The organism is Streptomyces spongiicola (assembly GCF_003122365.1).
In the GTDB taxonomy this organism is placed as follows: Bacteria; Actinomycetota; Actinomycetes; order Streptomycetales; family Streptomycetaceae; genus Streptomyces; species Streptomyces spongiicola.
The window spans coordinates 6,383,540-6,441,210 of record NZ_CP029254.1; the positions used below are offsets into that span (position 1 = coordinate 6,383,540).

The window sequence follows — 57,671 nt, forward strand, 5'->3', positions numbered from 1 at the left end:
CGGCGCCGACAAGATGTCCGCCGTCACCGACTGGACCGACCGCACCACCTGCGTCCTGGTCGGCGACGGGGCCGGAGCCGCGGTCGTCGAGGCGTGCGACGAACGCGACGCGGGAATCGGCCCGGTGCTGTGGGGGTCGGTCCCGGAGATGGGGCACGCGGTGAGGATCGAGGGCACCCCGCCCCGGTTCGCGCAGGAGGGCCAGTCCGTCTACCGCTGGGCGACCACCCGGCTCCCGTCCATCGCGCGCGGGGTCTGCGAACGGGCGTCGGTCGCGCCCGAGGACCTCGCGGCCGTGGTGCTGCACCAGGCGAACCTTCGGATCATCGAGCCCGTCGCGGAACGGATCGGTGCGGTGAACGCCGTAGTGGCCCGTGACGTCGTGGAGTCCGGGAACACGTCGGCTGCCTCGATTCCCATGGCCCTGTCCCGTCTCGTCGAACGCGGCGAGGTGGCGTCCGGAGCGCCCGTGCTCCTCTTCGGATTCGGCGGCAACCTGTCGTATGCGGGGCAGGTCATCCGCTGCCCCTGATTGACGCTGACAGATGACATCTGACACTTTCTGTCACCTGTCACCTGTCACCTGTCACCTGTCACCTGTCACCTGTCACCTGTCCGCGGTCGGCCGTAAGCGCTCGGTCGTCGGTGTCCGGTCGTCGGTGTCCGGTGGTCAGTGTTCAGTCGTCGGTGTCTTCAGTGTCCGGTCGTCTTCGGACTGCGCACCACTGAAGAGCCGCCGACGCCCCCAGAGTGCAGCATCTTGCCCTTGGCCCTTGGCCCTTGGCCCTTGGCCCTTGGCCCTTGGCCCTTGGCCCCTGAACCCTGGCCCCGTATCCCATCCCCCACCCCGACCCCGCTCCCTGGACCCCCGCACCGGTGGGGCCCCTGGCCCCAGGCCTCAGGGGCCCGCCGGTGCGGGGTACCCGCGATCCTCGTCCCGCGCCGGCTGCTGGCCCCGGCCGACCCCGGGTGGTGAGACCGGGCGTACGGGGGAGCCCGCACGCCGGTGCGGCGCGGCCCGTGTTCCGGCGCCCGCGCCCGCGTACGCCGCCGGGCGTCCTGACCGTGCTCACACGCCCACCCGTTCCCAGCGCTGGAATCGGGTGGGCGTGCCGTTCCCAGCGCCGCCGTTCCCAGCGCCGCCCTTCCCCGAGCGTCCGCTCCCCGCGCTGTCGCGTCTGCCGCCCCCTGCCGACGCCGTTGTGCGCGGCCCGTCCGCGTTTCGCGGCCGGAGGTGCGCACTACCCGGGCTCTGCCGCATCCTTGTCTATGTGACCTGGCACGGCGCGGCCAGGCCCGGCGCGCGCACGGAGCGCGGGTCGCAGCGCGAGACGAGCGGTGGCGCGGTCCACCCCCTGGACGAGCTCGGACTGGTGCTCGCCGAGGCCGCGGTCCATTCGATCGGCGCGGTAGGGGGCCATGCCGGCGGGGTGTATCTGCGGTCGGGAACGTCGGGTCTGCTGCGCCTGGCCGTGGCCGTCGGGCTGCCTGCCGAACTGATGCGCCCGTGGTGGCGAATGCACGTCAACAGGCCCTTCCCGGTGGCGGAGTGCTACCGCCGCTCCCAGGTCATCCACCTCGCCGACGGCGAGGAGGCCATGCAGCGCTTTCCTCAGCTCATGGCAGGTCTGCCGTTCTCCCTGAGTTCCCTCTACGCACCGGTCACCAGCGGTGAAGAGCGCTTCGGTGTCCTCGCGGCCCTGCGCCCCGCCACCTGCGGACAACCGGTCGCCGAGGCCGACCAGGCGCGCTTCGGCGACGCGGGAAGCCGGCTCGCCGTCGCCCTCGGCGAACTCCACCACGACGGGACCCCCATCCGCTGGGACGGGGAGCCCTTCGCCGTCCAGGTCCCCGATTCGAACGCGCGCCCCGTGCGCATCGGCGTGTTCGACTGGGACCTCGGAAGCGGAGCGCTGAGCGCCGACGAGGAGCTCTGCACCATCCTCGGCGCCGACCCCGCCGACTTCCCCGGCACCATCGAAGCGCTCACCGCCCATGTCGCGCCCGAGGACGCCTACCAGCTGTACGCCGTGGCCAGGGAGGCAGGCCGGACCGGCCGGGCCGTCGCGCGCAGGCTCCGGATCCGCCGGGACGGCGCCCCGCCGTTTCTGGTGGAACTGACCGGCCGTCCGGTCCGCTCGTCCCGCGGCATCGGGACGCGCCGCGTCTCCGGGTCGGTCGTCGACCTCGGCTCCGGAGTGGTCTTCGGGGAGGCCGGTGACCGGCTTCCCGACGGGCTCTTCTCCCTCGACCTCTCCTGCCGCATCACCTACGTCAACCACAGCGCGGCGGAACTGATCGGGACGCCCCGCGACCTGCTCGTCGGCCGGGTGCTGTGGGAGGCCGTGCCCTGGCTCGACCGCGCCGGCTACTGGGACCAGTACCGTGCGGCCCTGCTCGCGCGCACCCCCGTCCGGTTCCGGGCCGACCGCGAGAAGGACGACTGGGTCACCGTCTCCCTCTTCCCGGGCCGGGAGGGGGTGACGGGGACGGTCGCCGCGGCCGAACACCCCGACCACGCACCGGGCCCGATCAGCTTCCCCGGCGCCGCACCGGGCACCTTCGCCTCGGCCACCGACCGTTCCAGTGCCCTGTACCGGCCGGTCGCCCTCGCCATCGCCCTCACGGAGGCCGTCACCGCGCGCCAGGTCTCGGAGGTCGTCACCGAGGAGCTGCTGCCCGCGTTCGGCGGCCGGCAGCTGGCCATCTACGTCCTCCACGAACGCCATCTCCATCTCGCCTGGGAGACCGGCTTCCCGGCGGGATTCCTCGCGCCGTTCGAGGGGGTAGGGCTCGACGCGCGTATCCCCGGCGTGGAGACCCTGACCACAGGCCGCCCCATCTTCTTCGAGTCGATGGACATGCTCGCCGCGGCCTATCCCGGGCTCGCGATCGACGCATCCGTCGGCGCCCGCGCCTTCCTGCCGCTGATAGCCTCCGGCCGGCCCGTCGGCTCCTGCATCCTGGGCTTCGACCACCCGCGGGGATTCGCCCCCGAGGAGCGCACCGTCCTCACCGCCCTCGCCGGGCTCATCGCGCAGGCCCTCGAACGCGCCCAGCGCTACGACAGCGAGTTCGCGCTCGCCCGGGGCCTCCAGGACGCGCTGCTGCCGCACCGGCTGCCCGTCGTCGGGGACGTGGAGACCGTCGGCCGCTATCTCCCGGGCACCCAGGGCTTGGACGTGGGCGGCGACTGGTACGACGTCATCGAGACGGACCGCGGCCTCGCCCTCGTCATCGGCGACGTCCAGGGGCACGGGGTGCCCGCCGCCGCCATCATGGGCCAGCTGCGCAGCGCGGTAAGGGCGTTCGCCCTCGCCGACCGCGAACCCGACGAGGTGATGAGCGGCACCAACCGGCTTCTCATCGACCTCGACCCGGCGCAGTTCGCCACCTGCTGCTACGTACTGCTCGACCCGGACAGCGGCACCGCCCAGGCCGTGCGCGCCGGACATCCCCAGCCGCTGCTTCGCAGGCCCGACGGCACGACGGAGGTGCTCGACCTGTCCGGCGGGCTGATGCTCGGAGTCGCCTCGCAGGAGCACTATCCGGTCTCCGAACTCGCCCTCGAGCCCGGCGCGGTGCTGGCCCTCTTCACCGACGGGCTGATCGAGGAGGCGGGTTCCGACATCGACGCCGGAGTCGAGAGGCTGCGTGCCGCCCTCGCCGCGGTCGGCGGCATCACGATCGCCGAGACCGCAGACCGGCTGATCCGGGAGGCGCGCCAGGCCACGGACCGGCCGGACGACATCGCCCTGCTGCTCACCGCCCGCTGGTCGGGCCCGGGGGCCGACCGTGCCCTGGCGGGCCCGGGCCGGTGGTGACCGCGGTGCCGCGGCTCCGCGGCCGGTGTCGCCACGGGTCGCGGGGGTCTGCCACCCGGCCGCAGACCCCCGCCCGGCCACTGCGCCGACCCCCGCCCCGGCCGCAGTCCTCGCCCGGGCCCGGTTCCGGACCGCATGCCCCGGCCCCCGGGCTCGGACGGGGCGGGTTCGGCCGTCGCGGGGCGAGACCGGGCGGGCCGTGGCGTGCGGGCGGGCGGAGGACGGGGCACCCTGGTCCTGGGGCTGCCTACCGCCCGGCCAGGGGCCGCGGAGGAAGGGAAGCTGCGATGTTCGCGAGACTGAGCAGGTACGAGGGGTCGCCGGTGCCGCCCGAGGGCGATCTGTCCGCGCACGCGGAGACGATCGTCCAGCAGGTCCGGGGACTTCCCGGCTTCCTCGGGGTGTACTGGCTCGTCGACCGGGCCACGGGGAAGGCCGTCTCGCTGACCCTGTGGGAGGACGAGGAGACCATGAGGGCGAGCGAGGAGAATGCCGACCGGATCCGCGTGGACACGGCCCGCAGGGAGGGCCAGCGGATCGTCTCCGTCGATCGCTACGAAGTGGGCTTCGGCCACGTGGAGACCTGACGGCGGTACGACCCGCCGGCGTCCATCAGGTGCGACCGCTCGTGCTGTCGCGCGATGGCGGCCCCAACTCCGGTGCCCGGCTCGGCGACCGGGCGGACGGGTCCCGCTCCGGGCTCGCGGTCGGTACAGACCGGCTGCCCGGGACCGGACCGGTCGCCGGCCCGGCCGCCTCCCGAGTGGGCCGCCGCTCCCACGACAGCCGGCTCGCCCCCACACCGCTCCTTCCCGGCGTCGGCCCTTGCGCTTCCCGGGCGTCGGCATCGGCGCCGCCTCCGCGGACGTCGCCGTCACCGGCGCCGGACCGGGGGTTCTCCGCCACCGCGACCACCCGATGGCGTCCGCGAGGGACGGTCGCCGTGTTCGAGCAGGTCCTCGCCATGGCCGCCGAACTGCGAAAGCCCACTTCAGCGGCGCGGCGCTCGCCCGCGACGCGGAGGAGGCGGCCCGCACCCGGACGGTCACCCGAACTCGCCGCGCTGCTGGAGGCGTCGGGCAGGCTCACCGCCGCCGAGCTGCCTACGCCGAGTCGCCTACGCCGAGTCGCCTACGCCGACGTCACCGCCCGCGACCTGATCCGCGAGGGCCCCACGGCGTCGGCCGGGACCTCGCCGCCCCGGCCGGCTTCCGCAACTCCGGCATGCCGGTGATCGGTGGCGTCACCGGCCCCGGCCCGTCCCGTACGCCGGCGTCCGCACCCGGGTCTCCCGGCGGTCGCTGCCGCCTGCCACCGGCGACCTCCCCGTCACGCCGGGTGAACTCGGCCCCGCCGCCGGGGTGATCGGTGGGACCCTGCACCTGAGCGACCACCCGTTCTCCCGGCCCGATCCGCCAGGCCCGATCCGCCAGGCCCGATCCGTCCGGCCTGGTCCTCACCGGACCCTCCGGCCCGACGGCGGCGGACGAGCCACCCGGCGCGGTGAAGCACCGCCGGCGCTGCCCTCGTGCCGGTCAGCCGATGCCCTGGCGGTCGGGCCGCAGCGCGAACGCGCGCTCGGCCGCCTCGGGCAGTGCCCGCTCCACGGCCTGTACCAGGAGTTCCCGGTGCCGTACCAGTGGTGTGCGCCGGTCGTCGGGCACCAGCCGCAGCAGGTCGTCGATGCCCGCCAGCATGCGCCGGGACACCTGCGGGCTCGCCGGGGCGCATCTGCGGATCTCGGTGAGGCCGAGGTCGACCAGGTCGGTCCAGCCGGGGACGTCCTGCACCAGGCGAACCGCGCCGTTGCGGTCCCGGTGGTGCACCGCGCCCAGCGGGCGTGCGGCGACGGCGGCGAGGAACTCCACGATCCGGTCGAGGCACTGCACGGCGGTGGTGGGGTCGTTGACGGCGGGCGAGAGCGCACGCAGCGCGATGTCGGACAGCTGCCGCAGCCCGAACCCCAGGTCCTGATGGAAGGTGCGCTCGATCCCGATCGACACGCTGTACCGCAGCGCCGACCGTGCGGGCACGCGCGATCCGTGCACCGCCAGCACGGGTGTCCCGGGCACCACATGGTCACCGATCCGGGGGATGAGCCGCAGCACCACACCGTTCCGCCGCGCGACGCGCACCAGCCGCGCGATGTGCACGTCCCGGAGGACTCCGGCGTCTCCCTGGTGGCTCGTCCGGGCGATCTCGGGCGCGAGCGGCACCTCGTCGGGCCCCTGGTCCGGCATCCTCGCCAGACCCCCGAGGGACTCCTTGTTGATCCGCTCGACGACCGGCCCGATCTTCATCAGTTGCAGGGTCTGCGTGACGTACGCGATGAACAGCACCAGGCTGAGCCCGACCATGACGACGGTCAGCGCGCTCTGCACGAGCGGTACGGTCGTCACGTCACGGGGGTCCGCCTCACTGTCGTACGAGGTGAGGACCAGCAGCGACAGCAGGAACGTCGCCAGGAACACCGAGAAGGTGAGCTTGCTGATCCTGCTGCGGATGAAGATCCGCACGATACGGGGTGTGAGGTTCCCGGCGGCCATCTGGACGGCGACCAGCGAGATGCTGAAGACGACACCGATGAAGGTCATCATCGCCGCGCTGACGGTGGTGATGATCGTGCGGGTGTCCTCGGCGATGCCCATGAGGTCGCGGATGCCCTGGACGTCCCCGCTCTGCCGCAGGGTCTCCACGATCGCAGCGTCGACGCTGTCGGCGGCGAACCAGAGCAGGCAGACGAGCACCAGGGCCGCGGTGGGCGCGAACCAGAAGGTGTCGCGCAGATGCTCCCGCAGCGGCGAGAGCGCGCGCGGCCTGCGATGGCGAAGTTCACGGCGCACGCCGCGAGGCTAGCCGACCGGCAACCCTTCGCACCCGCACGGTCGCTTTCCGTGTTCCGGGTGTGGGCGGGCGTCATGAGCCGTCCGCGGGGGTCCGCGGGGGCCCGCGCCCACCTCGGACCGCACTGACCACGGAAAACGCGGTTCAGGGGACTCTCGATCCCCTGGTAGAGTTGTCCATGTCGCCGCGGGCAGGGCCCCGAGGTCGACGCAACACCTGGTCCGGGTGGCGGAATGGCAGACGCGCTAGCTTGAGGTGCTAGTGCCCTTTATCGGGCGTGGGGGTTCAAGTCCCCCCTCGGACACTCGCTATGTCGGTACGGATGCGAGGACCTCGACCTTACGGTCGCGGCCCTCGTTTCGTGTTCGTAGGTGATCGTGATGCCGAGGGCTTCGACGCGCCGTCGTGGATGCGCAGCGCCACCTGGTCGCGGTGGAGGACGTCGAGCACGTCGAGGATGTGCCCGGTGCCGCGTACGAGGTGGAACATCTCGGAGATGTGCACGGTGTCGCGCGTACGCCAGCAGCTCGCCGAACTTTGGCCGCTGAAGGGGGTGGAGGCGGCTGGAGGTGCCCGGGTTCTCCTCGAACACGACCGGGTCTTCGATCCCGGCCTCGTCCAGGACGAGGTTCTGCCGGTCGGTCGACTGCTGGTCGGTCGAGACCCGCTTGTAGACCAGGTTCGCCACCGAGGGCCCCTTCCGTGCGGAGGATCGGACCCTATCTATCGTCAAACGCTGTCAGCAATCGCCATCGGATCTGATTGGATTCGAGCCGCCACGAACCCCTGGGTTGCATGGGTTCATTGGACGCGTCGGCCGCCTGTCGTCAAACGATCGTTTGACGACAGGCGTAGCCGGCTCGGAGGGAAGAGACGGTGCGGGCAGTGTTACCCCTCCGTGCGGAACACGCAGCTCAGGGCGCCGTCGAGGGAGGCCAGAGCGGGGGCGCTGCTGGTTTCCACGTCGTGCATGTCGCGGACATCCGACCAGGTGTGGCCGTCGAAGGCGGTGTGCATGAGCTTTCCCCACGGCCCTGTGCCGCCGGAGGAGGCGATGCAGTGGAGCCTGTCGTCGTGCACGGTCAGGGCTGGACCGCCCCAAAACCCCTGGGCGATCGGGGTGTGGTACGACCAGGAGGACCCGTCGAAAGTCCAGTGCTCCAGCCGTTCGTGGTCCGAACTGTGCGTGACGTAGTGGAGCTTGCCGCGGAATGCGGCCGCCGCCGCCGGCTCCCCGTCCAGGGAGAAGAGGCGGAGATAGCTCCAGGTGGTGCCGTCGAACGTGGTGTACACCTTCTCCTGCCGGTTGTTTTGGCCGAAGCAGTAGAGACGGTTGTCGAAGACGGCCAAGGCGAGGGGGCTTTGACTATGCAAGTTCAGATCCATGGGAACCCGGGTGAACGCGTTCCAGGTGTCGCCGTCGAGCGTCGTGTAAGCCAGGTGGGGGCGGCCGTCCCCGGTCATGGCCGCGGTGACGCAGTGGAGCCTTTCGTTGAAGACAGCCAGGACTGGATGGCGGGTGGACAAATCGGCTGTGGGGATCAGAGAGGGGGGTCCCCAGGTGGTGCCGTCGAACCGCATGTGCATCAGGTCACTGGTGGTGAAGTCCCGGGCGACGCAGTGGAGGCTGTCGCCGACGGCCGCCAGCGTCGGCCCATTCGTTGCCTGTAGGAACGGGCTTAGGCTGGTTGAGTGGCCCCAGTTCCTGCCGTCGGTGGTGGTGGCCATCCGCAGGGTGCGGTTCGGGGGTGTGGGAGGCGGGGGAGGCGGGAGTTGCGGCTGCTCGCCCGTGTACTTGATGTCGAGGGCGAAGTGGCCCTGGCCCGTGGACCTGGCGTTGTAGTCCATTCGCAGTAGGCGATCGGACCTGGTGTACAGCGATAGCAGGTCCTTGGGGCCGAAGACGAAGGCGTGGGTGAGTCCCTTGTCGTCGTCGTTGCGCCACGCCTCCCAGAACGTGGCGAGGAATTTGATCGACAGTGTGACGTAGTCGTAGAGCTTCGGTGTGGGGACCAGGTCCACCCACCAGGGGAGATCGTCGAGGATCTTGGCGGCGTCCTTCAGGGCGTTGCCCAGCGCGTCGTACCACTCCTTGGTGGAGTCGTCCGCTTCCCACATGGTGATCGCCACCGACCCGCAGCCGGAGAGCTGGGTGGAGAAGAAGGCCCTGTTGCCGGTGGCGTGGTCACCGGGGATCCGGTAGTAGCCGCCGTCTTCGACGCCCTTGTTCTCCGCGGTGCGGGTGGTGTGCTCGTAGGTCGCGGCTTTGGACACGGCCGTGAAGTAGATCTCGTCGTCGCCGCCCCACTGGTCTCCCCACGCCTCGTGGCACTTGAACGCGCCCCACTCCAGAACGGCCCGGAAGGGAGGGGCCGTCGGGGTGTCGGCGAAGTGGTCGCGGTCTTCGCTGCTCGCGAAGCCGGTGACGCCGAATCCTGCTTCGGCCATCGCGGCGGTGAACTCCGGGGTGTGCAAGTCCTCGCTGTCGGCGAGGCGGGCCCGGTCCACCACGGCCACGTTCGGCAGGGCCATGATCTGCGGGTGCAACTCCTCCATCGCGGCCCAGAACGCCTCCCGGTCGAAACCGTCCTGCAGGCTGCGGGACACCACCGACTGAGGCACCAGCGCCACCAGATCACCCGTACCGACCTGCTCGCGGTACAGGCGCCCGACCGCGCGGACCTCCTCCCCGCTCAGAACCTCCTCCAGCGGCGCCAGGAGCGAGCGTTCCAGTTCGGTCAGCTCCAGGCCCTGCTCCGCCCGGGCCGCCGCGTGCAGCCACACCCCCGTCAGCAGATTCACCTCCCCGCTGCGGCGCAGCGCCTGCCCCCGGACTCCGAGGCTGTCCGCTCCGGACAGCAGAGCCCGCCACCGCTCCAACCGGTCGCTGCTGGAATTCGCTTCGCGCATGCCACCTGCCTTCGTCAGCCGTCTGTATGGCACAGGCATACAGTCCGACACCGAAACAGTAGGGCCGCACATCACGCGCAACTTGCGCATTGCTCAGAAATGCCGGAAATGTTCGCACATCGGTTCGCCGGCAGCGGCCCGACCTCCCAGCAGGACAGCCTTCGGGCCACGCACCCAATCCGCCTTTTCGGTGGGCTCGTTACCGCCCGGAAGGGGGTGAGCGATGACGTCGGACCTGGCCCGGGCACCGAACTCACGTCCAGGGGTGCGGACCTGACCGCGACGGCGGTGCCGCGGGGATGCCGCGGGACGCCGCCGTCCTGGAACAGCCCCAGACCCTGGCCGTCGGGCCTCACCTGCGGTGCCGGTCATGCTCGCGGGGGATGAACTCGGCGGGGCGTACCGCGGCGAGGCCGACCTTCACGACGATCCTGCCGGCGCGGACGTCCTTGGTCATGGCGGGCACCCTGACCGATCTGGGTGAAGTGGGCCTCCTCCGGCTTCGCGTCCTCGCACAAAGGGCCGACTGCGAGAAGGAACCGCCGGGCCACCTTGGCCACCGTCGAGCGGCTCGCAGCGGTCGAGGAGTTGGCGGTGTACTGCCGCAGTGGTGCTGACTTCGGGGTGCAGTCCTGGCCGCGCCGTGGGGTTACGCCTTGGTCGAGCAGGTCTCGGGGGGCTCCGGTTCGGTGCTGGCGGAGCCGGCCGGCGGCCTGTCCCGCCCTTCGCGGCGTGCGGCGGGGGTGTGCTCGGCGGCATGCCGGGCGACCCCGTTGGCTGTACGAGAACGTCCGGCGTCGGGAGAGCAGGGCTGGGGCCGGGACAAGCGTGTCTGCGTGCCGCCATGACGAGCGCCGGGACGGCAACCGGCGCGTGCTCGGGGGGTTGCAGGCGCACGATCGTGTGACGGTGGCCGATCTTCCGGAGCGTCGTCTTCCGGAGGCCTAGATTCACTCCCATGACGCTCCCGCCTCCTGGGGGGCGTTCCGCCCGAGATTGCAAGGAGTCACATGGGTTACGGGTTTCCGATCGCCAAGTTCTTCCGCATCGTCAACCGGCAGACCGGGGTGTGCCTGTCTGCCGCGTCCGGAGGTAGAACCTATGTCGATGCAAGTCACCTGGCAGGGGGAGTCTCCTACAGTCACACCAACGACCAACACCTGGCCGTCGGCCCGGTCAAGGGAGCCAGGGGGGAGGTCTGGTTCCTCGACGACAGGGCGAGGGGCTCGTTCGTTGAAGCCTCGTGCCTGGTCAACGCCAACAAGGACATCCGCACCGCGTACACCCTCCACGCCGGGCCCCGGGACGAGAGCACCATCACCTACGGCCCGGACGAGCTGGGCCTGATCGGCTGGGGCCAGAAGGGCCAGACCCAATGGGTGGCCGGAGACGGAAGGATCTGGCCGGAGCCACGCAGCGACAAGTTCATCACCGTGCTCTGGGACGGCCGCAAGCACGGGATCGGCCTCGCAGACCACGCAGACGAAAACCAGCACTGGACCTTTCAAGAAGTAGAACTCCCCGGCGAATCCGTCCCCACCGAGAGGCTGGGAATCTACGAGCAGTCCCCTCCCGGCACCGACCTGAGCAAGTGGCGGAAGCGCATGTAGCGGCTCGACACGGCCGGCAGGCCCGGACCAAGGGCTGCTGCGCCCCCCTGCTTGAGACAACCAGAGTGCCTTTGAAGAGGCCCTTGCCGGACGGCGCCCCGAGCAGAGTGCACTCTGCTACCAGTCAGGACCATTTGCGGTGGCCGCGCCTGCCTCCCTTGCACATGGCTAGCAGATGGGCACCCGGTCCGCCTACCTGCCGCACGCCCCGCCGCGTTCAGGTGGCTGGGCGAAGGGCTACCGGTACCTGCGGGCCGCCGAGGCCAAGGGCAACAAGGGCGGACGCCGTCCCGCCGCGGCGGCCGACAAGACCGACGACGTCCGCACCGCCTACCTGGAGGGCCGCTCCATCGCCGCCCTCGCCCGCGACCACCGGGTCAGCCGCGGCGCGATCCGCACGGCCGTCGCCGACCTCCTGCCCGAGCACACCGCCGTCGTCCCCGGCGCCCCGGCTCCGGAGCTGCCGGTCGTCCTGGACATGCCGGGCAAGGGCGCCGACTTCCTCCACGCGGCCTGAGTGCCGCAGCTTCGGGCGGGTGGGTCAGAGCCCGTCCCGCCCGAGGTCCGCGACGAACCCGGCCCATGCGCCCAGTGCGAACGCGAGCTGCGGACCGGTGCCCCGCTCCTTGGAGTCCCGTACGCGGACGACGGTCCCGTCGGCGGCGACCTCCAGACATTCGCCGCCCTCGTTGCCGCTGTAGCTGCTCTTGAACCACACAAGTCGCGCAGGTTCCGCAGTGTTCATCGCTCCCCCAGCAAGTTCTTGATCAGGGATAGGGACTCGCGCATGGTGAGCGCTTGTCCCCTGATGCTGCCGTACCGTGCGGCCAGGATACGGACTTCCTCCGGGTCCGTGATCAACCGGCTGGAGTTCTGTGCCTCGGTGTATCCCAACTGTGCCTTGCCCTTGGGCGTGAGGAGCACGAACGCACCGCCCATCCCCGCGTGCTCGCTGCGGTCGGTCGGCATCACTTGCAGCTCCACATTGCGCAGACGCCCGCGTTCGAGTAGCTGCTCCAGCTGCTCCTCGTGGACTTCTTGCCCGCCGAGAGGACGTCGCAACACGGTCTCCTCGATGACGGCGCTGATCATGGGCGGAGGCCAACTGGTAAGGATCTGCTGACGGCCCATCCGAGAGATCACCCGATGCTCGATCGTCTCCTCATCCAGCAGCGGCTTGCGCATCTCGTAGAGGGCACGGGTCCGCCGCTCGGTTTGCAACAGCCCGGGAATGTCGTGGTTGTTGTAGAAGCTGACCTCAACCGCATCCCCCTCCAACCGCGCGTAGTCCCGAAACCACTCCGGATGCCGCACCCTCCTCCGCGCCCGCGCCCGCTGCACGTCCTCCGCGGCCGCGGCCAGCAGCCCCCCGCAGTCCAGCAGCTCATCGACCGCGAGCAGCAGTTCGGGTTGCGGGGTCCGCCGCCCCCGCTCCACGGACGAGATGGTCTCCTCCCCGTACCCGAGCCGGTCGCCCAGCTCCTTCTGGCTCATCCCGGCCCGTACCCGCGCGACCTTGATCTGCCGCCCGAGCGCCCGGAACAGGTCGGCCACCTCGTCCGTGCCGTCCGCCTCGCCGCCGGTGGGAACCCCCGAGCCGCCCGCCTGTGCCACCATCCCGTACCACCGCCCACTTTCGTCGTACCAGGGGCGAACCGCCGAACGCCCGGCCAGGTCACGGCCGTACACCCGGACATCCCGCCCTCCGCACCGGGACAGTCGCCCGCCGTACCGCCCCACGTCCTCCACACGGTAGAACCACTCCGTCACCCTCGGTGACGTGATCCAGCAAACCGTCACCGCCACCGGTGAACCGACCGCCACCATCCACCACTTCCGTCTCACGTTCCCCACCAGCAGGCGCGGCGCCCACACCGCCCGCCACGCCGCCGAACGCTGGCTCGCCGACCAGCGGGACTGCCCGGAGGTCGCGGCCGGAGACGAGGACGCGGCCACGGCCTCCCTCCTGATCGCGGAACTCACCGCGAACGCCGCCCTGCACGGCCGCGTACGGGGCCGCCACGCCCGCCTCGCCCTGACCCTCACGGCCGGCACCCTGCGCATCGAGGTCACGGACGCCCGGGGTGACCGCCTGCCCGAACCGGCATCAGAAAGAAGCGGCGACGGAGACGGCGACCGCGATGGGGATGGCGACGGGGACGACGAGTCCGGGCGCGGCCTGCTCCTCGTCGCCTCGCTCGCCGATGCCTGGGGCTGCGAGCCCCACCATCCCGGCGGCAAGACGGTCTGGGCAGAGTGCGGCCGGCGTGAACCCGCCCTCAAGGGGGGCGCGTGAGCCCAACTGTGCATCCACGTGCGATCCTCCAGGTTGGCTGAGCGAGCGGGATGGTCGGGCGTGGAAGTACCACCGCACGCACGTCATCGGTGACCGCTTTGGCGGTGAGTGGCGCGCCGGCAACCTCTTCACCGGGTTTCGGGAAATGAATGATCCGGGCATGAAGCGCTGCGAGAATCGGATGGCCAACGCCTTGGCGAGTCAACTGCGTGCTGTATTCGGCCCAGCCGCAGTATGGTAATGGGCGAAATAGTATCCCGACCAGTATCACAATGACTGCGACGACTCCGAATGGTGTGTTGTCCCAAGGCGTCGTTGTGAACAATCGAGCCGGAAGGCAGGTGACCTGTTGAGTCTGTCACTACTGGAGCGCACGTTGCCCGGACTCCTTGAGCACAGAATGCCCGTTCGCAGGTCAATTGACTGGGCCCGGATCGAGCGCGACTCGGGTACGCGGTTGCCGACCGACTTCGTCGAACTCTCCGAGGCCTATGCGCCCCTGAGCGCGCGGCGCCCGGATCTCGCGCGGACGGCCGAACCGGTGGCCGGGCACGGCCCGGGGCGGGAGCGGGGGCACGGAAAGACCCGGGCGTTCCGGCAGCACGAGTCGTACCTTTCGCGCGGGTTGTGCCCACGGCCGATGAGGACGCTCGGGTACCTGCGGAGCAGCTCCCGGTCTACGCGGGGGAAGCGAGCGCTGGCGACCGTCCAGCACCCCTCGCGGCCGTCCCGTCTGAACGAACGGTCGCTTCCGATCCAGCCGGAGCGATTCCGCTCGTGCTCCCACATCGTGTGAGCCGGGAACCGGACACTGAACCACCCATTGGCGGGCAAGCCGATGGCAGGCAGCTGCTCGCCCCGACAATTGGGTGACCACGCAGGGGGCTTGAGGTACTCGGACTTCCCACGCCGGTCATGCCTGAGGCCCGTGCCCCGCCCGCAACCCGCCGACCGCGTCGAGGTGAGGGGGCTACGGCTGGGTGACGACCGGCGCGGCGAAGTTGCCGGTGCCGTTGCCCGCGTAGGTGTAGAAGGTGTCGGCGTTGCGCAGGGCGAGGAGGTCGGCCTTGCCGTCGCCGTTGAAGTCGCCGCCGGCGATCAGGCGGGTGGTCGTCCAGCCGCCGCCGACGCGGACGGCGCTGTTGAAGCCGTTCTGCCCGTTGTTGTAGTACGCGTACAGGGTGCCGTTGTCGTGGACGGCGACCGCGTCGGCCTTGCCGTCGCCGTTGAAGTCGCCGCCGGCGATCAGCCGGATGCCGGTCCAGCCGGTACCCGCGACGATCCCGCTGCCGACCTTGCCGTCGCCGGTGCCGGGGTAGATGTAGAGGGTGCCGTTGGTGTGGACGGCGAGCAGATCGGTCTTGTTGTCACCGGTGAAGTTGCCGGAGGTGAGCAGCCGCATACCGTTCCAACCGGTACCAGCGGTGACGGTGGTGGCGAAGTTGCCCTTGCCGTTGCCGGGGTAGGTCAGCAGCACACCGTTGTCGCGGACGGCGACGAGGTCGGTGTTGCCGTCGCCGACGAAGTTGCCGGTGGTGATGACGCGGGTGGTCTCCCACTGCACGCCGATCTGGTCGCGGCCGGTGAAGCCGCCCTTGCCGTCGCCGGGATGGGCGTAGAGCTTGCCGTCGGTCTTGTCGATCGCGAGGGCGTCGCTCCTTCCGTCGCCGGAGAAGTCACCGGAGGCGATCTGGCGGGTCCAGGCGCGGTTGGCGATGGCGCTGATCCACTCGCCGAGGTCGTCGGTGCGTACCGCCTCGGCGTTGGTGCGGGTCTCGGTCTCGGGTGTGCCCAGGCATCCGCCCTGCCATGAGCGGGTGGCCAGGCCCACGAGTTCCGGACCGTTGTCGGTTTCGCGCAGCAGAGGGCCGCCGGTGTCGCCCTGGCAGATCGAGTCGGCGGTGGTCTTGCCGGAGATGGCCAGGGTGGTGGCGTCGGTGCCGTTGACCTTGAAGGCGGCGGTGTGCGGCTGGTCCGGTACCCATTCGGTCTTGGTGCGGCCGGTCCCGGCGAAGGTAGCCTCGTCACCGGCGGCCATCGGAGTGTCGGCCAGGTTGACGGTGGGGATGCCGGCGGGGGTGTAGGTGGCGAGGCGGGCCATGACCACGTCGCGGCTTTGCGCGGGGACGAGTTCGGCGACTTCACCGGTATAGGCGGTGACCGTGTCCGGGGCGGTGCCCCTGACGGTGACGGTGGTCTTCTGCTCGGGCTTGCCCGCCGTGACCCCGGTCGTGTCGTCGGCGAAGCAGGACGCGGCGGTGATGACCCATTCACGTGAGATGAGGGCGGCCGAGCAGCCGCGCACCGGGTCGCCGTCGCCGATGAGGACCCGGGCGGTGAACGCGTAGTCGGCGGTGGCTTCAGGGCCGCTGGCCGCGGTCGCGGAGGTGGGGAGGACGAGGCCGGCGGCGGCTGCGGTCGCGGCGACGCCGGCGATCCAAGTGGTGTGAGCACGTCGAGACGACAATGGTTCTTCCTTGTCGGGCTGGCGGCGGTGATGGGTTGGTTCGGCGGGGTCCGGACGACGACCGGGGCGCCGGAGGCGCCCTTGCGGTTGCCGGGCGGGTGCAGGCGCCGCCGCCGATGTGGGCGGTGGTCGGATCGGCCTCGCCGCCGTTGCCGCCGCCGTTGCCGGCGGCCGGGCGCGCGGTGTGCCAGCCGCCGCTGATCTGGGTGACGCCGTTGATCGTGCCGTCGCCCTTGCCGGTGTACAGGTGGCGGCCCGGCTTTCCACCGGTGCGGTTTCCGGCTCCTCCGGCGTCCTCGCAGGCACCCCGCTTCATGGCCCCCCGCCTGTGAAACAGATGAAGCAGAATGTGAAGGAACGTTACATCTATGTGCTGCGCCACGCCAACGTGACGGTCGCGCTCGATGCGCGCATCGCCGGTGGCCCTGCCGTCCCCGCTGCTGATGGACCGTCTGATCCGGTGCGGAGCGGTGCGGTGCGGCGCGGTGCGACGACAGGATGTCCGTGCCCGAACGCGCCCGAACGCGCCGGAACGCGCCGAACGCGCGGGATGCCGCCCGGGAAGTACGCAGGAACGTCCCCAGAGGTCATGTGCGCAGTTCGAGAGGCCCTCTCGAACTGCGCGAGAAGCTGGTTGACGACGTGCCTGTCTACGCGGACGTATGGGGCGACGGGCAAGGGCGCGTCGTCCGGGCCCGGTTGTCGTCCTTCGGCGGTACGAAGGCCGTGGCGACGATGGCGCTGCCGGATTCCGGGACGCCGGTAACGGTCAGGGCCCGTCAGGCCGGCCGGGTCGTCCTCCTGACGGCGGCGAGGGCGTCCTGCCGCCCTGAGGCGGGTGGAGTGCGGCTCGGCGGTCCGCGGCGCGCCGTGACCGCCCCGTCAGTGTCCGATCCGGCGGGCCTCGACCAGCACCAGGCGTTCCGGGTCGAGGGTCGGCGCCTGTACGCCGAAGACGTCCAGCGCCCGGCCCGACAGTTCCACGCCGCCCGAGTCCCACCAGGCCAGCGGACCGGTCACCGGTCCCTGAAGTACGTCTCCCGGGGCCAGCGGAGCGACGGAGTAGTGGGCGTCCTCCGCCAGGCCGGGCAGGCGTACCCGTCCCGCCGGTGCCTGGACGCTCGTCGCGGTCTGCACCAGGGCGTATACGGCGTGCGACCGGTCGGGTGCGACCACGCCGTGCACCAGCAGGGCCGGGTCCGGATGGTCCGCGTGCACGACCGTCCCGGTGTGCAGCAGGGGCCGCAGCCGCTTGTGCGCGGCGATCCACTCGGCGAGCCGCCGCCGCTCCTCCGCGGAGGCGCGGGCGAGGTCCCACTCGATCCCCAGATGCCCGAAGAGGGCTGTGCCGGCGCGGAAGTCCAGCCCGTGGGCGCGCCCCGTGGTGTGGGTGACCGGGGGCCCCACATGCGCGCCCATCAGCTCCGGGGGCAGCAGCAGACCCGTCCAGCGCTGGATTCGCTGCCGTTCGAGCGCGTCGTTGCAGTCGCTCGTCCACACGCGGTCGGCGCGCTCCAGGATGCCCAGGTCGACGCGGGCGCCGCCCGAGGAGCAGGACTCGATCTCCAGCCCCGGACGGCGGCGGCGTAGTTCGTCCATCAGGGCGTAGACGGCGGTGGTCTGGGCGTGTACTCCCGCCGACCCCCGCGGACCGGCGCCGGCGTCGACGAGGTCGCGGTTGTGGTCCCACTTCAGATAGTCGATCGCGTACTCGCCGACCAGGGAGTCCAGCCGGTCCAGGACATGGGCGTACGCGTCCGGGTCCGCCAGGTTCAGCACCTGCTGGTGCCGTGCCTCCGGGGGCATCCGCCCGGCCGCGGAGAGGATCCACTCCGGATGGGCCCGGGCCAGGTCGGAGTCGGGGTTGACCATCTCCGGCTCCACCCAGAGGCCGAACTGCAAGCCCCGCGAGCGGACATGGCGCACCAGCGGGTGCAGCCCCTCCGGCCACACCTCCGGGTCGACCCACCAGTCGCCCAGTCCGGCCCGGTCGTCCCGGCGCCCGCGGAACCAGCCGTCGTCGAGGACGAACCGCTCGGCCCCCACCTCGGCCGCGGCGTCCGCGAGCGCGGTGAGCGCGGTCAGCTCGTGGCGGAAGTACACCGCCTCCCAGGTGTTGAGGGTGACCGGGCGGGGCGCGGCGGGATGGTGGGGCCGGGCCCGCAGATGGGTGTGGAAGCGGCCCGCCATCTCGTCGAGGCCGCTGCCGTACGAACCGAGGAGCCAGGGCGTCTCACAGGTGGCGCCCGGCTCCAGGACCATCTCGCCGGGGAGCAGCAGTTCGCCGCCCCCGAGGAGGGACACCCCGGAGTTGGTGCGCTCGGCGAAGCTGCGGTGGTTGCCGCTCCACGCGATGTGCAGCCCCCACACCTCGCCGCCGCGGAATCCGAAGCCCTGCTCGCCCGCGACGTGGACGAGCGTGGCGTCGAGGCCGGTGCGGCCCCGGCGGTTCTCCCGCAGGTGCGTGCCGAGCGTGAAGGCGTGCCGCTGCGGGGAGCGTTCGCGCAGATGGCGCCCGGTGAGGTCGAGGAGTTCCGTGGCCTGGGCCGGTACCGGCAGGGTGAGGTGCAGTGCGTCGACCGTGTAGGGGGTGTCCGCTTCGTTGGTGAGCGCCGCGCGCTGGCGGACGAGGCCGGAGGGGGTGAGTTCCAGCTCCAGCCGGAGGCCGAGTCGCGTCCGCGCGTCGTCGGCCCGCACGGTGAGCCTGCGCGGGGCGGGGGTGTCCAGTGCGCGGACGGTGAAGGCGGGGGAGAACCCGGCGCCCTCGCGGTGGCCCGACAGGCCCGGTGTGCCCAGCCAGCCGGCCGACTGCTCGGGCAGCACGGCGACGGGCACGGGCACGTCGGGGACGCTGGTCACCAGCTGGGCGAGGCCGGCCGCGGCGAGTGCGGCCAGGCCGTCCCCGCCGGATCCGGCGCCGGGGTGTTCCCCCAGGTCCGCCCCCCAGTGGAGGATCCGCGGCAGACGGGTCCCGGAGCAGTCGACGAGGAGGCTTGTCCCGGCGGCGCGGAAGTGCAGCAGCGAGGGCGGGCGGTCGGTGGTCATGTGCGGAGGACCTCGGGTGGGTGGGGGAGCCGGGCGGGCGGCGGGCGGCGGGCGGCGGGTGGCGGGCCGTGTACGGGAGCCGGGCGGGCGGGGAGCGGTGCGGGCGGGTCGGGCGGGATGTGCGGGCGGGAGTACGGGAGGAGCGGAGCGCCGCCTCGGCACTCCCGGCCGACCGGCGCCCCGTGGTCAGCCGGACCGGCCGTTCACCGCGCCCGGTGCCGCCCTGCCGGTGGACGGCTTCGGCGGCGCCCTCCTGCCGCTGCCCGGTGCGCGTGAGTCACCGGGCCGGCGGCCGGCCGCCCGGTTCCCGGACCACGACGACGTCACCGGCGCGCACCGTCGCCGTCCCGCTGATCGGCGTGCCGCTCAGCAGGTCCACGCCGTCGGCCGGGACGGACACGTCGGTGTCCGTGTGGTTGATCAGGAACAGATAGCCGGCGTCCGTGCCTCGCCGGCGCACCGCCTCGACCCCGGCCGGCACCTCGGCGGCCGCGCTGACCCGCGCCTCGCGGCAGACGCGGGCCAGCAGCGCCCGCAGGGCATCGCCGTCCGGCCGGGTCGCGACGTACCAGGACACGCCCTCGCCGAACTGGTGCCGGGTGATCGCCGGTTGGCCCGCGACCGGGCCCCCGAGGGAGGGGTCCCGGTGGAAGGAGCGGACCGCCTCGGCTCCGCGGAGGCCGACCAGTTCCGTCCACAGCGCGGCGTGCGAGCCGTCGGAGAGCCGTACCGTCTCGGCCTCGCGCAGCGGGAAGAACTCGTCCACCCGGACGCCCAGCAGGTCCCGGTACGCCCCGGGATGGCCGCCGAGGCGCACCTGGTCGTTCTCGTCGACCACGCCGCTGAAGAAGCCGACGGCGGTGTGCCCGCCCGCGGCGACGAAGTCCTCCAGTGACGTCGCGTCGCCGTCCGACACCAGGGGGAGGCTGGGGACCAGGACCAGCCGGTAGCCGGTCAGATCGCTGCCCGGGTGGACCAGGTCGCAGGTGACGCCGAGCGACCAGAGGGCCTGGTACCAGCCGCGGACCAGGTCCAGGTAGCGCAGGTCCACCGAGGGCGTCGCGTCCATCTCCAGCGCCCACCAGGCGTTCCAGTCGAAGAGCAGGGCCACCTCCGACTCCACCCGGCTGCCCCGCACCTCGGCCAGCGCCCGGAGGTCCCGGCCGAGGGCGGTGACCTCGCGCCATGTCCTGGTGTCGGTGCCGCCGTGCGGGAGCATCGCCGAATGCCACTTCTCGGCACCGGCCTTCGACTGCCGCCACTGGAAGTACATGATGCCGTCCGCGCCCCGGGCGAGGTGCGCGAGGCTGTTGCGCCGCATCTGCCCCGGCGTCTTGGCGACGTTGCGCGGCTGCCAGTTCACGGCCGACGTGGAGTGCTCCATCAGGAGCCAGGGCGCCCCGCGGCCCATGCCGCGCGCGAGATCGGCGTCCAGGGACAGGCCGATGTGCGCCTCGGGGTCGGCGGCGGTGAGGTACTGGTCCACCGAGACCAGGTCGCACTCGCTCGCGAAGGAGAACCCGTCCACCTTCTTCTCCAGGGTCACCAGGAGGTTGGTCGTGAGCGGCACCTCCGGTGACAGCCGGCGGACGATCTCCGCTTCCCTCCGGTGCAGCGCCAGCAGCGCGTCGGAGGAGAAGCGCCGGAAGTCGAGCTGCTGGGTCGGGTTGGCTACGGCGGTGGTGGCCCGCGGCGGCATGACCTCGGCCCAGTCGCCGTACCGCTGGCTCCAGAAGGCCGTTCCCCAGGCGTCGTTGAGGCCCTCCAGGCCGCCGTACCGCTCCCGGAGCCAGTCGCGGAAGGCCGCCGCGCTGGTGTCGCAGAAGCAGTGCGCGTTGTGGTTCCCCCACTCGTTGTGGAGGTGCCACAGGACGAGGGCGGGGTGGTCGCGGTAGCGGTCCGCCACCCGTTCGACGAGGCGGCCGGCGGCCTCGGCGTAGTCGGGGCTGCTCGGGCAGAACGTCTGCCGCGATCCGTGCCACCGCCGGACGCCGTCGCGATCGACGGGGAGCGACCGCGGGTGCTTCAGGGAGAACCAGGGCGGGGGAGAGGCGGTCCCGGTGGCGAGGTCGACCGCGATCCCGTTGGCGTGCAGCAGGTCCATGACCTCGTCGAGCAGGTCGAACGTGTACTCCCCTGGGCGCGGTTCGAGCAGCGCCCAGGAGAAGACCCCGACGGTGACCAGGTTGACCCCGGCCTCCCGCATCAGGCGCATGTCCTCGTCCCAGACCTCGCGAGGCCACTGCTCCGGGTTGTAGTCACCGCCGTAGGCGATGCCCCCGAGGCGTTCGGTCAGCTGGTGGAGTGCGTTGTTCACGACTTCACGGCTCCTGCCGTCAGACCGGCCTTCCAGTAGCGCTGGAGTACCAGGAAGGTGATCACGATCGGTACGACCGAGACGAGCGAGCCGGTGATGCTGAGGATCTGCAGCGACGGGTCCCGGCTGACCTGGGACTGCCAGGTGAACAGCCCCAGGGTGACCGGGTACAGGCGGTCGTCCTGGAGCATCACCAGCGGCAGCAGGAAGTTGTTCCAGATCACCACGAACTGGAAGAGGAAGATCGTCACCATGGCCGGTGACATCAGCCTGAGCGACATGGTGAAGAAGGTCCGCAGTTCGCCGGCCCCGTCGATACGCGCCGCCTCCAGCAGTTCGTCCGGTACGGAAGCGGCGGCGAAGATGCGCGAGAGGTAGACCCCGAAGGGGCTCACGACGCTGGGCAGGAACACCGACCAGAACGTGTTGGTGGCCTCGAACTGCGCGAAGAGCAGGAACAGCGGCAGGGCCAGCGCCGTGGCCGGGACGAGCACCCCGCCCAGGACGACCGAGAACAGCAGCTCCCGGCCGCGGAAGCGGTACTTGGCCAGGGCGTAGCCGGCCATGGCGGACAGCAGGGTACCGACGGCGGCCCCGGCCCCCGCGTAGAGGAGGCTGTTGAGCAGCCAGGGCAGATAGACCCCGTCCTGCCGGGCGAACAGCTCCCGCAGGTTGTCGGCCAGGTGGACGTCGGAGAACCACAGCCCGAAGGAGTCCACCAGGTCGCCCTGGCTCTTGGTGGCCGACACGATCAGCCAGAACACGGGGAGCAGCATGTAGACGGCGATCACGACCAGGAATCCGGTGGCGGCCGCCACCGACAGACGGCTCTCCCTGGGGCCGCGCGGCCGCGTCCCCCCGGCCGGCCGGGGCGGGTGGGCACCGGTGGTGTCCGTGAGGAGGCTCATGACTCAGCCTTTCGACCCGTGAGCTTGAGGAAACCGAAGGAGAGGACGAACGTGGCCAGGGCCAGCGTCACCGACATGGCGGCCGCCTCGTGGTAGTTGTTCGCCGAGGCCAGCGAGTACGCCGCCAGGTTCGGGGTGTAGGTGCTGGTCACACTGGTGGAGATGGAGCGCAGTACCTGCGGTTCGGTGAACAGCTGCAGGGTTCCGATGATCGAGAAGACGCCGGTGAGGATCAGGGCGGGGCGCAGGATGGGGACCTTGATCCGCCAGGCGATCTTCGCCTCGCTCGCCCCGTCCATCCGCGCCGCCTCGTAGACGTCGGCCGGTATCGCCTGCAGCGCGGCGTAGATGATCAGCATGTTGTAGCCGGTGTACGTCCAGGTCACGATGTTGCCGATGGACCAGAGCATCATCGACGAGCCGAGGAAGTCCGGCTGCGCCCCGGCCCGGTCGAGGAGCTCCACGATCGGGGAGAGCCGCGGGTCGTACAGGAACGCCCACATCAGCGCGGCGATCACGCCGGGAATGCCGTACGGCACGAAGTAGGCGATGCGGAAGAAGCGCTTCAGGCGGGCCACCGTCGAGTCCAGCAGCAGCGCGAGCACCAGGGCCAGGAGCAGCATCACCGGGATCTGGACGAGCCCGAAGAGCAGGACGCGCGCCGCGCTGCCGAGGAACTCGGGGTCCCCGAGGACCTCCGCGTACTGCTCGAACCCGGCGAACACGGTCGTCTTGCGGCCGAAGGTCCCGCCGGTCCGCTCGGTGCGCAGCAGGCTCTGGTAGAAGGCGTAGCCGACCGGCACCAGGGTGAACAGCACGAACGGGACGAAGAACGGCAGCAGGAAGAGCACTGGGGCCAGGTTGCGCCTGCGACGGGGTGGCGGCGCGGGCCGGGGGGCGGTCTTCGTCTGCGGCGCCGCTGTCACCGCTGTCACCGCTGTGTGGTCGGCGGTCATGTCTGGCTTCTCCTGAGCGTGCGGATGGGGGCGTGGAAGGGGGTCGGCGGCCCGGCGGCCGCCGACCCCGCGCCGACTACTCGGCGACCTCGAGCGACTGCTTCTTCAGGGAGTCCACGGTCTTGGCGTCCGCCGCCTCCAGCGCGTCCCTCAGGGTGCCCTTGCCGCCGAGCGCTCCCGCGATGCCGTCGCCCATGAAGCGGTAGGTGTCGGTCATGGTCGGTCCGAACGTCCAGTCGGTGTTCACGTTCCGCGACGCCTCCGCGAAGGTGTCGAAGACCTTCTGCCCGCCGTAGAAGTCCACGGGCTGCTGCAGCGCCTCCAGCTGGAGACCCGCGCTGGCGGCCGGGTAGAGGCCGCCCTCCCGGTTGAGGATCTCCAGCGCCTTCGGGTCGGTGTTCAGCCACAGCGCGAACTTGGACGCCTCGTGGGGGTGCTCGCTGTCCTTGAGGACGGCGGTCGTCGAACCGCCCCAGTTGCCCGCCTTCTTCTCGCCGGCGGACCACTGCGGCATGGGGGCGACGGCCCACTTGCCGGAGGTCGACTCGGCGTTGTCGCGGATGGTGGAGTAGCCCCAGGCGGCGCTCACCCAGGTCGCGACCTCACCGTCGTTCCACGCCTTGTAGAGCGCCGGGGAGAAGCCCTGCAGGTCGGTGGCGACCAGCTTCTCGTCGATCATCTTCTGCCAGTAGTCCGCCACCTCGCCGCCGGACGGGCTGCCGACGTCGACCTTCCAGGTGTCGCCGTCCTGTCCGAACATGTTCGCGCCCTTCTGCCAGAGGAGGCCGCTGAACCAGTTCGGGTCGGTCTGCGAGAAGTGCGTGATGTACGCCTTCGGGTCGGCCTTCTTCAGCTTCCTGGCCGCCTCGTAGTACTGCGCCCAGGTCTGGGGGACGGCGATCCCGTGCTTGTCGAACAGGTCCTTGCGGTAGAAGAGCGCCATCGGCCCGGTGTCCTGCGGCACCGCCCAGACGCCGTCCTCGCCGCCCGTGCCGAAGGTCACCTGAGACCAGGTCCAGTCGACGAAGTCCGCCCCGGCGTCCTTGACCCCGGCGCATGCCGCGATGTCGGTGAGGCCGTCCTGGAGGCGGAAGCTCGCCAGGGAGTCGTACTCGATCTGGCCGAGGTCGGGTGCGTTGCCCGCCTTGAGGGCGTTCGACATGTTCTGGTAGGTGCCGGCGTTGCCCGCCGGGGTGGACTTGACGTTCACCTTGATGTCCGGGTTCTGCCGGTTCCACTCCGCCACGGCCTTGTCCACGCCGGGTATCCAGGACCAGTAGGACAGCTCGACCTTGCCCTTGCTCTTCTCGCAGGCGGCCGCCTCGCTCGGGGCGCTGCCGTCGCTGCCGTCGCTGTCCGGGCTGCCGCAGGCGGCTGCGGCGAGCAGAGGAAGCACGGTGAGAGCCACCAGGGCTCGGCGCAGCATGGGGCGTCGTGTCGGCAGTGACATGGCGTCTCCTCGGGTGGATGCCGCACTGTCGTCCCAGTGAGCGGCGGGGTGCGCACACATTGACCGCTAACCGAGCGTTAAGTCAACATGTTCCATCGGAAAATTTCGAAATCCAACATGGATCGATATGTACGGGCGGATGCCGACAGGATCTCAGGGCCGCGGCGGGCGATCTTCCCCGCCTCCGGACGGCGCCGCCGAGGGCCGCGGGAGGGCCGTTTCCGCCGTGTGCGGCACCGGACGGCTCCTGGCCGGCGCCGCAGGGGCGCTCGCGGTCACCGCACGGCCGGCCCGGCACGAGAGGGCACCGCGAGATGTACGGCGCGGCTCGGTGTGACGGAGCGCGGTGTGATGGAGCGCGGTGTGATGGAGCGCGACCGGGTGCCGCGCGCAGGAGCGCCGCAGGGGCACACGACGCGGCGCAGTGTGAGGGCGCACCGCGAAGGGGCGGCGCGAAGGGGCGGCGCGAGGTGCGGACGCGGCGCGGACGCGACGCAGTGTGAGGGCGCGCCGCGGACGCGCCTGCCTCAGCGGCCGCCCGGAACCCCGGACCGCCGGGCACCTCCACCTTCCACGGAGCAGGCACTGCCGCTGTGCGCGTTTCCGCGCCCGTCCGTGCGCCCGCCCGTCCGCCCGTCCGCCCGTGCCCGTCCGTGCGTCCGCCCGTCCGCGCCCGCCGGTGCTCGTCAGCGCCCGCCCGTCCGTGCCGCTGCGCGCGCGGTCCCGGACCGTCCGCCTCCAGCCGCGGAGGGCACCTCGGCGAGGCGCCCGGGCGACACGCGGGCTCTCGCCTCCCGGGGCCGCGCGGCAGCTCCCGCCCCGGGCCGGGAACCGCGCGGCGCCGCTCAGGCGAGCCGGCGTGCCCCGGCGGAAGGCGCCGCCGTGAAGATCCGCGGAGCCGTGAGGCCCGCCGCGGTGAAGGCGCCCTCCACCGCCTGTGCGACCGTGTCCGCGTCCGCCGCCTCGACCAGGACGATCGCCGAGCCGCCGAAGCCGCCGCCCGTCATGCGGGCGCCCAGGGCGCCGGCCTTCCCCGCCGTGTCGACGACCAGGTCCAGCTCGGGGCAGGAGACGCGGAAGTCGTCGCGGAGCGAGGCGTGGCCCTCGAAGAGGACGGGGCCGATGGCGCGGGTGCCGCCTGATTCCAGGAGGGCGACGACCTGCTCGACACGGCGGTTCTCGGTCACCACATGGCGGACCAGGCGGCGGACCTCCTCCGCGTCGCCGAGGCGGGCGAGGGCCGCTTCCAGGCCGTCGTACGGGATGTCGCGGAGAGTGCCGACGCCCAGCAGGGCGGCGCCCCTCTCGCACCCGGCGCGGCGCATGCCGTACTCGCCGTCGCTGTGGGCGTGCTTGACCCGGGTGTCGACGACGAGCAGTTGCAGGCCCTCGGCGGCCGGGTCGAAGGGGATCTGTCTCCGGCTCAGGTCCCGGGTGTCGAGGAACATGGCCAGACCCTCAGCACAGCACGCGGAGGCCGTCTGGTCCATGATCCCGGTGGGGGCGCCCACATAGGCGTTCTCGGCCTGCCTGCACAGCCGGGCAAGCGCCCGGCCGCCGAGCCCGAATGCGAACAGGTCGTTCATCGCCAGGGCGACCACGACCTCCAGGGCCGCCGAGGACGACAGGCCCGCACCCGTCGGGACCGTCGAACTCAGATGGACGTCCGCGCCGGTGACCTCGTGTCCCTCCTCGCGCAGCGCCCACACCACACCCGCGGGGTAGGCCGTCCAGCCGGGGTCGGACCCGGGGGCCAGGTCCGGTACGGCCAGCTCCACGGGCCCGCCCTCGACGTCGCCCGAGTGCAGGCGCAGTACCCCGTCGGTGCGCCGGGAGACCGCGGCGACGGCGGTGTGCGGCAGCGCGAAGGGCATGACGAAGCCGTCGTTGTAGTCGGTGTGCTCGCCGATCAGGTTGACCCGGCCCGGTGCCGCCCACACTCCCTCCGGCGCGGCCCCGTACAGCCTGCGGAAGTCCTCCGCGACCCGCTCCGCGACAGCCTCGCTCATCTCCGGCTTCCCTTGTCCGTGCCTACCGGGCCCGCTCCGGGCCGATCCGGTCCGTGGTCCGTCTCGATCCGGGTGCGGCGCGGCGGCCCGGCCGATACCGCCCGCACTGCCCGCACTGTCCGCACCGCCCGTGACGGGCTGCGTACCGCTCATGGACCCGCCACCTCCCGCAGCCGCTCCGCTGCCTGCTCCGGCGGAACGTCGTTGATGAACACGCCCATACCGGACTCGGAACCCGCGAGGAACTTCAGCTTCCCGGAAGTCCGGCGGACGGTGAAGAGTTCGAGGTGCAGCGCGAAGTCCTCGCGCGCGACTCCCTCGAACTCCTCCAGCACACCGAACGGGGCCTGGTGCCAGGCCGCTATGTACGGTGTCGGCGGCTCGCCCGGTGAATCCGGTGAATCCGGTGAATCCGGTGAAACAGGCGGAGGCGAAACGGTTGAAACGGGTGAACCGGGGGGTCCGGGGGGACTCGGGGAGCCGCCCGATCCGTCGAAGATCCGGTCGAAGCGCCTCAGGAGTTCCAGATACACCCGGGGGAACTCCGCGCGCGCCTCCTCGTCGAGCCCGAGCAGGTCCGGGACCCTGCGCCGCGGGTAGAGATGCACCTCGTACGGCCAGTGCGCCGCGTACGGCACGAAGGCCACCCAGTGCTCCGCCTCCAGGACCACGCGCTCCCCGGCCAGCTCGCGTGCGACGAGGTCGTCGAAGAGGTTTCCCCCGCCGGTCGCCTCCTTGTGCGCCGCGAGGGAGCGCAGCATCAGCGCGGTACGGGGGGTGGTGAAGGGATAGGCGTAGATCTGCCCGTGCGGGTGCCCGAGCGTCACACCGATCTCGGCACCGCGGTTCTCGAAGCAGAACACCTGCTCGACGGACGGGAGGTGCGACAACTCTGCGGTGCGGTCGGTCCACGCCTCCAGGACGAGACGCGCGTGCTCCTCGCTGAGGTCCCTGAACGAAGCGCTGTGGTCCGGGGTGAAGCAGACGACCTCGCAGCGGCCGGAGTCCCCGGCGAGCGAGGGGAAGCGGTTCTCGAACACGACCACGTCGTACGAGGAGTCCGGGATCTCGCTGAGCCGGTCGCCCTCGGACGGGCACAGGGGGCACTCGTCGGCAGGGGGATGGTAGGTGCGGCCCTGGCGGTGCGAGGCGATGGCGACCGTGTCGCCGAGCAGCGGGTCGCGGCGCACCTCGGACGTGGTGACCGTCCGCTCCAGCGGGCGCCTGTCCGCCGCCTCGCGTACCACCGCGTCGCGGAGGTCGTAGTAGATCAGCTCACGACCGTCGGCCAGCCGGGTCGAGGTCTTCTTCACGCCGGACTCCCCATCCCTGCAGCTCAAGCGCAGCTCTAGCGTCGAGCCGTCGCTGTGGCCACCGACCACTCGCCAGGACTCTTCAAACAAAACCAAACACATCAAAGCACAGGTGTGCGCAAGAGTCACCATCACAATCAAACAAAGAGCACCAAGCCGGCTTCCTCCGCGACTGTGACTGCGACTGCGACTGCGACTGCGACTGCGACTGCGACTGTGACTGCGACCGCGGCTGCGGCTGCGACCGTGACTATGACTGCGAACGTGACCGCGAGTCCGGTCCCTCCGCCTCCGCCGCCCGTGAGCGGGCCGAGGTCCTCGTGATGCTGATGGAGGCAGCCGCACTGTTCCGCTCCGGCGTCCCCGGGCGGCGCAGCGCGGGGACGGACGCGCAGCTCCGCCGCGTTCCGCCGGGCCTCCTGGGGGAGAGGAGCGGGGCTGAGCGGACGGCTCCCGGCCCCGCCGGAGGGCCACTCGCCTGGCCTGCCTCACCGGTCCGCCCCTTCGGCGTGGTGGGTCGTGCGTCTGCGTACCGCGGCCGTCGAGCGGATCGGGCGCGGTGACGTGCGTGGTCACCCCGTCCGGTGGCGGTGGCGGTGGCGCCGATGGCGGCGGTAGCGCTGGGAGTGACACAGAGGTGCGCGAGTGGCGCGAGTGGCGCGAGTAACGCGAGTACCGCGGAGAGGGCGTGCGGCGCGCGTGGTGCGGAGTGCGAGTGGTGCCGGCTCTCTTCGCTCGGTATGGACCATCACGGATTCATCACGCAGATCCGTTACCGAGGTGGCCGGTGTGCGTATGGGCCGGGGCAGTCGCCGTCCAGCTGCCGAGCAGCCGCAGCGCGGTGTCCGCGCGGGCGTCGGGAGCGGTGAAGACGACCAGGGACCGCCGCTCGTCTCCGGGCAGCGTGAGTGTCTCGTACGTGAGAGCGAAGGCGCCGACCACCGGATGCCGGAAGCACTTGGTGCCATGTGTCTTCTCCCGTACCTCCTGCATCGCCCAGAGGGTACGGAACTCCGTGCTGAGGGCGGACAGTTCGGCCACGAGCCGGGCGAGCGGCAGGTCGCCGGGGAGCCGCCCGGAGGAGAGGCGCAGGAAGCCGGCGGTCTGACGGGCCACGTCCTCCCACTGCGGATAGCGCTCCCGGGCGGCGGGGTCGGCGAAGACGTGGCGCGCGAGGTTGGGCCGCCCGCCGGCAGCCGGGCCCGGAGCGCCGATGAGCGCGCGGGCCGGGTCGTTGGCGTCGAGGACGTCCATCGCCGGGCTCAGGATGTACGCCGGTACCGCGCCCACCGCGCCCACCGCGGCCAGCAGCCGCCGCAGCCCGTCCCGTACGGGTACGGCCGGTGCCGGCTCCCCGGCGTCGGCCGCGGACCCGGCGGAGCGACGGACGCGGCCCCGCCGCACCAGGTCGTGCAGGTGGGCGCGTTCGGTGGCACCGAGCCGCAGCACCCGCGCCAGGGCGTCCAGCACGGCGCCGGAGGGATGCAGCGCGCGCCCCTGTTCCAGGCGCGTGTAGTAGACCGCGCTGACGCCCGCGAGTTCGGCGACCTCCTCCCGCCGCAGTCCCGGCACCCGGCGCCGGCCGTGGGAGGTGAGCCCGGCGGCCGCCGGGCTCACCCGGGCGCGCCGCGACATCAGGAAGGCGCCGAGTTCGTTGTCCGAGTCCATGCGCGCCAGTATCCGCCGACCGGCCCCCGGCAGCCTGTCCCTGCCGGTACCCGCCAACGCGCTGCCGCCTGGTACTCGGGGGGTGGTGGCTGTGCCCGCCGGGGCCCCGCAGGGTGGACCCGAAGCGGCAGGACGAGCGCGACGGCCCGAACGACCGGGACCGGCGCAGGCAGGAGTGGGTTCGATGCGTGCAGTGGTGTTCTCCCGGTACGGCGACGAGAGCGTGCTGGAACTCGCCCGGCGGCCGGAACCGGTCCCGGCGGACGGCGAGATCCTCGTGGAGGTGATGGCCGCCGGGGTGAACCCGGTCGACTGGAAGCACCGCGAAGGCGCGGTCCGCAACGACCGCGCCTTCCCGCAGGGACTGGGCTGGGACGTGGCGGGAGTGGTACGGGCCACGGTGCCCGGCGGCCCGGCAGTCGGCGACGCCGTGTACGGGATGCTGCCGCTGCCGTACGGCGGGGCCTACCAGGAGCTGGCCGTCCTGCCCGCCGCCGCGGTGGCGCCCAAGCCGCAGCGCCTGTCCTTCGCGCAGGCCGCCGCGGTTCCGCTGGCCGCCCTGACGGCGTGGCAGGCGCTGGAGGCGGCCGGGGTGGGCGCGGGGCTGCGGGTCCTGGTGCACGCGGGGGCGGGCGGCGTCGGACACTTCGCCGTCCAGTTCGCCCGGCACCTCGGGGCGCATGTCACCGCCACCGCCTCCGCGCGCAACCTGGACTTCCTGCGCCGGCTGGGAGTTGACGAGCCGGCCGACCGCGCGAGCGCGGACCTGTCCGCCGCGGGCCCCTTCGACGTCGTCCTGGACACCGTGGGCGGCCCGGTGCAGCACGCGTCCTGGCGGCTCCTGCGGCCCGGCGGCACCCTCGTCACGCTTCCGGAGCCCCTGGACGAGGCGCACCGCCTCCCCGGCGTCGAGGCACGCCGTGTCATCGTCGCCCCCGACGGCCGGGCGCTGGGCGCGATCGCCGCGCTCCTCGACTCCCGCGCCGTGCACGTCGAGGTCCAGTCCGTCCTCCCTCTGGAGCAGGCGGCGACGGCGCACCGGATCAGCAGGGAGGGCCGGGTGCGCGGCAAGCTCGTCCTCGGCCTCTGACGCCCGGCCGGCCGACGCGGCCCGCGAGACACCCCGGGGAGCGTCCGGGAGCGTGGTGCGCCGGCGCCCGGGCCGTCGTGCCGTGACCGGGCAGCCGCGGAACCCTACCGGCCGGGAACCCGCCCAGGCCGGTCGCCGGTGACTCCCGACAGCCGGCGCCCCCGCACGCCGCCGCCCTCCGGGCCCCCCGTTCGTCGGGGCGACGGCGGCCGGCTCGGACCGCGCACCGTCATCCGTCGGCGCGGGAGCCGCCGATGCCGGAGTCCGCCCGCTGGTAGATGTCGGGGATGCCGTCGGCGTCCTCGTCGACGGTCTCCTCCTCGTAGAGGCGGCGGTAGACCGCGTTGCGGCGCTTGATCAGCACGGCGGCCAGGACCGCGGCGATCAGCGACCCGAGGAGGACGGCGGCCTTCACCTGCTCGGCCTGGGCAGGGTCGGAGAAGGCGAGCTCCCCGATGAGGAGGGCGACGGTGAACCCTATTCCGGCCAGCACGGCGAGGGAGAGGACGTCGGCCCACTCCAGGTCGGGGTTGAGGCGGGCGCGGGTGTACCGGGCTGCGAGATAGGTGCCCGCGAATATGCCGACGGTCTTTCCGACGACGAGACCGACGACGACGCCGAGCGGTTCGGGCCTGGTGAAGACCTCGCCCAGGGCGGCCGCGGAGACGCCCACACCGGCGGCGAACAGGGCGAACAGCGGCACCGCCACTCCTGCCGAGACGGGGTGCAGCAGATGCGAGGTCCGCTCCGCGGGTGAGGTCTTCTCGCCCTTGTCGCGGGTGGTGCGCAGGATCAGGCCCATGGCGACGCCGGCGACCGTGGCGTGGACTCCGCCGTTGTACATCAGCGCCCAGATGGCGATGCCGAGCGGCGCGTACCACCACCAGCCCCGCACCCGCAGGCGCTGGAGGACGTAGAAGACGACCAGGCCGGCGAAGGCCCCGGCGAGGGCCGGGTAGTTGAGGTCGCTGGTGAAGAAGATCGCGATGATCAGGATGGCGCCGAGGTCGTCGACGACGGCGAGCGTCAGCAGGAAGGCCCGCAGCGCGGCCGGGAGATGGGTGCTGAGCACGGCCAGGACCGCGAGCGCGAAGGCGATGTCGGTGGCCATCGGCACGGCCCATCCGTCGAGTCCGCCCCCGGCGGGCGCGGCGACCGCGATGTAGAGCGCGGCGGGCACGACCATGCCGCAGACCGCGGCGATGACCGGCAGCGCGGCGGTGGCGGGGTTGCGCAGCTCGCCGACGACGAGTTCCCGCTTGAGTTCGATGCCGGCCACGAGGAAGAAGACGGCCAGCAGGCCGTCGGCGGTCCAGTGCCCGACCGAGAGGTCGAGACCCAGGGCGGGTATCCCGAAGTGGAAGTCCCGTATCTGCTCGTAGACGCCGCTCCAGGGGCTGTTCGCCCATATGAGTGCCACCACCGCCGCGGCCAGCAGAACGAGTCCGCCGATCGTCTCGGTGCGCAGCGCCTCGGCCACGGCGTTGCGCTCGGGCAGAGGCAGCAGGCCGAGGAAGGTCGTGCGCTGACGCGGGGCGTCTGACATGGGGAAGGCCTCCGGGCCGTCGTTGGAGCGGGCACACTGCACCCTTTGACGCCGACCAGACTTCCCGGCACACCCCGCGTCATGCCGACGCGTTCCTCACACCCTAACCAGAAGCCGGGCGCCGCCACCAGACAGCGTCCCACCTGCGGGAACGTGGGGAGGGGGCCGCATGCGCAAGGTGCGGGCGCATGCGGTCCCCTCTCCTCTCCACCGGACGGCGTGAGCGGTCAGACGGTGGTCTCCACCTGCTCCGGGTCCTCGTCGGCGTCGCCCGCCCCGCCGGCCTTGCGGGACCGGACGTACTCCAGGAAGGAGTTCAGCTCCCGCTTGACGACGGGGGCGAGCAGGTAGAGGCCGATGATGTTGATGACCGCCAGCATGAACAGGACCGCGTCGGCCATGTCGATCAGCGTCTGCAGCGTGAGCAGGGCACCGGCGACGGCGAACAGCGAGTAGAGCACCTTGAAGGTGATCTCGCTGGCCTTGCTGCGGCCGAAGAGGTACGTCCACGCCTTGAGGCAGTAGTAGCCCCACGTCAGCACCGTCGAGATGGCGAAGAGCATCACGGCGACGGTCAGGACGTACGGGAACCAGGGCAGCACCGTGGCGAAGGCGTCGGAGGTGATGGTGACACCGCCGATGGACTCGCCGGTCCGTGCCTCGGCCCAGCTCGCCGGGTTGGCGATCACGATGGTGAGGGCCGTCATGGTGCAGATGATCACGGTGTCGATGAAGGGCTCCAGCAGGGCGACCAGGCCCTCGCTCGCGGGGTGCTTGGTCTTCACCGCGGAGTGCGCGATCGGGGCGGAGCCGAGACCGGCCTCGTTGGAGAACGCCGCGCGCTTGAAGCCGATGATCAGCGCACCGAGGACACCGCCGGCGACGCCCTCGGGGTTGAACGCGCCCTCGATGATGGTGGCGACCGCGTCGGGGACGGCCGTGACGTTCACCAGGATGACGACCAGGCAGGCCGCGATGTAGATGCCCGCCATGGCCGGCACCAGCCTGCTGGTGACGTTGGCGACGGAGCGGATGCCGCCGAGCAGCACGAGGCCGACGAGCGCGGCGATCAGGATGCCGAAGAAGAGCGCCCCGGAGGAGGAGCCGACGGCGCCGTCCTCGCCGCCGGCGACGGAGACCAGCTGCGCGTAGCTCTGGTTGACCTGGAAGAGGTTGCCGCCGAAGAGGCCGAAGAACAGCACCATGAAGGAGGCGAGGACCGCGAGCACCTTGCCGAGGGTCTTGCCGTTCTTGCCGAAGCGGTCGGTCAGGCCCTTGGGGAGGTAGTGCATCGGGCCGCCGGAGACGGTGCCGTCGGCGTGGACCTCTCGGTACTTCACACCGAGGGTGACCTCGACGAACTTCGTGGCCATGCCCAGCAGACCGCAGAGGATCATCCAGAAGGTCGCGCCGGGACCGCCGATGGAGACGGCGACGGCGACACCCGCGATGTTGCCGAGACCGACGGTGCCGGAGACGGCGGCCGTCAGGGCCTGGAAGTGGTTGACCTCACCGGCCGACCCCTTCTCGTCGTACTTCCCGCGCACCACGTCGACCGCGAGGCGGAACTTGCGTATCTGGATCAGCCCGAACCAGGCCGAGAAGACCAGACCGGCGACGACCAGCCAGGCGACGATGAGGGGGAGGTCCGTCCCTCCTACGGGGACGGAGTAGAAGACGACTTCTCCGAGCCAGGTGGCGATGGGCTCGAACAATCCGCTGACAGCCTTGTCGACGGATTCGGTCATGGAGTCGAGTGACACAGTGGCTACCTCGTGGCGCAGGACCGGCGCATGGGAGGCTGCGCCGGATGGTGTGCGGTCTTGGAGCGAACGCCGTTGTCCGATCGGCGACCCTGGGTGCCCGGTCCGCGGACTCGAACCGGATCGCCCTGGTCGTGCTGCGCCGGCGGACCGGCGCGCCCCGCGTCACGGCACGAGGCCGACTGCGGAGTTGCGCAGTTCTAGCACGTTTTTTACGCACTCCTGGGTGATGGGAATCACATAACGGCCGGTAGCCGCGGGAAGTGCCTGCGAGTGTGACAAGACCGTTATTCGGAGGTGGGTCTCCGTTCACCGAACGTCCACGGGGGCTGGCTGTGTGTATGCGTGTGAAGCCGCCCGTGAGGTGCTGACCTGCGGAAAGGATCGTCCTTCCGGGGCCGGGCAGGACCCCGGACGCCCCTGAGCACGCCGTATGCCGCCCCGGCGTCCCCTCGATTCGGCTTTCCGGCAGAGTTCCGTCGCGGAGGTTGCCGCGCCCTGGCAGTGACGGCCCGGAACGAGCACGGGGACAATCCGCGCCCCCGAACCGGGCGCTCCCCGAACCGGGCGCTCCCCGAACCGGGTGCTCCCTGAACCGGGTGCCCCTGTGTCGCCGCGCGGCCCGCGCGGCGACACAGGGGCCCGGGCCGGGCCCCGGCACCCCGGGCCCCGGCCCCCGGTGGCGACCTGTTTCGGAGGCGGGTTCACGACTCCTGCCCGCAGCCTTCGCCGGCGCCCGGCGCGGCGCCCGAGTCACCGCGCCCGGCCGGGGTAGACGAACCATGTGGATGACAAGGTTCTCTGGTGGCTTCTCGGCGTGGCGACCCTGGCCACGGCCGTCGGCGCCGCCTGGATGCTCCTCCGTGTCCTCAGGGCCCGCCGGGCGCTGCGCGACGCAGGGGTGCCCCTGCGGGACAAGGCCCTGTTCTGGGGTGCCGTGCTCTACACCGTGTCGCCCGTCGACGTACTGCCGGACCCGGTGTACCTCGACGACATCGGCGTCCTCGTGCTGGCGCTCCGCGCCCTGCAAACGGCGGCCCAGGGGGCGGCGGCACGGCAGAAGCCCGGCTGACCCGTGCGGGAGGGCTCCCCGGCCCACGGGGGTGATCTCCTCGGCCGTGCCCACGCTGCCCGCGGGCCCGGACCCTCCGCCCGACGGACGCCGTCCGCGTCCCCCGGGAGTCGCCGGGCGTCGAGGACCGTGTGCATCCGGCCGTCCCCGCCGGTGAACTTCGCGTCCCTCGCCGCCGTGCGGGTGCCGAGCGGGTCGCGTCGCGCCGCCTGCCCCGGGCCCGCCCGGCAGGATGAGGGTCGGCGATGGTGGTACGCAGGACGCGCCGGAGGCCGCGGGGAGGTTGCGGCGGGGCGCAGGAAGGTGGCGAGTGGGCGTGCGGCTTCGGTTCGAGGGCTGGATCGCCGGCATCGGGACCGGGTCCGGCGTTCGCCTGGTGGTGGGGCACTGGGTGCGGTCACCGTTCGGGGCCTTCGGTGACGTCATGATCGAAAGGGTGGACGGGGAGCGCCTGCTGCTGGCCCCCACGCGGGAGGTCGCCGACTTCATCGCCGCCACCTACACCTTCGAGGAGGTGCGGATCGGTCCGGTGCGGGTGCGGGTGGACGGGGCGGCCTGGACCGTGACGGCGCCGTCGCTGGAACTGCGATTCGCTACCGGTGGGCGGGGAATCCCGGGGCGGCTGCTGCGGGCAGTGCCCGGCCCGCTCGCGAACCGGCCGGCCTTCAGCGCCCTGGCCGATCTTCCCGCACGTCTGATGCCGGGTGTACGCACCCGAGGCAGGAGCGGGACCGGCCGTCGCGAATGGTACGGCGCGCGGGATCTCCTTCCGATCGTGCGTGCTCGTGCCGTCTTCGAGGGGGTGGAGCTCGGCCCCCTCGCGCCCGTCGAACCTCCCGTGCGCTTCGGATTCGGCTCCGTACCCCGGAAGCCGGCTGCCGTGCGGGTCACCACCACGGTGGGACTGGACGGTGAACCGCCCGCCTGATGCCGGACGCGCGACGGCTCCACACGGACGACGGCCTACGCCTGACATCTGACATCTGACATCTGACATCTGGACATCCGCACCCGACACCCGACACCCGACACCCGACACCCGACACCCGACACCCGACACCCGACACCCGCGTCCGCGCCCGACACCCGAGCGGGTACCCGGCGGACCTGTCCGATCACGGCGGTCCAGGGTCCCCGGCGATGGGTCGGGCATCCGCGCGCGGCCGGGTGTCAGCGGCGCTGGCTACGGTGGACACATGATCGAGTCCGAGGAAATCCGCCGTATCGCCCTGTCCCTTCCCGACACGGTGGAGAGGGAGGCATGGAGCATGCCGACGTTCCGTGTCGCCGGGAAGATGTACGTCACGATGCCCGACGACCAGACGTCGTTCGCCGTGCGCTGTCCGAAGCACGAGCGGACCGAGCTGATCGCCGCCGAACCCGAGAAGTTCTGGGTACCGCCGCACGAGGCGGGTTCGGCCTGGGTCCGGGTGCGGCTCAGCGCACTCGAGGATCTGGACGAGCTGCGCGACATCCTCGTGGACTCCTGGAGGCAGGCGGCGCCGGACCGGCTGGCGGAGCAGCACCCCGAGCTGCGGCCCGGCGAGGGCAACGGCGGGTGAACGGGTCAGGGCCGCGGCGGACCGCCCGGGCGCCGCGATCCGGGGCGGGAGGTGGCGCCGAGAGAGCCGGCGGGGCGGCGGTTCCGGAGAGCGGGGCCGGCGGGGCGGCGGTTCCGGAGAGCCGTGCGCGGCAGACGAACTCGACAACGACTGCCGTTTCTCTTCGGAATCCGCGCTGCCGGATGTGAAAGCGCAGGTCAGGGGAGTGTTAACGACAGCGATTCCCACCATCGTTGCAGCCTTTGCGTGAACTCCTCCCGTGCGTTTCACTGCACGGCTGAAAGGCACTCGATCTCGTATCCGAGGGGGAAGCGATGGGCGCGGGACACGCTCACGGTGGTTCGCACGGCCACGGCCACGATCACGCTCATGGTGTGACGGGGGACTCCGACAAGAGATGGCTCTCGATCGCGCTGGTCCTGATCGTCGGGTTCATGTCGGTCGAGGTCGTCATCGGTTTCGTGGCCGAGTCGCTGGCCCTGATCTCCGATGCCGCGCACATGCTGACCGACGCGGTGGCCATCGTCCTCGCGCTCGTGGCGATGCGGATAGCCAGGCGTCCTCCCCGGGGCAGCTACACCTACGGCCTGAAGCGGGTGGAGATCCTGTCCGCCCAGGTGAACGGGCTCTCCCTGATCCTGCTGGGCGCCTGGCTGACGGTCGAGGCCGTCGAGCGGCTCATCGACCCTCCCGAGGTCAAGGGCGGGCTCATGCTGGCCACCGCCCTGGCGGGGGTCGCGGTGAACGTGGCCGCCACCTGGTGCCTGTCCCGGGCCAACCGCTCCTCGCTCAACGTCGAGGGCGCCTACCAGCACATCCTGAACGACCTGTTCGCGTTCATCGGCACAGCGGTCGCCGCACTCGTCGTGCTCACCACGGGTTTCGCGCGGGCCGACGGCATCGCGACGCTCGTGGTCGTCGCCCTGATGCTCAGGGCCGGCTACGGCCTGCTCCGCGACTCGGGGAGGATCTTCCTCGAGGCCGCGCCCGCCCATGTCGACCCCGGCCGGCTCGGTGGGCGGCTGGCGGCGGAGCCGGGTGTACGGGAGATCCACGACCTCCACATCTGGCAGATCGCGTCCGAGGAGGTCGCCCTGTCCGCCCATGTGCTCGTCGAAGCCGGCGGCGACTGCCACGCCGTACGGCGCGACCTCGAGGACCTGGTGCGCCGCGACTTCGGCATCACGCACACCACGCTCCAGGTGGATCACCGGCCGGAGGCCCTCCTCCAGATCGGCGGACACGACGGCGCGCCGGGTGAGGTGACGCACCGGGCCGACCCGCACGGGCGCGGGGACCGGAGCCCGTACGGACGCGGGGACGGCGGCCCGGGCGATCACGATGGCACGCACGGTCATGGGCCCGTCGGCGCGGTCCTGTCCTGACCGGTGGCGGCGCAGGCGCCAGGAGCGCCGGTGGGTGGGGTGGGTTCTCCCGGTGGGGCCCGGCGACGGCAGATCGCCCGCCGCACCCGCCGCACCCGCCGGTCCTCGCCGGCCGGGGCGCCGGGGTGCGGACGGTGCTTCGGCCGCCCCATGGCGGCCCGGCAGTGCGGCAACAACCGCCAGCATCCGGCAATAAGCGGCAAAAAACAGCAAAAAACGACAACAAATGACAGCGAGCGGCGGAGGCCGGTGTCGAACGGCTCAGCCGGAAGGGTGGTCGCCAACCCGGAATCACGCAGGACGGGGGATTTCTGTGATTTTGTGATGGGTAGATACGACAAAGAAGGATGAAACGGGACCGGGTGGTCCGGGCCCGAGCGGGAGGGAACACGGGACATCGCCCCGGTCCACGTGCACCCGCGTCAGTCAGGAGGGCGCGATGGACCTCTGGGCGATCTGGCTGATCATCGCCGCGGTTCTGGTCGCCGCGGAGATCGCCACCCTGACCGCCGCGCTGGGAATGCTGGGCGGGGCGGCGCTCGTCACGGCGGCGTTCGCCGCGGCCGGAGTGCCGCTGCCGTTCCAGCTGCTGGTCTTCACCGTCGTCGCCGTGGTCAGTGTGGTGTTCGTGCGGCCCCGGGTTCGGCGCGCACTCAAACCGCGGCGCGAGCGGTTCGGGGTGGACGCACTGGTCGGCCGCACCGCCCAGGTCGTGTCGGAGGTGACGGGCTCGGGTGGCAGGGTCCGCATCGGCGGCGAGGAGTGGACCGCCCGCGCATACGACGAGACGCTGGTGATCCCTGCGGGAACGGAAGTGGACGTCATGGAGATCAGCGGCGCCACCGCAGTCGTCTACCCCCGGGAGTGAGTCATGGAAGCCACGGCGCTCTTCGTCGGCGTGATCATCGCGCTCTTGGCGGTCATCACCGTGCTTCGGGCGGTCCGCGTCGTCCCCCAGGCGCGTGCCCGCAACGTCGAGCGGCTCGGGCGGTACCACCGCACGCTGCAACCGGGGCTCAACGTGGTCATCCCCTACGTCGACCGGGTCTATCCCGTGATCGACCTCCGTGAGCAGGTCGTCTCCTTCCGGCCGCAGCCCGTGATCACCGAGGACAACCTGGTGGTGGAGATCGACACCGTGGTCTACTTCCAGGTCACCGACCCCCGGGCGGCCGCCTACGAGATCGCGAACTATCTGCAGGCCGTCGAGCAGCTCACCGTCACCACACTGCGCAACGTCGTCGGCTCGATGGATCTGGAGCAGACCCTCACCTCACGCGACATCATCAACAACCAGCTGCGCGGGGTGCTGGACGAGGCCACCGGCAAGTGGGGGCTGAGGGTCAACCGTGTGGAGATCAAGGCCATCGACCCTCCGCAGTCCATCAAGGACGCGATGGAGAAGCAGATGCGGGCCGAGCGGGACAAGCGGGCCGCGATTCTCGGGGCCGAGGGGCAGCGGCAGGCCCAGATCCTCACCGCCGAGGGGGAGAAGCAGTCCGCCGTTCTCCGGGCGGAGGGCAACCGGACCGCGGACATCCTCAAGGCCGAGGGGCAGTCCCGGGCCATCGACGAGGTGTTCCAGGCGGTGCACCGCAACGACCCGGACCCCAAACTGCTCGCCTACCAGTACCTCCAGGTGCTGCCGCAGCTGGCACAGGGATCGGGCAACACGTTCTGGGTCATCCCCGGTGAGGTCACCTCCGCGCTCCAGGGCGTGTCCCGCGCCTTCAGCGAGGCGCTGCCCCAGTCGCCCGCGACCCGGGAGGAGGCCTCCGGCGCCACGGCCGACCGGAAGGCCGCTGACGACGCGGCGCGGGCCGCGGAAGCCGCGGCCGAGGCCGTCGCCGACGCCGTCCAGTCGACCACGGCACCTCCGCTCCCCGCGCCGCCCCCGACCGGCGGGTCGGCCTGAGGGCCTTGCGGGTGTCCGGTGGCCCGCCTCCGGAGTCGCTGACCGGCCGCCTGCCAGTCGCCGGCCGGCGGCCGCGTGCGCGGCTCGGCCGGGGTGCGGGCCGGCAGTCAGCAACCAGGAGCCACGGGCTGGCAGCCGGCAGCCAGGAGTCGGGAGCAGGGAGCCGGGAGCCGCGCACAGGGACTTTGGGAGCCGGGAGCCGGGCACAGGGAGGTGCATGGGGTGGACGCGCAGCCGGGAGCTGCCGAGCTGGGAGCGTATCCGGCTCTGCGTCGTCTCGCGGCCGAGGCGGGGTTCCAGGATCGTGCCGACGCCACAGCGGCGGTGGCGGGCCATGAACCGGCAGGGCACCGGACCGTAACGCCGCTCAGAGCCTGACGGCCCCTTCGAAGACGACGAGGACGCCCACCGCGGCGATCACCACCGCCATCACCCCCGCGGCATGGCCCTCAAGCCACCGTCTGATCCGGGTCAGCGGGGCGAGGACCCGCTCACCCATGAGTACATGGAGCGCCACGGGCAGGGCCACCGTGCTGGCGGCACAGGCGGTGAACAGGGCGAGGGCCGTCACACCGCTCGTGGTGGCGTGCGCACCGGACCCGATGGCGAGACCGGCGGCGGCGGAGAGCAGCAGGATCTTCGGGTTGGCGAGCGACAGCAGCAGCCCGAGCCGGAACGCCCTGGCCGGGTGCGCGCCGCTGAGCAGCCGCATCCAGCCCGGCGCCGGTCTGCCCTGCCGGGTCAGCCACTGGCGGAGGCCGAAGGCGATGAGGAGCGATCCCAGGCCGACCCGGGCCCAGGCGACCCACGGCGGACCCTCCTCGGGGCGGTGGACGACGGAGGCCAGCGCGGCAGAGGCGCTCGCCGGGGCGACGATGCCGATGACCCAGCCGGCCAGAAAGGCGCTGCTGGTCGCCCGCGGCCGCGGGGTGAACTGCATGAAGAGCGCGGGGATGAGGGTGAACGGCGACACGGCGATCACCACCGCGAAGAACACGACCTCACCGAATGCCACCGGCACCGCCCTCTACCGCCCTCGTCCTGCGCGTGTGCACGCACGGTCGCCCCTGTGTACGCGACCCGCCCGTGCCGCACCGGGATTCCCGGGGCACGGTGACTCTGCCGAGGATGTCACACGGCCCGGCGCATCGGGAGGCGGCGACCGCCCGGGTACGCGTCGGCGCGCCCCTGCTTCGAAGCGTACGGCCGCCGGTGCCGTCGGGGTTCTCCGCAGCGTACGGCCGCGCTCCCGCCGCGCGCCTTCTCCGAAGCCCGCGGGCCTCGGGGCCGTGCCCGGGCCGCCGGCGGCGCGAGGAAGCCCGCGGGCCTCGGGGCCGTGCCCGGGCCGCCGGCGGCGCGAACACAGGCCGCCCGGCGGCCCGGGACCCGGCACGCGCACCGTGTGAGCCGGTCAGGGGACGTCCTGGCGGGTCCGGCCACGGGTGGACCGAGCGGTGATCGATCCGGGTCAGAATGCCGGACGGCCCGCCGGCGCGGCGGGAGCTACCGCGAATCGGAAGGGCGGGCGGCATGGGCGGCATGAACGGCGAGACCCTGATGCGACGGATCCTCGACCACGGGAGCCGTGCCGACCCCTATCCGCTGTACGCCGAGCTGCGCGGGACGCCGGTGTGCAGGCAGGAGGACGGCAGCTACGCCGTCAGCACCTACCATGAGGTCCTGGCCCTGCTGCACGACCCCCGTCTCACCTCCACCAACGCCGAGCAGGAGGCGGCCGACGGGGGGAAGCTCCCGCCCAGCATCCTCGGCATGGACCCGCCCGAGCACGACCGCGTCCGGTCCCTGCTGATGCGGCAGTTCGGGCCCCCGCACACGCCGAGCCTGGTCAAGGACATGCGCGGGGACCTCGAGACGACGGTCAACAAGCTGATCGACGCCTTCCCCGAGGGGGGAGAGGCCGACCTGGTGGACGCCTTCGCCTATCCCTTCCCCGTGACCGTCATCTGCCGGCTCCTCGGGGTGCCGCCCGAGGACGAGCCGCGCTTCAGGGGCTGGGCCGACAAGCTGGTCGCCTCCATCGACCCCCGGCCCGGCGAGGACCCGGCCGTCAGGCTGAGGCAAGGGGCCGAGACCAGGCAGGAACTAGCGCTCTACCTCAACGACCTGGTGGAGAAGGGCGCCGGCGGGTCCGGGGACGGAATGCTGTTCCGGCTCGCCGGGGACCACGACGCCGAAGGCGGACCGCTCAGCCGTCTGGAGCTTCTCGTCGCCTCGGTCCTGCTGCTGATCGCGGGCCACGAGACGACGGTCAACCTCATCACCAACGGCGCGCTCACCCTGCTGCGGCGCCCGGAGCAGTGGGAGCGGCTGCGCCGGGAGCCGGAGATCGCGCCGCGGCTCATCGAGGAACTGCTCCGGTTCGAGCCGCCGGTACAGATGATCCCGAGGCGGGGTGCGCTGGCGGACATCGAGATCGGCGACGTCACCATCCCGGCGGGATCGACGGTCGCCCTGGTCCTGGCATCGGGGAACCGCGACCCGAAGCGCTTCGCCGACCCGGACACCTTCGACCCGGACCGCCCCGACATCGAGCACCTCGGCTTCGGCAGCGGTATCCACGTCTGCTTCGGCGCGCCACTCGCCCGCCTGGAGGCCCAGGTCGCCCTCACCGAACTGGTTCGCCGGCTCGACGGCCCGCGTCTGCTTCAGGACCCTCCGCCGTACCGCAGCAGTGCGGTGCTGCGCGGGCCGCGGCATCTGCCGGTCGGTTTCGACCGCGTCCTGGTCTGACACCGCCCGCCCGGCCGGCCGGGCCGCTCGGGGCTGCCGGACGCCTCCGCCGCCGCCCGGCGCTGTGGGCGTTCCCCGCCGCGCGTCAGCGCAGCGCCGCGGACGGCCTGCCGTCGACCGGTTCACGGCAGACGGGCACCCGTCGTACCGCGATGCCCTCCCGGGCCGGGTTGCCGCCCCAGTCCTCCCGGGCGGGTACCTCCTCGCCCTTCATCAGGAAGGAGTCGGCGGCGAGTCCGGCGTGGTCGCCGACCGTCGTCCCGTAGTGGACGAAGGCGCCGACACCCAGGGTCACATGGGCGCCGAGTGTCACCTGGTCGGACTTGAAGGCGCCGTCCTCCTGGGAGTGGCACTGGATGACGGTGCCGGCGTTGAGCGTGCACTCGTCGCCGATGGTGACGAGGGACCGTTCGATCAGCGTGCAGCCGTCGTCGAAGACCCGCCGGCCGATCCGGACCCCCAGCAGCCGCCAGACGAGGTTCTTGAACGGGGTGCCGTTGAAGAGCTGCATATAGCGGTGGGTCGTCAGCTTCCAGAAGCGCTCGTGCCGCCAGAAGGACAGGTCGTAGATCGAGCAGTACAGCGGCCTCAGCGGCCGGACCCGGATCACGATCCGCTCGACCAGCGCGAAGTAGGCGACGGTGAACACCAGGGTGATCAGGCTGAACAGCACGACCGACGCCACACCGTGGGCGTGGTAGAGATCGACCGCGGTCATGCCGATGAGGGCGACGACATAGAAGTGGAACCAGCGCACCAGCAGGTGCAGGGCCGCCGTCACGGCGTTGTGGCGGTTCTTCGCCCTCAGGCGGTGGCGCAGTTCGTCGCCGGTGGCGAGGTGGTCGAAGCGCTGGTCCCGCCGGACCGTGCGCGGTATCTCGAAGCTCGGCGAGCCCAGCAGCCCCACGCCTTCGCGGACCGGGCCGTCGACGGGCACCATGACCTTGGTCGCGAGCAGGCAGTTGTCCCCGATACGGCTGCGCGCGGGGTAGACGACGTTGTTGCCGAGGAAGCTGCTCGCCCCGATCGAGGCCGGGGAGAGGCGGAACGTGGTGCTGGAGAAGTCGGCGTTGATGACCGACAGGCCGTCCGCGACCATCGTGCCGGTGCCGACCCGGCTCAGGTACGGGGTGTCGTGCTTGACCAGCGAGCCGAAGTTCGAACCCGTCTGCTGGACCCGGCACAGGTCGTACCCGAGGCAGCGGAGGTAGTGGACGATGGCGGAGCTGTCGCCGAAGAGCAGGACGAAGAACCTGACGTTGGTCATCCGGGTGAGGGCCCGCTGGAAACCGTGGTGGACCCCGAACAGGGGGTAGACCCTGCCCGGCTTGATCGCCAGGCGCAGCAGCCGGGGTACGGCGTTCATGGTGACCAGGGCCGCCAGCAGACCGCCGAAGAAGGTGACGAGCGAGGCGATCAGCACATCGAGGTAGAACCCGGGGCTGGTCAGGGCCAGCTCGGGGTGCAGCAGTGCGTCGAGCTGCGGCAGTACGGCGAACAGCAGGCCGAGACCACCCAGCGCGATGGGCAGGTACACCCCCAGCAGCAGGAGGAGCTGAGCCGCCGTGTAGAGGACCTTGCGCAGTCCGCCGCAGGTCGCGGGCTCGACGGCGCGGAAGTCCGTGGTGGTCGGCTGGGCCGGTGATCCGTGCCATGACTCGCCCGCGGGGACGGCCTGTCCGGTGTGCAGCGAGGAGGCATGGCCGAGCTGGGCGCCGTCGTCCATCGAGGTACCGATGTCGAGGACCGTCTGCTCGCTGACGGTCACGTCGCGCCCGAGCGTCACGGGACCGGTCTCGATCATGCCGTCGCCGGCCCGGTAGCAGGCGAACAGCACGTCCTTGCGGATGACGGTGCCCTCGCCGATCGTGAGCAGGTCCGTGCACACCGGCACGCTGCGGGAGAAGACCGAGACGTTCCGGCCGATCTGCGCGCCCAGCGCCCGCAGATACAGCACATACAGCGGTGTGCCGGCGAACAGGCGCATCGGACTGAGCCGGATCAGGGTCTTCACGCACCAGAACCGCAGATAACCGAGACTCCACACGGCGAGCCGGCGGGGCCGGAAGCGCCCGATCAGCAACCACTTGGCCACGACGGGGAGTGCGGAGAGGGCCGTGAAGGCCGCGGCCGCGAACAGAGCCGAGCGCAGGTAGACGCCGAGAGCCCCCGAGCCGCCCCTGATCCACTCGTATCCGCTGGTCAGGATGACGGCCACCACGAGGGACAGGCCCAGGAAGAACAGGAACTGCAGCGTGCCGCACAGCACGTACCGCCGGGTGCGCATCCCGGCAGACGCCTCCGGGGCCCCCGCCGCCGTCGCCGACGTCGCGACTGACGCCACTTTCGACGTGCTACCTGACGCACATCCCGAGGTGCTTCCCGAGGTGCTTCCCGTGCTTCCCGAGGTGTTTCCCGACGTGCCCGCCGGGGGCGGCTCCGTCGGCGCCGGGGCCGGCGGGTCTGTGGGGGTCAGTGCCGCGGCGAGGCGCCGGATGGTCGGATTGCGGTAGACGTCCTTCATCGACACGGTGGGGAGGTCGTCGCGTTTGCGGACGCGGGCGCAGAACCGGGCCATGATCATGGAGTCGGCGCCGAGGTCGGTGAAGAAGTGGCTGTCGGCGGGTATCCGCTCGGTGCGCAGGATGCCCCCGAGCACCTCGGCCAGCAGCGTCTCGGTGGGGTCGCCCTGCCGCGCCGGGCCCCCGGCGGGTGGTTGCGCCGGGGGCGGCGGGTCTGTGGGGGTCAGTGCCGCGGCGAGGCGCCGGATGGTCGGATTGCGGTAGACGTCCTTCATCGACACGGTGGGGAGGTCGTCGCGTTTGCGGACGCGGGCGCAGAACCGGGCCATGATCATGGAGTCGGCGCCGAGGTCGGTGAAGAAGTGGCTGTCGGCGGGTATCCGCTCGGTGCGCAGGATGCCCCCGAGCACCTCGGCCAGCAGCGTCTCGGTGCTTCTTGCGGTGGCCGGGTCCGCCCGGACCGCCGAGTCGCCGCCTGCGGTGGCGGACCGCTGGAAGCTGTTGCAGGTCACGACGGTTCCTCCCGGAAGCGACGGCCGCCGTCGGCCATGAGCGCCGCCGCCGCGCGGCCGTCCCGGCCCCGACCGTGAACGGACTCCCGCGACTCGATGGTCTCAAGGTCATCAGTTGCTTTGCGGCCGTATGTCCATGGATGCATAAGTCGTTCACCTGCGGTCGTACAGCCCTCGCCCGGTGAGGTTCGGGAGACGCGCGTATCGGTTCACTTTGGAGACGGCGGGGGAGAGTCCCGCGATGCCGGTTCTGTTCCGGTTTCCATCGCCTCTCATTCCAGTAGGCCCGATCGGACGATTTCTGTCCTGTTACCGGAGTACGGGGCTTGCCCCGGTCGGCAGGAGCTGCCGACCGGTCCCGCGGCGGCTACCCGGCCCATCCGGCCGATGCCGCAACCCGATGCCGCAGCCGATGCCGCCTCAGGGCGAACGACGCCTCCTCGGTCCATGCCGCGACTCGGGCGGCGGTGGCCCCCGGTTCAATGCTGCCTCATCCGCTGTCCGACACCAGCCGGCCGGGAACCCGGCAGGTCCCGAATCGCGGCGGGGCGACACCAGAACCTCCGCAGGACCCACCGGTGCCGTTCGGCACCGCCCCGCCGAAGCGCATGCCGCGGTGCCCGCCGGGGCAGCGCCCCGCCGCTCGGCGGGGGCGGCCCGGCCGCCCGCCGGGTGGCCGAACCGGCATGTTCCTCGAATCGTGGTGACCGATGGGACACGTCTTCGCTCCGACCGTGCCGTCCGCGACGATCGCGGGCGGTACGCTCTGCCGCCCGTCGTCACGGGGCCGGATGCCGTCACCGGGCCGGATGGCCGGCCTCGATCTGGCACGGGGCCTGGCGATCATGGGCATGTTCGCCGCGCACGTCGGCCCCGATCCCTCGGTGGGCGGGCCGCTGGGCTGGGCCATGGAGGTGGCGCGCGGCCGGTCGTCCGCCCTGTTCGCGCTGCTCGCCGGTTTCACCCTGGTGCTCCTCATGGGCCGGCCCGAGCCGCACACCGGACGCCGCGGCCGCCAGGCGGCCGGCCGTGTCCTGATCCGCGCCGCCATCCTGCTTGCGCTGGGGTACGCGCTGGTCCTGCTGGACACCGACGTCGACGTCATCCTGCCCTTCTACGGTCTGCTCTTCGTGCTCGCCCTCCCGCTCCACCGGATGAGCGCGAGGACGCTCGCGCTCATCGCGCTCTCCTCCGCCCTGGTCATGCCCCAGGTGCTCTATCTGCTCCGGTCATCGCTCGACGGCGGAGGACTCGCCGGCGCCCTCGCGACTCTCGATCCCCTGGCACGGATCACCGGCTCGGACGGCTTCCTCGGACTCTTCGTCACCGGGGAGTACCCGGCCCTGACGTGGTTCTCCTTCATCGTGGCCGGAATGGCGGTGGCCAGGCTCGATCTCTCGCGCCGTGGCACGGCCCCCAAGCTCGCGATCACCGGAGCGGCCCTGGCCGTGATCGGTTACGGGGGGTCGTGGCTGGCCCTGCACACGGTCCCGGGCGCCCTGGCGGGGGTGAGCGCGGCCACGGGCGGCGGCCCCGCCGCCTCGGCCTGGTGGTCCGACGCAGCCGGCGAGGCGTCCGCCACCGGGCACCCGGCCTGGCTGCTGGTGGCCTCCCCGCACAGCCAGACGACCTGGTCCGTGCTCGGCAACACCGGCGTCGCGCTGGCGGTTCTGGCCGGCTGCCTCATCGCCGTCCGGCTCGCCGGTCCCCGTGCCCGGCTGCCGGCACCCCTCGTCGCGGTCGGGTCGATCTCCCTGACGGCCTATGTGGCCCACATCCTCGCCATCCGGCTGCTGGACGCCGTCGGCGGCGACGAGTGGCCCGCGATGCCGGTCCTCCTCGGGTTCGCGGTCGCGGCCATGGCGGCAGCCGTCCTGTGGACTCGCTTCCACCGGCGCGGCCCGCTGGAGCGTCTGCTGCACAGCGCCACCGAGCCGGCCCGTTTGATCAGATGACCGGATGGGCGGGGAGCCGGGCGAACCGGGTGGTCACCGGTCGTCGGTGGTGCTCGTGCGCGGGCAAGGCGCGCACGGCAAGGGCGGCAGGGAAGAGCGGCAGGGAAGAGCGGCAGGGAAGGGGAGGAAGCCAAGGAAGCCAAGGAAGTCAAGGAAGCCAAGAAAGGGGGGAGAAGGCCAAGGAAGGGGAGGTAAGCACCGGGTTACAGGGAGGACGGAAGAGGGAGGGCGGAAGGGGACGGGGCTCACGGGCTCGGCGAGGGTTCGGGGTCGTTGCGGAGGCGGGGTGCGGCGGGCGTGGCTGGTTGGGGAGCCGCTGCGTCGGCGCGGGGCACGCGCGTCCGGCGAAGGCCGCCCGGTCGAAGGCCGCGGGGACGACACGGCCGGTGTCCAGCGGATCCGACCGGCGACCGCCGTACCCATAGGCTGATCCCATGTCCGTCAGGCTGAGTTCCACCAGGACCCGTGCCGCGCTCGGCACCTCGGCGCGTGTGTCGACCGAGCTGCTGATCGTCTTCGTGATGGCCGCGGTGGCCCTGTGGCTTCTGGGTCGTATGTGGCCGGTCGTCTGGCCCCTCGTCGTGGGCCTGCTCCTCACGACGCTGACCTGGCCACTGGCTCGGCGTCTGCGCGGGCGCGGATGGCCGCCCGCCCTTGCCGCGTCGGTGGTGACCGTCCTGTTCCTGCTGGTCGCCGCCGGCGTGGTGGCGCTGATCGCGGTGCCGGTGGCGTCGCAGTCGGGCCAACTGTCCGCCGGTGTCGTCCAGGGCATCCAGCAGGTGCGCGAGTGGGCGGCCGGCCCCCCGCTGAACATCGGTGACGACCAGATCACGGGCGCTTTCGACACCGGGGTGGAGCGCGTCCAGGACAGCGCCGGCAGCATGGTCACCGCGGTCGTCACCGGAGTGGGCACGGTGGTCAACGGCGTCGTCACGGCAGTCCTCGCGATCTTCCTGATGTTCTTCTTCCTCAAGGACGGCCCCCGGTTCCTGCCGTGGCTCTCCCGTCAGCTGCCCGGCTCGCTCGCTCTCCACGTCCCGGCCGTGGCGGCGCGCGGCTGGAACACGCTGGGCGCTTTCGTGCGTTCCCAGGCGTTCGTCGGTCTGATCGACGCGGTCTTCATCGGCATCGGACTGTGGATCCTCGGCGTTCCGTTGGTGCTTCCGCTCGCCGTGCTGACCTTTGTGTCGGCGTTCGTTCCGATCGTGGGTGCCCTGTTCGCCGGTCTCGTCGCGGTGCTCATCGCCCTGGTGTCGAACGGCCTGGCGGACGCACTGATCGTGCTGGCGATCATCGTCGTGGTGCAGCAACTCGAAGGCAATGTGTTCCAGCCGATGATTCAGGGCCGGGGCCTCGGCCTCCACGCGGCGGTGATCCTGCTGGCCGTGACGCTGGGCGGAAGTCTGGCGGGAATCGTGGGCAGCCTGCTCGCGGTACCGGCGGCCGCGCTGATCGCGGTGGTGTGGAACTACCTGCGTGAGCAACTCGCAGAACCCGAGACCGAAGCCGAGCCCGGGACCGAAGCCGAAGCCGAGGCCGAGGCCGGACCCGGGACCGGGCCGAAGCCCGGGTTGGAGGCCGGAGAGCCCTCCACCGGTGCCGCCGCCGTGGTCTCGTAGCTCTCGTGGCGCCTGCGGCGGGGCGCGGGCCCGCGAGCGGGGCGTTCGCTTCAGAACGTCCGCCGCTGCCGCCGCTGTTCGCCGCCGTGCCTGCCCATCAGCCACCCGATCCGCCAGGAACATCCCGCTTCGCGAAACGTTCCCGAAAACCAGCACCAACCCCTACAAGTCGACCCCGTCGAGGTTGACGAAACAGATAGGGGCACCCCCCGGGTGGATGACGGTGCCCGCGCGGAGGCGGCAGGGTGCCCGGCGCCGAACCGGCTGCCGGCGGCGGTGCCGCGTTCGCCCCTGTCGGGCCGTTGTGCGGTGCCATTGGGTCCGGAGGGCGGGTACCCGCGCGCCGGGCAACGCCGGTTGGTGAGCCACACCACAGCCCCCGTTCACTCCTGAATGAGAATTCTGGATGCGTATTTGATAGCGTTCTGGATGTGCGACTCACCAAGTTCACCGACCTGGCCCTCCGTTCCGTCATGCGCCTCGCGGTCTGCGCCGACGACGAGGTGCTGACCACCCGTGAGGTCGCCGAGGTGATGGGTGTGCGGCATACCCACGCCGCGAAGGCGATCACGCGCCTGCGGCACCTCGGGGTGGTCGAGGCCCGCCGCGGCCGGGGCGGCGGGCTCGTCGTGACCGACTTCGGCCGACGGGCGTCGGTGGGCTGGCTGGTCCGGGAACTCGAGGGTGAGGAGGAGGTTGTGAGCTGCGACGACCCGCCGTGCCCCCTGCGCGGCGCCTGCCGTCTGCGGAGTGCGCTGCGTGACGCCCAGGCGGCCTTCTACGCCACGCTCGACCCGCTGAGCGTGGCCGATCTCGTGGCGTCGCCCACCGGGCCCGTCCTGGTCGCACTCGGCGGGCCGCCGCCGCGGTAGCCGCGCCGCGGGATCCCCCGACTCCGTACACCAGGACCCCGAGGACCCGGTGTACGCATTCATCAAAACACGAAGATCCTTTACCTATTAGGAGTCATCCGTGCTCTCCGAACAGGCCACTCCCGTCATCCGGGCCACGCTTCCGATCGTCGGGTCCGCCATGAGCGGCATCGCCGAACTCTTCTACCGCAAGCTGTTCGACGCCCATCCCGCGCTGCTGAGGGACCTGTTCAACCGCGGCAACCAGGCGAACGGGGAACAGCAGCAGGCGCTCGCCGGGTCGATCGTCGCCTTCGCCGGGATTCTGCTGGAACAGCCCGGCACCCGCCCCGACACGCTGCTCGCCCGGATCGCACACAAGCACGCCTCGCTCGGCATCACCTCCGACCAGTACAAGATCGTTCATCACCATCTGTTCGCAGCGCTGGCGGACGTGCTCGGTGACGCGGTCACGGACGAGGTCGCCGAGGCCTGGGACGAGGTGTACTGGCTGATGGCCAACGCCCTGATAGCCATCGAGACGCGCCTGTACCAGGAGGCGGGAGCCCCCGAGGGCGAGGTGTGGCGGTCCATGGAGATCACCGGGCGGCGCCAGGAGACGCCCGACGTCGTCTCGTTCCTCCTGCGGCCCCTGGACGGCCGCCCCGCGGGAGCCTTCCGGGCTGGCCAGTATGTGAGCGTCCGCTCCGAACTGGCCGACGGTGCACGGCAGATCCGCCAGTACAGCCTCTCCGCCGCCCCCGGCCGGCCGGAGTGGCGGATCAGCGTCAAGAGGGCAGGCGGTGCTACCGGTCCGGAGGGCGAGGTGTCGACCTGGCTCCACGAGCGCGCGCACCCCGGTGACGTGCTGACCGTGTCCGTGCCCTTCGGCGACCTCGTCCTCCCGGAGGGCGGCGGACCGCTGCTGCTGGCCTCCGCGGGCATCGGGAACACCCCCGTACTGGCCCTGCTCGACCACCTGGTGTCCACCGGGGCGGACCGTCGGGTCGTCACGGTCCACGCCGATCGCACCCCCGCCGACCACGCCCATCGCGCGGAGCATCTCGCCCTGGCCCGTGCGCTGCCCGGCGGCCGGCTCCACCTGTGGTACGAGTCGCCCGGGCACGACGACCCGGACGCCCCGGCCGGACAGGTGGACGTGGGCGGCCTGGACCTCCCGGAGGACCTGACCGCGTATCTGTGCGGTCCGCTGCCCTTCATGCGCGCGGTGCGCGGCGACCTGCTGCGCAGGGGCGTACCCGCCGAGAGGATCCACTACGAGGTCTTCGGCCCGGACCTCTGGCTCGGCAGGTAGAGAGCCGATGGCCGGTGAACCGTGAACCGTGAGTGGTGAGCGGTGAGCGGTGAATCGTGAACGGTGGCGCCGAACACGCAGCACACCGCCGCGTACGCTCGGCGCCACACCGCGGCCGGGACGGTCGCGGGCTGAGACGGACTCCGAGAGAGCGGTCTCGTCAGACACCGGGAAGTGCCGAACGCGCGGGGACCCGTGCGCCGGGAGCCGAAGAGGGGCACCGAGCGCGCCGGGGAGCGCGGGCACGAGGAGGAGGTACACCGGGAATGAACACCCCTTGGGCGGCCGTGGCCGCCGCGACGGCCTTCGTCTGGCTCGGGATGGTGCTCGCCATCTCGTTCCTGGAGGCACCCCTCAAGTTCCGCGCCCCCGGCGTGACCCTGCGGATCGGTCTCGGCATCGGCCGTCTCGTCTTCCGCGCGCTCAACCGCGCCGAAACCGCCCTGGCCGCCGTGCTGGTCCTCGCGGTCGCCGCCGGCGGTCTCCCCGCTCCCGTCGTGGTCCTGACGGGTCTCGTCGTCGGGCTGCTGCTCGCGCAACTCGGCGCCGTCCGGCCCGTCCTGAACCGCCGCTCGGACCGGGTGCTGGCGGGGGAGGACGTCCCGCGCTCGCGCACCCATCTCGTCTACGTCGCCTGTGAGTCGGCCAAGGTGCTCCTGCTGCTTGCGCTGGGTGTCGCCGCGCTGTCGGTCTGAACCCGCCGACGCGGCCGCCCGCGCGGCCGTCGCACCGCGGAGGACCGGGCCTCCAGACCCGGTCCTCCGCGGTGCGACGGCGTGGACCGAGTCGGCGAAGGTCCCGGCGACGGGCACCGGACGTGGAGTTCCGGTCCCGGGCCCGCCACCCGCCGGACCCCGATCCGGGGGGTTCCCGTTCGCCCTACTAACATCCAACTGATTTCTGACGCAACCTCTCTTTTTTCTGGGTGTGGCTGGTTATGATCGGCCTCCTCATCCTGGTCCCCGACCCGGCCGGAGCCGTCATCCCCGAGTCCCGGGGGCGCCGCCCCGGCCCGGTCGACGGTCCGTCACGCTGTCCCCCGCTCCTGAGGACTGATGTCACCGATACAACGCATCGGGTCACGAGGCCCGTCGGCGAAGCGCCGACGGCGCACGCTGCACCTGCGTACGCTGCTCATCTGGCTCGCCGTCGTTCCCATCGTGGCCCTGGGCGTCCAGTCCGTCCTGGCCGCGAACCGGTTGCTGGAACAGTCGGGGCATCTGCGCGCCGACGTGGAGTCCGGCGAACAGATCGGCCTGCCCCTGTCGCGTCTGATGGTCGCGATGCAGTCCGAGCGCACGCTGACCGCCGCGAGCTGGGGCGGCACCGGGGTGCCGGAGAGCGTGATGCGGGAACGGCGCGCGGCCACGGACCAGGCCGCGACCGCCTTCCGCCGCTCGTGGACGCCCGGGACCGCGGTGTCCGAGATCGCGGACCGCCGGCTGCTGGAGGTCTCCGAGGGCCTGGGCGATCTGGACGCCTACCGCGAGCGCACCGACAGCGGGACCGGAAACGCCGACAGCACCCTCGCGTTCTACAGCGGCGTGATCGGCCAGATGATCCGCTTCTACCAGGACGAGCTGAGCCACACCGAGGACGGCGGGCTCATCGAGGACACCCGCGTCGTCAGTGCCATGTTCGCGGCCTCCGAGATGGTGGCCCAGGAGGACATGATCATCGCGCAGGCGGGCCCCTCCAGGCTGCTGACCCCGTCCAGGTTCGCCGACTTCGTCAACGCCGTCGGGGCCCAGCGGTACCTGTACGACACCTGGGTCGTGCCGTACCTGCCGGACGCGGAGAACGACCTCTACGCGCAGATGGTCAGGTCCGGGGCGTGGCAGACCAAGTCCCGTATCGAGAGCGCGGTCCTGTCCGAGCAGACGATCACCGACGAGGGCGTGAAACTGCCGCGCGACGTCAACGGCTGGCGGGCCGCGCAGGAGCAGTGGGGGCCGCAGCTCGCCACCCTCAACGCCGACCGGTCCCGGACCCTGCTGGACCGTGCCGACGCCCGGGCGACCGACCTCGAGACGGATGTCGCCTGGCTGATCGCGGGAAGCATCGCCGCGCTGCTGGCCGTCGCCGCGGTCGTCGCCCTCACCACGGGCTCGGTGCTGCGCAGGCTGAACCGGCTGCACCGCCGATCGGTGGCCATCGCCGAACGCATCCTGCCGGACGTCGTCGACCGACTGCAGAGCGGCAGGCCGGTCGACACCGCAGCCCTGCCCGCGGTCCGGGGTGAGAAGGACGAAGTGGGGCGTGTCAACGACGCGTTCGCCCGGGTCGTCGCCGTGTCGGTCGACGGCCACAGGCAGCTCGCGGCCGAGCGGCAGGGCTTCGGCATGTTCGCGGCGGGCATCGCCTCGCGCACCGGGAACCTGGTCAGCCGCCAGCTCAGCCTCACCGAGGAACTCCAGGACTCCTTCGGCCACGACGAAGCGCTCCTGTCCCAGCTGATGAGGGCCGACCAGCTGACGGTCGGTATGCGCCGGCAGATCGAGAACCTGCTCATCCTCTCGGGCGGCGAGATCCCCGATCCCCACACCGAGCCCATGCGCATCGCCGACCTGCTGCGCGAAGCGGCCGCGGAGGTCGAGGACTTCCGGCGGATCGAGCGCCAGGCGCTGGACGAGATCAGTATCGAGGCCGCCGTGATCAGCCAGGTCAGCCATCTGCTGGCGGAGCTGCTGGACAACGCCACGCGGTTCTCTCCGCCGAGGTCCAAGGTCGTCATCCGGGCCGAACTCGTGGCCGACGGGCTGTCGGTCGAGATCGAGGACCGCGGTCCGAAGGTGGCGCCCGCGACGTACGAGGAGATGAACGGACGCCTGTACTCGGCACCGCCGTACGCCGTCCTGGCGGAGAACGCCCATCGGCTGGGGCTGTTCGTGGTCGGCCACCTCGCCGACGGGCTCGGGGCGACCGTCACGCTGCGCAGGTCGGTGTACGGCGGGACGTCGGCCGTGGTGATCCTCCCTCGGGAACTGCTCGTACCGACCAGGAGCGAGCCGGGCGGGGTGCCGGACGCGTCGGTGCGCGGGGAGTTCCCGGCGGAGGCCGTCGGTCAGGAGCCGCCGCGCGTGCGGGAATCCGGCGGGCGGCCCGCGGCCGAGGAGGAGTCCGGCGGGCGGCCCGCGGACCCGGAGGACGCGGGCGATCGGCCCGTACACACCGGGCCCGTGCCCGTACACACCGGGCCCGTGTCTCTGGCGGGCGGCCGGGGCGAGGGCGACCCCGAACCGGCCCGGCGCACGGATGCCGGCCTGCCCGTGCGGGCCTCCCGAGGGCGGACGCCCGGGGAGCCGGATCCGGAGTCTGACGAGGAGCGGGACGGTCGGCCGGACGGGGAGCGGGACGGCCGGCGGGACGGGAAGCCGACGACTCGGCCGGGCGGGGAGCGGGACGGTCGGCCGGGCGGGAAGCCGACGACTCGGCCCGCCGGCAAACCGTCCGAGCCGGAAGGGCTTCTGCCGGGTCGGCTGCACGGGGAGCCCCCCTCCCGGCAGGGCGGGGAGTCGCCCGAGCGCGCGCCCGGGCCGTCCCGCACACGGTTCGCCGAGCCGTCGCGCCCCCGGCTGCCGCAGGGTCCGGTGCGTCCGGCCCTGGCCGTGCGGCCCGCCCGTGACGTGCCTCCGGCCCGAACCGCGGGCGGCATGCGCCCGGCCCTCCCCGAGCGGATCCCGCAGACGCATATGGCCGAGCAGCTCCTCGGGCCGCGCCGTGCGACGGAGGCGGTGGCAGTGCGGGACGCGGACACTCCCGAAGAGGTGGCCGACGCCTGGGCGGACTACGAGCAGGGGACCCAGACGGTGGAAGACGAGCTCCGACAGGATCAGCGATGACGACGACAGCCAATGACATGATCTACAGCGTCCTGGACAACAACCTGAGCAGGATCGCGGACATCAAGGGCGCCGTTCTGCTGTCCAACGACGGGATCATGCTCAGCTCCTACTTGCTGGACCGCCCCCAGGGGGAGCGCATCGCGGCGGCTTCCTCCGGGATCGCTTCCACGATGAAGGCGATCTCCGGGGACGTCGACGGAGGCCGGGTGATTCGCCAGCTGGTCGAGATGGAGGACCGCTACCTCTGCATCGTCGGATGCGGCGAGGGCAGCACCCTCATCGTCGTGACGTCCCGCAAGGCCCGGCTCGGTGAACTGGGCGGCGAGGCCGTACGCACGGCGCAGGCGCTCGGGGAATGGCTGAGCACACCAGGACGCGCTCAGGCGCCGACGTCGTAATGACCGACGCGCCGCGCCGCGCGGGCGGCCGCCGGACGCGCCTGTACGCCCTGACCGACGGGCGTACGACAGCTCCGCCCGCCTCGCTGACCATGGACACGACGGTCACGGCGGCGGTCTCCCCGGATGCCTACGACGGCCTGCCCAGCGAGTGGCAGGCCGTCCTGGCCCTGTGCGTGCCGCCGAACGGCCTGGCGGTCGCGGAGATCGCCGCCCGTATGCACATGCGCCTGACGCCCACGATCCTCCTCCTCGGCGAGTTGGAGGACCGCGGGCTTGTCCGGCACCGGTCGCCGCTGGCGGCGACCGAGACCACCAATGTCAACCTGCTCATGAGAATCAGGGACAACCTTGCCCGGATATGACACCTCTGCCCAGGAAGCGGCCCCCGTCAAGATCCTCGTGGCCGGGGGATTCGGCGTCGGCAAGACGACTCTGGTCGAGACGATCTCCGAGATCGAGCCCCTGCGCACCGAGGAGCGGCTGACCGCCGCCGGCGTCGGCGTGGACGACCTGCACGGGATCGAGTCCAAGACGGTGACCACCGTGGCCATGGACTTCGGCCGCATCACCCTCACCGACGCCGGGGTCGTGCTCTATCTGTTCGGGACACCGGGCCAGGAGCGGTTCTGGTTCATGTGGGACGACCTGCTCAACGGCGCCCTCGGAGCGATCGTGCTGGTCGACACCAGGCGCCTCGACCGCAGTTTCCCCGCGGTCGACTTCTTCGAGAGCCGCGGGCTCCCGTTCGTGGTCGGCGCCAACTGCTTCCACGGCGAGCAGTTCTACAGCCCCGACGAGATCAGGTCCGCGCTGCACCTCCGCGACCCGGACACCCCCGTCCTCATGCTCGACGCCCGCACCCGCGGAGACGTGCGCACGGCACTGCTCGCCCTGCTCGACATGCTGATCACCAAGGCCGGGACGGTGGCGCGGGTGTGAGCGCGGACGTGCTCTGCTATGGGTGCCGGGTGCCGGGTGCCGGGCGGCGAAGGCCGTGAGCGCGTCGGTGCCGGTGCCGGTGCCGGTCGCGCGAGCGCGCAGAAGGCAGCCGGTCGTACGGTGACGTCGGGGGTAGCACGAATCCCGACCCGGCTGGGCGGTGCCGGCGTGGAGGCACGGAGTGCGTGGTGCGAGTTCGAAGCCCGGGCCGAGGAGGGCCCGTGTGCACCGGTCCCCGCACCTGTGCTCAGCTGATCGCGGCGCCGAACCACCGGGGAAGACGGTCGAGTAGATCCTGCTGATCGTCACCGACCCACGCGACGTGGCCGTCCGGCCGCAGCAGCACCGCGGGCGCGTCCAGTTCCTCGCTGACGTCGGCGACGTGGTCGACTCGGTCCGCCCAGCCCTCCACCGAGAGCCGGCCGGTCTGGTCGAGCAGCAGCCCGCGACCGCCGTGCGTCAGTTCGTACAGGCGACCCCGCCTCAGCCCCACGTCCCGCAGCCGTCGGCCGAGCAGTTCATGTCCCTCGCCGAAGTCGTAGCGGACCCCGATCGCGGTGATCTTCTCCATCAGATGCCGGTTCACCTCCTCGAAGCCCATCAGTTCCGACACCAGCCGGCGCACCGCCCGGGGGCCCGGTTCGAGCGACATCAGCTCCATCTGCGCCCGGGTGTTGTCCAGCACATCGGCGGCCACCGGGTAGCGCTCGGTGTGGTAGCTGTCCAGCAGCCCCTCCGGGGCCCGGCCGCCGACCTCGGCGGCCAGCTTCCAGCCGAGGTTGAACGCGTCCTGGATGCCGAGGTTGAGCCCCTGCCCGCCGGTCGGCGGGTGGACGTGCGCCGCGTCGCCGGCCAGCAGCACCCGGCCGGTCCGGTAGCGCTCGGCCAGCCGGGTGGCGTCGCCGAAGCGGGAGAGCCAGCGCGGTGAGTGCACGCCCAGGTCGGTGCCGGCGAGCTTCACCAGCTGCCGCTTCAGCTCGTCCAGGGTCGGCGGGACCGCGCGGTCCTCGG

General features: G+C 71.8%; 43 protein-coding genes, 1 tRNA gene and 2 pseudogenes (2 of these 46 running past the window's edge). 26 read left to right on the top strand and 20 right to left on the bottom strand.

Going from position 1 to position 57,671, the window contains the following annotated elements; genetic code table 11:
• The 4 genes and pseudogenes from DDQ41_RS27835 to DDQ41_RS27850 form a co-directional block, all read left to right on the top strand.
• On the top strand, positions 1-532 hold the 3' portion of the coding sequence (locus DDQ41_RS27835) for a beta-ketoacyl-ACP synthase III (RefSeq protein ID WP_109296932.1). Its footprint begins 413 nt before the window's first position; the window shows 532 of its 945 coding nt (coding positions 414-945); its start codon lies beyond the left edge, outside the window; it ends in the stop codon at positions 530-532.
• Between the two features lie 739 nt (positions 533-1,271).
• Positions 1,272-3,824, top strand: a complete 2,553-nt coding sequence (locus DDQ41_RS27840) for a SpoIIE family protein phosphatase (protein ID WP_394342162.1) — start codon at positions 1,272-1,274, stop codon at positions 3,822-3,824.
• A 287-nt stretch (positions 3,825-4,111) separates the two neighbouring features.
• Entirely contained in the window at positions 4,112-4,411 is a 300-nt protein-coding gene (locus tag DDQ41_RS27845; protein ID WP_109296933.1) for an antibiotic biosynthesis monooxygenase, read from the top strand.
• Positions 4,408-5,233, top strand: a pseudogene (locus DDQ41_RS27850) (hypothetical protein); the annotation flags it as partial. The gene DDQ41_RS27845 and the pseudogene DDQ41_RS27850, both read left to right, overlap by 4 nt.
• A 126-nt stretch (positions 5,234-5,359) precedes the next feature.
• On the opposite strand, the gene DDQ41_RS27855 reads toward DDQ41_RS27850, so the two are convergent.
• Positions 5,360-6,667 carry a DUF2254 domain-containing protein gene (locus tag DDQ41_RS27855; RefSeq protein WP_109296934.1) on the bottom strand — a complete coding sequence of 436 codons (1,308 nt, stop codon included), beginning with the start codon at positions 6,665-6,667 and terminating at the stop codon, positions 5,360-5,362.
• A 220-nt stretch (positions 6,668-6,887) separates the two neighbouring features.
• Here DDQ41_RS27855 and DDQ41_RS27860 point away from each other — a divergent pair.
• Positions 6,888-6,972 (top strand) — tRNA-Leu (locus DDQ41_RS27860).
• Between the two features lie 35 nt (positions 6,973-7,007).
• On the opposite strand, the gene DDQ41_RS32785 is transcribed toward DDQ41_RS27860, so the two are convergent.
• The 3 genes and pseudogenes from DDQ41_RS32785 to DDQ41_RS27870 form a co-directional block, all read right to left on the bottom strand.
• Positions 7,008-7,172 (bottom strand): hypothetical protein, encoded by a 165-nt coding sequence (locus DDQ41_RS32785; protein ID WP_245991423.1) that lies wholly within the window; start codon positions 7,170-7,172, stop codon positions 7,008-7,010.
• A gap of 58 nt (positions 7,173-7,230) precedes the next feature.
• Positions 7,231-7,356 (bottom strand): annotated as a pseudogene (locus DDQ41_RS32790) (recombinase family protein); the annotation flags it as partial.
• Between the two features lie 200 nt (positions 7,357-7,556).
• Entirely contained in the window at positions 7,557-9,578 is a 2,022-nt protein-coding gene (locus tag DDQ41_RS27870) for a glycoside hydrolase (RefSeq protein ID WP_162602750.1), read from the bottom strand.
• A 1,010-nt stretch (positions 9,579-10,588) separates the two neighbouring features.
• Between DDQ41_RS27870 and DDQ41_RS27875 the strand changes: the two genes are divergently transcribed.
• Positions 10,589-11,188: a hypothetical protein gene (locus DDQ41_RS27875; RefSeq protein WP_109296936.1), complete on the top strand. Its 600-nt coding sequence runs from the start codon at positions 10,589-10,591 to the stop codon at positions 11,186-11,188.
• Positions 11,189-11,363: 175 nt separating this feature from the next.
• Complete coding sequence (locus DDQ41_RS27880) at positions 11,364-11,705, top strand: hypothetical protein (protein ID WP_245991410.1); 342 nt, start codon at positions 11,364-11,366, stop codon at positions 11,703-11,705.
• 24 nt (positions 11,706-11,729) lie between these two features.
• Here DDQ41_RS27880 and DDQ41_RS27885 read toward each other — a convergent pair whose 3' ends face one another.
• Positions 11,730-11,933, bottom strand: a complete 204-nt coding sequence (locus DDQ41_RS27885) for a DUF397 domain-containing protein (protein WP_109296937.1) — start codon at positions 11,931-11,933, stop codon at positions 11,730-11,732.
• Positions 11,930-12,805: a helix-turn-helix domain-containing protein gene (locus tag DDQ41_RS27890; RefSeq protein WP_109297981.1), complete on the bottom strand. Its 876-nt coding sequence runs from the start codon at positions 12,803-12,805 to the stop codon at positions 11,930-11,932. Before DDQ41_RS27890 ends, DDQ41_RS27885 begins: the two co-directional genes overlap by 4 nt.
• A gap of 163 nt (positions 12,806-12,968) precedes the next feature.
• Between DDQ41_RS27890 and DDQ41_RS27895 the strand changes: the two genes are divergently transcribed.
• Both DDQ41_RS27895 and DDQ41_RS33150 read left to right on the top strand, forming a co-directional pair.
• Positions 12,969-13,484, top strand: coding sequence for an ATP-binding protein (locus DDQ41_RS27895; protein WP_109296938.1), 516 nt, complete (start codon positions 12,969-12,971; stop codon positions 13,482-13,484).
• On the top strand, positions 13,393-13,725 hold the full coding sequence (locus DDQ41_RS33150; RefSeq protein ID WP_109296939.1) for a DNA/RNA non-specific endonuclease: 333 nt from the start codon (positions 13,393-13,395) through the stop codon (positions 13,723-13,725). Before DDQ41_RS27895 ends, DDQ41_RS33150 begins: the two co-directional genes overlap by 92 nt.
• A 729-nt stretch (positions 13,726-14,454) precedes the next feature.
• Here DDQ41_RS33150 and DDQ41_RS27910 read toward each other — a convergent pair.
• The 9 genes from DDQ41_RS27910 to DDQ41_RS27955 form a co-directional block, all read right to left on the bottom strand.
• On the bottom strand, positions 14,455-15,951 hold the full coding sequence (locus DDQ41_RS27910) for an FG-GAP-like repeat-containing protein (protein WP_109296941.1): 1,497 nt from the start codon (positions 15,949-15,951) through the stop codon (positions 14,455-14,457).
• 882 nt (positions 15,952-16,833) lie between these two features.
• On the bottom strand, positions 16,834-18,996 hold the full coding sequence (locus tag DDQ41_RS27915; RefSeq protein WP_109296942.1) for an alpha-galactosidase: 2,163 nt from the start codon (positions 18,994-18,996) through the stop codon (positions 16,834-16,836).
• 277 nt (positions 18,997-19,273) lie between these two features.
• Positions 19,274-21,313 carry a beta-galactosidase gene (locus DDQ41_RS27920; RefSeq protein WP_109296943.1) on the bottom strand — a complete coding sequence of 680 codons (2,040 nt, stop codon included), beginning with the start codon at positions 21,311-21,313 and terminating at the stop codon, positions 19,274-19,276.
• Entirely contained in the window at positions 21,310-22,221 is a 912-nt protein-coding gene (locus DDQ41_RS27925; RefSeq protein WP_109296944.1) for a carbohydrate ABC transporter permease, read from the bottom strand. Before DDQ41_RS27925 ends, DDQ41_RS27920 begins: the two co-directional genes overlap by 4 nt.
• Complete coding sequence (locus DDQ41_RS27930; RefSeq protein ID WP_109296945.1) at positions 22,218-23,177, bottom strand: carbohydrate ABC transporter permease; 960 nt, start codon at positions 23,175-23,177, stop codon at positions 22,218-22,220. Before DDQ41_RS27930 ends, DDQ41_RS27925 begins: the two co-directional genes overlap by 4 nt.
• 76 nt (positions 23,178-23,253) lie before the next feature.
• Positions 23,254-24,627, bottom strand: coding sequence for an ABC transporter substrate-binding protein (locus tag DDQ41_RS27935; RefSeq protein ID WP_245991411.1), 1,374 nt, complete (start codon positions 24,625-24,627; stop codon positions 23,254-23,256).
• 845 nt (positions 24,628-25,472) lie between these two features.
• Positions 25,473-26,636, bottom strand: a complete 1,164-nt coding sequence (galK, locus tag DDQ41_RS27940; RefSeq protein WP_109296947.1) for a galactokinase — start codon at positions 26,634-26,636, stop codon at positions 25,473-25,475.
• Between the two features lie 149 nt (positions 26,637-26,785).
• Positions 26,786-28,081: a galactose-1-phosphate uridylyltransferase gene (galT, locus tag DDQ41_RS27945; protein WP_394342163.1), complete on the bottom strand. Its 1,296-nt coding sequence runs from the start codon at positions 28,079-28,081 to the stop codon at positions 26,786-26,788.
• Between the two features lie 627 nt (positions 28,082-28,708).
• Entirely contained in the window at positions 28,709-29,617 is a 909-nt protein-coding gene (locus DDQ41_RS27955; protein WP_109296949.1) for a helix-turn-helix transcriptional regulator, read from the bottom strand.
• A gap of 184 nt (positions 29,618-29,801) precedes the next feature.
• Here DDQ41_RS27955 and DDQ41_RS27960 point away from each other — a divergent pair, with 184 nt between their 5' ends.
• Positions 29,802-30,707, top strand: a complete 906-nt coding sequence (locus DDQ41_RS27960; RefSeq protein WP_109296950.1) for an NADP-dependent oxidoreductase — start codon at positions 29,802-29,804, stop codon at positions 30,705-30,707.
• Positions 30,708-30,936: 229 nt separating this feature from the next.
• Here DDQ41_RS27960 and nhaA read toward each other — a convergent pair whose 3' ends face one another.
• Together nhaA and DDQ41_RS27970 are read right to left on the bottom strand one after the other, a co-directional pair.
• Complete coding sequence (gene nhaA, locus DDQ41_RS27965; RefSeq protein WP_109297982.1) at positions 30,937-32,253, bottom strand: Na+/H+ antiporter NhaA; 1,317 nt, start codon at positions 32,251-32,253, stop codon at positions 30,937-30,939.
• 227 nt (positions 32,254-32,480) lie between these two features.
• The gene (locus tag DDQ41_RS27970; RefSeq protein WP_109296951.1) at positions 32,481-34,016 is read right to left on the bottom strand and encodes an alanine/glycine:cation symporter family protein; all 1,536 of its coding nucleotides are present in this window, start codon (positions 34,014-34,016) and stop codon (positions 32,481-32,483) included.
• Positions 34,017-34,800: 784 nt separating this feature from the next.
• Here DDQ41_RS27970 and DDQ41_RS27975 point away from each other — a divergent pair.
• The 6 genes from DDQ41_RS27975 to DDQ41_RS28000 all read left to right on the top strand — a co-directional run bounded on the left by DDQ41_RS27975 (position 34,801) and on the right by DDQ41_RS28000 (position 39,950).
• Positions 34,801-35,088 (top strand): YkvA family protein, encoded by a 288-nt coding sequence (locus tag DDQ41_RS27975; protein WP_109296952.1) that lies wholly within the window; start codon positions 34,801-34,803, stop codon positions 35,086-35,088.
• Between the two features lie 316 nt (positions 35,089-35,404).
• Positions 35,405-36,016 carry a hypothetical protein gene (locus DDQ41_RS27980; protein ID WP_109297983.1) on the top strand — a complete coding sequence of 204 codons (612 nt, stop codon included), beginning with the start codon at positions 35,405-35,407 and terminating at the stop codon, positions 36,014-36,016.
• A 268-nt stretch (positions 36,017-36,284) separates the two neighbouring features.
• Positions 36,285-36,650 carry an MmcQ/YjbR family DNA-binding protein gene (locus DDQ41_RS27985; RefSeq protein ID WP_109296953.1) on the top strand — a complete coding sequence of 122 codons (366 nt, stop codon included), beginning with the start codon at positions 36,285-36,287 and terminating at the stop codon, positions 36,648-36,650.
• 374 nt (positions 36,651-37,024) lie between these two features.
• The gene (locus DDQ41_RS27990) at positions 37,025-38,035 is read left to right on the top strand and encodes a cation diffusion facilitator family transporter (RefSeq protein WP_262508598.1); all 1,011 of its coding nucleotides are present in this window, start codon (positions 37,025-37,027) and stop codon (positions 38,033-38,035) included.
• Positions 38,036-38,474: 439 nt separating this feature from the next.
• Positions 38,475-38,903 (top strand): NfeD family protein, encoded by a 429-nt coding sequence (locus DDQ41_RS27995; protein WP_109296955.1) that lies wholly within the window; start codon positions 38,475-38,477, stop codon positions 38,901-38,903.
• A gap of 3 nt (positions 38,904-38,906) precedes the next feature.
• Positions 38,907-39,950: an SPFH domain-containing protein gene (locus tag DDQ41_RS28000; RefSeq protein WP_109296956.1), complete on the top strand. Its 1,044-nt coding sequence runs from the start codon at positions 38,907-38,909 to the stop codon at positions 39,948-39,950.
• A 367-nt stretch (positions 39,951-40,317) separates the two neighbouring features.
• Here the strand turns inward: DDQ41_RS28000 and DDQ41_RS28005 are convergent, their stop codons facing one another.
• Positions 40,318-40,965, bottom strand: coding sequence for a GAP family protein (locus tag DDQ41_RS28005; protein WP_245991413.1), 648 nt, complete (start codon positions 40,963-40,965; stop codon positions 40,318-40,320).
• A 524-nt stretch (positions 40,966-41,489) separates the two neighbouring features.
• Between DDQ41_RS28005 and DDQ41_RS28010 the strand changes: the two genes are divergently transcribed.
• Positions 41,490-42,701 (top strand): cytochrome P450, encoded by a 1,212-nt coding sequence (locus tag DDQ41_RS28010; RefSeq protein ID WP_216365089.1) that lies wholly within the window; start codon positions 41,490-41,492, stop codon positions 42,699-42,701.
• A gap of 85 nt (positions 42,702-42,786) precedes the next feature.
• On the opposite strand, the gene DDQ41_RS28015 is transcribed toward DDQ41_RS28010, so the two are convergent.
• Positions 42,787-45,735: a Pls/PosA family non-ribosomal peptide synthetase gene (locus DDQ41_RS28015; RefSeq protein WP_109296959.1), complete on the bottom strand. Its 2,949-nt coding sequence runs from the start codon at positions 45,733-45,735 to the stop codon at positions 42,787-42,789.
• A gap of 710 nt (positions 45,736-46,445) precedes the next feature.
• On the opposite strand from DDQ41_RS28015, the gene DDQ41_RS28020 reads away from it, so the two are divergent.
• From DDQ41_RS28020 to DDQ41_RS28060, 9 genes are all read left to right on the top strand, one after another.
• The gene (locus DDQ41_RS28020; protein WP_109296960.1) at positions 46,446-47,690 is read left to right on the top strand and encodes a DUF418 domain-containing protein; all 1,245 of its coding nucleotides are present in this window, start codon (positions 46,446-46,448) and stop codon (positions 47,688-47,690) included.
• Between the two features lie 434 nt (positions 47,691-48,124).
• Positions 48,125-49,309, top strand: a complete 1,185-nt coding sequence (locus DDQ41_RS28025; RefSeq protein ID WP_262508599.1) for an AI-2E family transporter — start codon at positions 48,125-48,127, stop codon at positions 49,307-49,309.
• A gap of 431 nt (positions 49,310-49,740) precedes the next feature.
• Positions 49,741-50,181, top strand: a complete 441-nt coding sequence (locus DDQ41_RS28030) for an RrF2 family transcriptional regulator (protein WP_109296961.1) — start codon at positions 49,741-49,743, stop codon at positions 50,179-50,181.
• Positions 50,182-50,281: 100 nt separating this feature from the next.
• Positions 50,282-51,475 carry a globin domain-containing protein gene (locus DDQ41_RS28035; RefSeq protein WP_109296962.1) on the top strand — a complete coding sequence of 398 codons (1,194 nt, stop codon included), beginning with the start codon at positions 50,282-50,284 and terminating at the stop codon, positions 51,473-51,475.
• Positions 51,476-51,741: 266 nt separating this feature from the next.
• On the top strand, positions 51,742-52,170 hold the full coding sequence (locus DDQ41_RS28040) for a hypothetical protein (protein ID WP_109296963.1): 429 nt from the start codon (positions 51,742-51,744) through the stop codon (positions 52,168-52,170).
• A gap of 360 nt (positions 52,171-52,530) precedes the next feature.
• Positions 52,531-55,317 (top strand): sensor histidine kinase, encoded by a 2,787-nt coding sequence (locus tag DDQ41_RS28045; protein ID WP_109296964.1) that lies wholly within the window; start codon positions 52,531-52,533, stop codon positions 55,315-55,317.
• Positions 55,314-55,718 (top strand): roadblock/LC7 domain-containing protein, encoded by a 405-nt coding sequence (locus DDQ41_RS28050; protein WP_109296965.1) that lies wholly within the window; start codon positions 55,314-55,316, stop codon positions 55,716-55,718. The genes DDQ41_RS28045 and DDQ41_RS28050 overlap by 4 nt, the downstream gene beginning before the upstream one ends.
• A complete protein-coding gene (locus DDQ41_RS28055) occupies positions 55,718-56,083 on the top strand; it encodes a DUF742 domain-containing protein (protein WP_109296966.1) in 366 nt (121 codons plus the stop codon). Before DDQ41_RS28050 ends, DDQ41_RS28055 begins: the two co-directional genes overlap by 1 nt.
• Positions 56,070-56,660: a GTP-binding protein gene (locus DDQ41_RS28060; RefSeq protein ID WP_109296967.1), complete on the top strand. Its 591-nt coding sequence runs from the start codon at positions 56,070-56,072 to the stop codon at positions 56,658-56,660. The genes DDQ41_RS28055 and DDQ41_RS28060 overlap by 14 nt, the downstream gene beginning before the upstream one ends.
• Before the next feature lie 247 nt (positions 56,661-56,907).
• Here DDQ41_RS28060 and rox read toward each other — a convergent pair whose 3' ends face one another.
• Positions 56,908-57,671, bottom strand: the 3' portion of a protein-coding gene (gene rox / locus DDQ41_RS28065) for a rifampin monooxygenase (protein ID WP_109296968.1). Its footprint extends 664 nt past the window's final position; only the last 764 of its 1,428 coding nucleotides appear in the window; its start codon lies beyond the right edge, outside the window — the gene reads right to left on this strand; its stop codon occupies positions 56,908-56,910.

Bases quoted from the DNA above. Each gene is read 5' to 3' on its own strand.
- DDQ41_RS27845 (WP_109296933.1), top strand. From the start codon at position 4,112: ATGTTCGCGAGACTGAGCAGGTACGAGGGGTCGCCGGTGCCGCCCGAG.
- DDQ41_RS27870 (WP_162602750.1), bottom strand. From the start codon at position 9,578: ATGCGCGAAGCGAATTCCAGCAGCGACCGGTTGGAGCGGTGGCGGGCT.
- DDQ41_RS27875 (WP_109296936.1), top strand. From the start codon at position 10,589: ATGGGTTACGGGTTTCCGATCGCCAAGTTCTTCCGCATCGTCAACCGG.
- DDQ41_RS27880 (WP_245991410.1), top strand. From the start codon at position 11,364: ATGGGCACCCGGTCCGCCTACCTGCCGCACGCCCCGCCGCGTTCAGGT.
- DDQ41_RS27885 (WP_109296937.1), bottom strand. From the start codon at position 11,933: ATGAACACTGCGGAACCTGCGCGACTTGTGTGGTTCAAGAGCAGCTAC.
- DDQ41_RS27890 (WP_109297981.1), bottom strand. From the start codon at position 12,805: ATGGTGGCACAGGCGGGCGGCTCGGGGGTTCCCACCGGCGGCGAGGCG.
- DDQ41_RS33150 (WP_109296939.1), top strand. From the start codon at position 13,393: ATGCCTGGGGCTGCGAGCCCCACCATCCCGGCGGCAAGACGGTCTGGG.
- DDQ41_RS27915 (WP_109296942.1), bottom strand. From the start codon at position 18,996: ATGACCACCGACCGCCCGCCCTCGCTGCTGCACTTCCGCGCCGCCGGG.
- DDQ41_RS27925 (WP_109296944.1), bottom strand. From the start codon at position 22,221: ATGAGCCTCCTCACGGACACCACCGGTGCCCACCCGCCCCGGCCGGCC.
- DDQ41_RS27930 (WP_109296945.1), bottom strand. From the start codon at position 23,177: ATGACCGCCGACCACACAGCGGTGACAGCGGTGACAGCGGCGCCGCAG.
- DDQ41_RS27935 (WP_245991411.1), bottom strand. From the start codon at position 24,627: ATGTCACTGCCGACACGACGCCCCATGCTGCGCCGAGCCCTGGTGGCT.
- galK (WP_109296947.1), bottom strand. From the start codon at position 26,636: ATGAGCGAGGCTGTCGCGGAGCGGGTCGCGGAGGACTTCCGCAGGCTG.
- galT (WP_394342163.1), bottom strand. From the start codon at position 28,081: ATGGTGACTCTTGCGCACACCTGTGCTTTGATGTGTTTGGTTTTGTTT.
- DDQ41_RS27955 (WP_109296949.1), bottom strand. From the start codon at position 29,617: ATGGACTCGGACAACGAACTCGGCGCCTTCCTGATGTCGCGGCGCGCC.
- DDQ41_RS27960 (WP_109296950.1), top strand. From the start codon at position 29,802: ATGCGTGCAGTGGTGTTCTCCCGGTACGGCGACGAGAGCGTGCTGGAA.
- nhaA (WP_109297982.1), bottom strand. From the start codon at position 32,253: ATGTCAGACGCCCCGCGTCAGCGCACGACCTTCCTCGGCCTGCTGCCT.
- DDQ41_RS27985 (WP_109296953.1), top strand. From the start codon at position 36,285: ATGATCGAGTCCGAGGAAATCCGCCGTATCGCCCTGTCCCTTCCCGAC.
- DDQ41_RS27995 (WP_109296955.1), top strand. From the start codon at position 38,475: ATGGACCTCTGGGCGATCTGGCTGATCATCGCCGCGGTTCTGGTCGCC.
- DDQ41_RS28000 (WP_109296956.1), top strand. From the start codon at position 38,907: ATGGAAGCCACGGCGCTCTTCGTCGGCGTGATCATCGCGCTCTTGGCG.
- DDQ41_RS28010 (WP_216365089.1), top strand. From the start codon at position 41,490: ATGAACGGCGAGACCCTGATGCGACGGATCCTCGACCACGGGAGCCGT.
- DDQ41_RS28020 (WP_109296960.1), top strand. From the start codon at position 46,446: ATGGGACACGTCTTCGCTCCGACCGTGCCGTCCGCGACGATCGCGGGC.
- DDQ41_RS28025 (WP_262508599.1), top strand. From the start codon at position 48,125: ATGTCCGTCAGGCTGAGTTCCACCAGGACCCGTGCCGCGCTCGGCACC.
- DDQ41_RS28040 (WP_109296963.1), top strand. From the start codon at position 51,742: ATGAACACCCCTTGGGCGGCCGTGGCCGCCGCGACGGCCTTCGTCTGG.
- DDQ41_RS28045 (WP_109296964.1), top strand. From the start codon at position 52,531: ATGTCACCGATACAACGCATCGGGTCACGAGGCCCGTCGGCGAAGCGC.
- DDQ41_RS28050 (WP_109296965.1), top strand. From the start codon at position 55,314: ATGACGACGACAGCCAATGACATGATCTACAGCGTCCTGGACAACAAC.
- DDQ41_RS28055 (WP_109296966.1), top strand. From the start codon at position 55,718: ATGACCGACGCGCCGCGCCGCGCGGGCGGCCGCCGGACGCGCCTGTAC.